Origin of the sequence: Actinoplanes sp. NPDC049548 (genome assembly GCF_040676695.1) — a bacterium.
Lineage (GTDB): Bacteria > Actinomycetota > Actinomycetes > Mycobacteriales > Micromonosporaceae > Actinoplanes.
The window spans coordinates 114,458-169,685 of record NZ_JBFAPM010000008.1 but is presented as its reverse complement, the minus strand read 5'-3'; the positions used below and the strand labels follow the sequence as shown (position 1 = coordinate 169,685).

54 protein-coding genes and 1 pseudogene (2 of these 55 cut by a window edge) are annotated in these 55,228 nt (G+C 72.4%); 31 read left to right on the top strand and 24 right to left on the bottom strand.

Features of this window, described 5'->3' with window-relative positions; genetic code table 11:
• Positions 1-3,952: the 5' portion of an AAA domain-containing protein gene (locus tag AB0J80_RS18185; RefSeq protein ID WP_364705911.1), read on the bottom strand. Its footprint begins 308 nt before the window's first position; 3,952 of the gene's 4,260 nt are visible here — the first part of the coding sequence; it begins with the start codon at positions 3,950-3,952; its stop codon lies off the left edge, out of view.
• A gap of 43 nt (positions 3,953-3,995) precedes the next feature.
• Complete coding sequence (gene coaD / locus AB0J80_RS18180; RefSeq protein WP_364705910.1) at positions 3,996-4,424, bottom strand: pantetheine-phosphate adenylyltransferase; 429 nt, start codon at positions 4,422-4,424, stop codon at positions 3,996-3,998.
• Between the two features lie 107 nt (positions 4,425-4,531).
• Between coaD and AB0J80_RS18175 the strand changes: the two genes are divergently transcribed.
• The gene (locus tag AB0J80_RS18175; RefSeq protein WP_364705908.1) at positions 4,532-5,266 is read left to right on the top strand and encodes a class I SAM-dependent methyltransferase; all 735 of its coding nucleotides are present in this window, start codon (positions 4,532-4,534) and stop codon (positions 5,264-5,266) included.
• A 7-nt stretch (positions 5,267-5,273) separates the two neighbouring features.
• On the opposite strand, the gene AB0J80_RS18170 is transcribed toward AB0J80_RS18175, so the two are convergent.
• The 4 genes from AB0J80_RS18170 to AB0J80_RS18155 form a co-directional block, all read right to left on the bottom strand.
• Complete coding sequence (locus AB0J80_RS18170) at positions 5,274-6,017, bottom strand: SDR family oxidoreductase (RefSeq protein ID WP_364705906.1); 744 nt, start codon at positions 6,015-6,017, stop codon at positions 5,274-5,276.
• Positions 6,014-7,024, bottom strand: coding sequence for a 1-aminocyclopropane-1-carboxylate deaminase (locus tag AB0J80_RS18165; RefSeq protein ID WP_364705904.1), 1,011 nt, complete (start codon positions 7,022-7,024; stop codon positions 6,014-6,016). The genes AB0J80_RS18170 and AB0J80_RS18165 overlap by 4 nt, the downstream gene beginning before the upstream one ends.
• Positions 7,025-7,049: 25 nt before the next feature.
• Entirely contained in the window at positions 7,050-7,718 is a 669-nt protein-coding gene (locus AB0J80_RS18160) for a hypothetical protein (RefSeq protein ID WP_364705902.1), read from the bottom strand.
• 326 nt (positions 7,719-8,044) lie between these two features.
• Positions 8,045-9,358 (bottom strand): AAA family ATPase, encoded by a 1,314-nt coding sequence (locus AB0J80_RS18155; RefSeq protein ID WP_364705900.1) that lies wholly within the window; start codon positions 9,356-9,358, stop codon positions 8,045-8,047.
• Positions 9,359-9,457: 99 nt separating this feature from the next.
• Between AB0J80_RS18155 and AB0J80_RS18150 the strand changes: the two genes are divergently transcribed.
• Entirely contained in the window at positions 9,458-10,495 is a 1,038-nt protein-coding gene (locus AB0J80_RS18150; RefSeq protein WP_364705898.1) for a beta family protein, read from the top strand.
• Positions 10,496-10,504: 9 nt separating this feature from the next.
• Here AB0J80_RS18150 and AB0J80_RS18145 read toward each other — a convergent pair whose 3' ends face one another.
• Complete coding sequence (locus tag AB0J80_RS18145; protein WP_364705897.1) at positions 10,505-11,545, bottom strand: hypothetical protein; 1,041 nt, start codon at positions 11,543-11,545, stop codon at positions 10,505-10,507.
• A gap of 128 nt (positions 11,546-11,673) precedes the next feature.
• Between AB0J80_RS18145 and AB0J80_RS18140 the strand changes: the two genes are divergently transcribed.
• Entirely contained in the window at positions 11,674-12,591 is a 918-nt protein-coding gene (locus AB0J80_RS18140) for a bifunctional DNA primase/polymerase (RefSeq protein ID WP_364705895.1), read from the top strand.
• Positions 12,592-12,599: 8 nt separating this feature from the next.
• On the opposite strand, the gene AB0J80_RS18135 is transcribed toward AB0J80_RS18140, so the two are convergent.
• Positions 12,600-13,040 carry a MarR family transcriptional regulator gene (locus AB0J80_RS18135; protein WP_364705894.1) on the bottom strand — a complete coding sequence of 147 codons (441 nt, stop codon included), beginning with the start codon at positions 13,038-13,040 and terminating at the stop codon, positions 12,600-12,602.
• A 95-nt stretch (positions 13,041-13,135) separates the two neighbouring features.
• Between AB0J80_RS18135 and wrbA the strand changes: the two genes are divergently transcribed.
• From wrbA to AB0J80_RS18115, 4 genes are all read left to right on the top strand, one after another.
• Positions 13,136-13,762, top strand: coding sequence for an NAD(P)H:quinone oxidoreductase (gene wrbA / locus AB0J80_RS18130; RefSeq protein WP_364705892.1), 627 nt, complete (start codon positions 13,136-13,138; stop codon positions 13,760-13,762).
• A gap of 24 nt (positions 13,763-13,786) precedes the next feature.
• Entirely contained in the window at positions 13,787-15,256 is a 1,470-nt protein-coding gene (locus AB0J80_RS18125) for an MFS transporter (RefSeq protein ID WP_364705890.1), read from the top strand.
• A gap of 56 nt (positions 15,257-15,312) precedes the next feature.
• A complete protein-coding gene (locus AB0J80_RS18120) occupies positions 15,313-15,981 on the top strand; it encodes an activator of HSP90 ATPase (protein ID WP_364705888.1) in 669 nt (222 codons plus the stop codon).
• Between the two features lie 124 nt (positions 15,982-16,105).
• Positions 16,106-17,911, top strand: a complete 1,806-nt coding sequence (locus AB0J80_RS18115) for a SpoIIE family protein phosphatase (protein ID WP_364705887.1) — start codon at positions 16,106-16,108, stop codon at positions 17,909-17,911.
• Here the strand turns inward: AB0J80_RS18115 and AB0J80_RS18110 are convergent.
• The 3 genes from AB0J80_RS18110 to AB0J80_RS18100 are packed head-to-tail and all read right to left on the bottom strand — an operon-like array spanning position 17,891 to position 20,990.
• Positions 17,891-19,339 carry a hypothetical protein gene (locus AB0J80_RS18110; RefSeq protein WP_364705886.1) on the bottom strand — a complete coding sequence of 483 codons (1,449 nt, stop codon included), beginning with the start codon at positions 19,337-19,339 and terminating at the stop codon, positions 17,891-17,893. The two genes, AB0J80_RS18115 and AB0J80_RS18110, sit on opposite strands and share 21 nt — an antisense overlap.
• Positions 19,336-20,400, bottom strand: a complete 1,065-nt coding sequence (locus AB0J80_RS18105) for a hypothetical protein (protein ID WP_364705884.1) — start codon at positions 20,398-20,400, stop codon at positions 19,336-19,338. The genes AB0J80_RS18110 and AB0J80_RS18105 overlap by 4 nt, the downstream gene beginning before the upstream one ends.
• Positions 20,397-20,990 carry a hypothetical protein gene (locus tag AB0J80_RS18100; protein WP_364705882.1) on the bottom strand — a complete coding sequence of 198 codons (594 nt, stop codon included), beginning with the start codon at positions 20,988-20,990 and terminating at the stop codon, positions 20,397-20,399. The genes AB0J80_RS18105 and AB0J80_RS18100 overlap by 4 nt, the downstream gene beginning before the upstream one ends.
• A gap of 157 nt (positions 20,991-21,147) precedes the next feature.
• Here AB0J80_RS18100 and AB0J80_RS18095 point away from each other — a divergent pair, with 157 nt between their 5' ends.
• Entirely contained in the window at positions 21,148-21,432 is a 285-nt protein-coding gene (locus AB0J80_RS18095; protein ID WP_364705880.1) for a DUF427 domain-containing protein, read from the top strand.
• 4 nt (positions 21,433-21,436) lie between these two features.
• On the opposite strand, the gene AB0J80_RS18090 is transcribed toward AB0J80_RS18095, so the two are convergent.
• Together AB0J80_RS18090 and AB0J80_RS18085 are read right to left on the bottom strand one after the other, a co-directional pair.
• A complete protein-coding gene (locus AB0J80_RS18090) occupies positions 21,437-21,832 on the bottom strand; it encodes a hypothetical protein (protein ID WP_364705878.1) in 396 nt (131 codons plus the stop codon).
• Positions 21,822-22,022 carry a hypothetical protein gene (locus AB0J80_RS18085; protein ID WP_364705876.1) on the bottom strand — a complete coding sequence of 67 codons (201 nt, stop codon included), beginning with the start codon at positions 22,020-22,022 and terminating at the stop codon, positions 21,822-21,824. The genes AB0J80_RS18090 and AB0J80_RS18085 overlap by 11 nt, the downstream gene beginning before the upstream one ends.
• Positions 22,023-22,258: 236 nt before the next feature.
• Between AB0J80_RS18085 and fxsA the strand changes: the two genes are divergently transcribed.
• Genes fxsA through AB0J80_RS18070 form a run of 3 tightly spaced genes read left to right on the top strand, consistent with a single transcriptional unit; the run spans position 22,259 to position 25,648 of the window.
• Positions 22,259-22,414, top strand: a complete 156-nt coding sequence (gene fxsA, locus AB0J80_RS18080) for an FxSxx-COOH cyclophane-containing RiPP peptide (protein ID WP_364705874.1) — start codon at positions 22,259-22,261, stop codon at positions 22,412-22,414.
• Positions 22,415-22,431: 17 nt separating this feature from the next.
• On the top strand, positions 22,432-23,889 hold the full coding sequence (locus AB0J80_RS18075) for an HEXXH motif-containing putative peptide modification protein (protein WP_364705872.1): 1,458 nt from the start codon (positions 22,432-22,434) through the stop codon (positions 23,887-23,889).
• Positions 23,890-23,935: 46 nt separating this feature from the next.
• Positions 23,936-25,648: a bifunctional diguanylate cyclase/phosphodiesterase gene (locus tag AB0J80_RS18070; protein ID WP_364705871.1), complete on the top strand. Its 1,713-nt coding sequence runs from the start codon at positions 23,936-23,938 to the stop codon at positions 25,646-25,648.
• Here AB0J80_RS18070 and AB0J80_RS18065 read toward each other — a convergent pair.
• Genes AB0J80_RS18065 through fxsT form a run of 3 tightly spaced genes read right to left on the bottom strand, consistent with a single transcriptional unit; the run spans position 25,632 to position 28,894 of the window.
• Positions 25,632-26,039, bottom strand: a complete 408-nt coding sequence (locus AB0J80_RS18065) for a VOC family protein (RefSeq protein ID WP_364705869.1) — start codon at positions 26,037-26,039, stop codon at positions 25,632-25,634. The two genes, AB0J80_RS18070 and AB0J80_RS18065, sit on opposite strands and share 17 nt — an antisense overlap.
• Before the next feature lie 34 nt (positions 26,040-26,073).
• On the bottom strand, positions 26,074-26,469 hold the full coding sequence (locus tag AB0J80_RS18060) for an AraC family transcriptional regulator (RefSeq protein ID WP_364705867.1): 396 nt from the start codon (positions 26,467-26,469) through the stop codon (positions 26,074-26,076).
• A gap of 1 nt (position 26,470) precedes the next feature.
• Positions 26,471-28,894: an FxSxx-COOH system tetratricopeptide repeat protein gene (gene fxsT, locus AB0J80_RS18055; RefSeq protein WP_364705866.1), complete on the bottom strand. Its 2,424-nt coding sequence runs from the start codon at positions 28,892-28,894 to the stop codon at positions 26,471-26,473.
• Positions 28,895-28,993: 99 nt separating this feature from the next.
• Between fxsT and AB0J80_RS18050 the strand changes: the two genes are divergently transcribed.
• A complete protein-coding gene (locus AB0J80_RS18050; protein ID WP_364705865.1) occupies positions 28,994-29,311 on the top strand; it encodes an STAS domain-containing protein in 318 nt (105 codons plus the stop codon).
• A 1-nt stretch (position 29,312) separates the two neighbouring features.
• On the opposite strand, the gene AB0J80_RS18045 is transcribed toward AB0J80_RS18050, so the two are convergent.
• Together AB0J80_RS18045 and AB0J80_RS18040 are read right to left on the bottom strand one after the other, a co-directional pair.
• On the bottom strand, positions 29,313-29,843 hold the full coding sequence (locus tag AB0J80_RS18045) for a snapalysin family zinc-dependent metalloprotease (RefSeq protein WP_364705863.1): 531 nt from the start codon (positions 29,841-29,843) through the stop codon (positions 29,313-29,315).
• A 67-nt stretch (positions 29,844-29,910) separates the two neighbouring features.
• A pseudogene (locus tag AB0J80_RS18040) lies at positions 29,911-31,226 on the bottom strand (MFS transporter).
• 70 nt (positions 31,227-31,296) lie between these two features.
• Here AB0J80_RS18040 and AB0J80_RS18035 point away from each other — a divergent pair.
• The 13 genes from AB0J80_RS18035 (at position 31,297) to AB0J80_RS17975 (ending at position 44,491) form a co-directional block, all read left to right on the top strand.
• Entirely contained in the window at positions 31,297-32,262 is a 966-nt protein-coding gene (locus AB0J80_RS18035; RefSeq protein WP_364705861.1) for a helix-turn-helix domain-containing protein, read from the top strand.
• A 75-nt stretch (positions 32,263-32,337) separates the two neighbouring features.
• The gene (locus AB0J80_RS18030) at positions 32,338-34,005 is read left to right on the top strand and encodes an ATPase, T2SS/T4P/T4SS family (RefSeq protein ID WP_364705859.1); all 1,668 of its coding nucleotides are present in this window, start codon (positions 32,338-32,340) and stop codon (positions 34,003-34,005) included.
• A gap of 125 nt (positions 34,006-34,130) precedes the next feature.
• Entirely contained in the window at positions 34,131-35,258 is a 1,128-nt protein-coding gene (locus AB0J80_RS18025; protein WP_364706311.1) for a type IV pilus twitching motility protein PilT, read from the top strand.
• Position 35,259: 1 nt separating this feature from the next.
• On the top strand, positions 35,260-36,492 hold the full coding sequence (locus AB0J80_RS18020) for a type II secretion system F family protein (RefSeq protein WP_364705857.1): 1,233 nt from the start codon (positions 35,260-35,262) through the stop codon (positions 36,490-36,492).
• Positions 36,493-36,595: 103 nt separating this feature from the next.
• Positions 36,596-37,072: a prepilin-type N-terminal cleavage/methylation domain-containing protein gene (locus AB0J80_RS18015; protein ID WP_364705855.1), complete on the top strand. Its 477-nt coding sequence runs from the start codon at positions 36,596-36,598 to the stop codon at positions 37,070-37,072.
• A gap of 31 nt (positions 37,073-37,103) precedes the next feature.
• On the top strand, positions 37,104-37,889 hold the full coding sequence (locus AB0J80_RS18010; protein WP_364705853.1) for a prepilin peptidase: 786 nt from the start codon (positions 37,104-37,106) through the stop codon (positions 37,887-37,889).
• A gap of 17 nt (positions 37,890-37,906) precedes the next feature.
• Positions 37,907-38,932: a type IV pilus assembly protein PilM gene (gene pilM / locus AB0J80_RS18005; RefSeq protein WP_364705851.1), complete on the top strand. Its 1,026-nt coding sequence runs from the start codon at positions 37,907-37,909 to the stop codon at positions 38,930-38,932.
• Positions 38,932-39,651, top strand: a complete 720-nt coding sequence (locus tag AB0J80_RS18000; RefSeq protein WP_364705849.1) for a hypothetical protein — start codon at positions 38,932-38,934, stop codon at positions 39,649-39,651. Before pilM ends, AB0J80_RS18000 begins: the two co-directional genes overlap by 1 nt.
• Before the next feature lie 47 nt (positions 39,652-39,698).
• Entirely contained in the window at positions 39,699-40,238 is a 540-nt protein-coding gene (locus AB0J80_RS17995) for a hypothetical protein (RefSeq protein ID WP_364705847.1), read from the top strand.
• A 3-nt stretch (positions 40,239-40,241) separates the two neighbouring features.
• Complete coding sequence (locus AB0J80_RS17990) at positions 40,242-40,460, top strand: hypothetical protein (protein WP_364705846.1); 219 nt, start codon at positions 40,242-40,244, stop codon at positions 40,458-40,460.
• A gap of 76 nt (positions 40,461-40,536) precedes the next feature.
• Complete coding sequence (locus AB0J80_RS17985; RefSeq protein ID WP_364705844.1) at positions 40,537-42,246, top strand: putative Ig domain-containing protein; 1,710 nt, start codon at positions 40,537-40,539, stop codon at positions 42,244-42,246.
• Positions 42,243-42,950 (top strand): hypothetical protein, encoded by a 708-nt coding sequence (locus tag AB0J80_RS17980; RefSeq protein WP_364705842.1) that lies wholly within the window; start codon positions 42,243-42,245, stop codon positions 42,948-42,950. Before AB0J80_RS17985 ends, AB0J80_RS17980 begins: the two co-directional genes overlap by 4 nt.
• Before the next feature lie 2 nt (positions 42,951-42,952).
• Positions 42,953-44,491: a hypothetical protein gene (locus tag AB0J80_RS17975; RefSeq protein WP_364705840.1), complete on the top strand. Its 1,539-nt coding sequence runs from the start codon at positions 42,953-42,955 to the stop codon at positions 44,489-44,491.
• Positions 44,492-44,495: 4 nt separating this feature from the next.
• On the opposite strand, the gene AB0J80_RS17970 is transcribed toward AB0J80_RS17975, so the two are convergent.
• A complete protein-coding gene (locus AB0J80_RS17970; protein ID WP_364705838.1) occupies positions 44,496-45,830 on the bottom strand; it encodes a PQQ-binding-like beta-propeller repeat protein in 1,335 nt (444 codons plus the stop codon).
• 26 nt (positions 45,831-45,856) lie between these two features.
• On the opposite strand from AB0J80_RS17970, the gene AB0J80_RS17965 reads away from it, so the two are divergent.
• Positions 45,857-46,507, top strand: a complete 651-nt coding sequence (locus AB0J80_RS17965; RefSeq protein WP_364705837.1) for a GntR family transcriptional regulator — start codon at positions 45,857-45,859, stop codon at positions 46,505-46,507.
• A gap of 4 nt (positions 46,508-46,511) precedes the next feature.
• Here the strand turns inward: AB0J80_RS17965 and AB0J80_RS17960 are convergent, their stop codons facing one another.
• The gene (locus AB0J80_RS17960) at positions 46,512-47,411 is read right to left on the bottom strand and encodes an LLM class flavin-dependent oxidoreductase (protein ID WP_364705835.1); all 900 of its coding nucleotides are present in this window, start codon (positions 47,409-47,411) and stop codon (positions 46,512-46,514) included.
• Between the two features lie 129 nt (positions 47,412-47,540).
• On the opposite strand from AB0J80_RS17960, the gene AB0J80_RS17955 reads away from it, so the two are divergent.
• Both AB0J80_RS17955 and AB0J80_RS17950 read left to right on the top strand, forming a co-directional pair.
• Positions 47,541-48,521 carry an alpha/beta hydrolase gene (locus AB0J80_RS17955; RefSeq protein ID WP_364705833.1) on the top strand — a complete coding sequence of 327 codons (981 nt, stop codon included), beginning with the start codon at positions 47,541-47,543 and terminating at the stop codon, positions 48,519-48,521.
• A 3-nt stretch (positions 48,522-48,524) separates the two neighbouring features.
• Complete coding sequence (locus tag AB0J80_RS17950; RefSeq protein ID WP_364705832.1) at positions 48,525-49,493, top strand: helix-turn-helix domain-containing protein; 969 nt, start codon at positions 48,525-48,527, stop codon at positions 49,491-49,493.
• 24 nt (positions 49,494-49,517) lie between these two features.
• Here the strand turns inward: AB0J80_RS17950 and AB0J80_RS17945 are convergent, their stop codons facing one another.
• Positions 49,518-49,703 carry a hypothetical protein gene (locus AB0J80_RS17945; RefSeq protein ID WP_364705830.1) on the bottom strand — a complete coding sequence of 62 codons (186 nt, stop codon included), beginning with the start codon at positions 49,701-49,703 and terminating at the stop codon, positions 49,518-49,520.
• A 125-nt stretch (positions 49,704-49,828) separates the two neighbouring features.
• A complete protein-coding gene (locus tag AB0J80_RS17940) occupies positions 49,829-50,170 on the bottom strand; it encodes a VOC family protein (RefSeq protein WP_364705828.1) in 342 nt (113 codons plus the stop codon).
• 12 nt (positions 50,171-50,182) lie between these two features.
• Between AB0J80_RS17940 and AB0J80_RS17935 the strand changes: the two genes are divergently transcribed.
• Positions 50,183-51,526, top strand: a complete 1,344-nt coding sequence (locus tag AB0J80_RS17935) for a serine/threonine-protein kinase (RefSeq protein ID WP_364705827.1) — start codon at positions 50,183-50,185, stop codon at positions 51,524-51,526.
• Positions 51,527-51,530: 4 nt separating this feature from the next.
• Here AB0J80_RS17935 and AB0J80_RS17930 read toward each other — a convergent pair whose 3' ends face one another.
• Both AB0J80_RS17930 and AB0J80_RS17925 read right to left on the bottom strand, forming a co-directional pair.
• Positions 51,531-51,980, bottom strand: coding sequence for a hypothetical protein (locus AB0J80_RS17930; RefSeq protein ID WP_364705825.1), 450 nt, complete (start codon positions 51,978-51,980; stop codon positions 51,531-51,533).
• Positions 51,981-52,035: 55 nt separating this feature from the next.
• A complete protein-coding gene (locus AB0J80_RS17925) occupies positions 52,036-52,599 on the bottom strand; it encodes an RNA polymerase sigma factor (RefSeq protein WP_364705823.1) in 564 nt (187 codons plus the stop codon).
• A 95-nt stretch (positions 52,600-52,694) separates the two neighbouring features.
• Between AB0J80_RS17925 and AB0J80_RS17920 the strand changes: the two genes are divergently transcribed.
• Positions 52,695-53,894 carry an FIST N-terminal domain-containing protein gene (locus AB0J80_RS17920; protein WP_364705822.1) on the top strand — a complete coding sequence of 400 codons (1,200 nt, stop codon included), beginning with the start codon at positions 52,695-52,697 and terminating at the stop codon, positions 53,892-53,894.
• A protein-coding gene (locus AB0J80_RS17915; protein WP_364705820.1) for a GGDEF domain-containing protein crosses the window boundary here: on the top strand, positions 53,891-55,228 show its 5' portion. 90 nt of this gene lie beyond the right edge of the window; 1,338 of the gene's 1,428 nt are visible here — the first part of the coding sequence; the start codon lies at positions 53,891-53,893; the stop codon falls past the right edge of the window. The genes AB0J80_RS17920 and AB0J80_RS17915 overlap by 4 nt, the downstream gene beginning before the upstream one ends.

The window sequence follows — 55,228 nt, the reverse complement described above, 5'->3', positions numbered from 1 at the left end:
CGATCCGGTAGCCGCCGATGCGGAACTGCGGCGTCGGCCGGTAGCCGCGCGCCACCAGCCGGCGCAGGACCTCGCGTTCGAAGTCGCTCTCGCACAGCAGCTCCGCGCCCGCCTGAGCGCCGAAGGCGGTGAGGTTGAGGGCGTAGTTCAGAAGGAGCGCCCGGGCGTCGTCGGCGTGCAGGGACTGGGGGCGTACCGAATGGAAGATCCAGAGTTGGTCCCGGGCGCGGGACGCGGCGACGTTGATCCTGCGGTGGTACTCGCGTTTGGTGAACGCCGCGACGCGGCCGTCGTTGTCGGAGACCACCATGGACACCAGGACCACGTCGCGTTCGTCGCCCTGGAACGTGTACGCGTCGCCGACCCGCAGCCGGCGCGCCTCCATCTCGTCCTCGCCGATCGTCTCGCGCAGCCGCGACAGCAGGTACGACGCCTGGCCGCTGCTGCTCAGCAGGCTGATCACACCGATCGACCTGCCGCGGTACGCCCGGTCCGCCACCATCGTCGCGACCCGCTCGACCAGGGCCTCCGCCTCGGCCACGTTGACGTCGCCGAAGGTCGCGAGCGGCTGGCGGACGCCGTCGGCGACGAACACCGTGCGCACCGGGTCGAGGGCGGACCGGTCGGCGCGCAGCGGCTGGATCTTGCCGTCGTAGTAGTGCCGCGACGAGAACTCGATGATCTGCGGTACGCACCGGAAATGCTCCGTGAGCAGGATCCGCTCGGGCGAACGGCGGACCGCGTGGTCGTAGAGCGACGACTCGGGGTCGAAGTGCTCGGCGGACGGCACGTCGCCGAGGTGGCTGTGGATCAGCCCGGTGACCGGGCCGACGAAGCCGAGCTGCGGCCCGATCTGCTGGTCGTCACCCACCACGACGGCCCGTTCGGCGAGCGAGAGCACCGGCAGGGCGAAGAGGTCGGCCTGCGACGCCTCGTCGACGATGACGACGTCGAAGTGGGCGCCGCCGGCGAACTGCTCGATCGCGCGGTCCACCGACATGACCCAGACCGGCACGGCCTCGACGGCGGACTCCATGGCCCGCTGGGCGTGGGCCTGCCAGGCGGCGGCGCTGCGCCCGGTCCCCTTGCCGATCTTGCGCAGGGCGGTGGTCCAGTCGGCGAGCGCGGCGCGGCGCCGGTCGTCGAGGGCGCGGGCCACCTCCAGCCAGGCGGAGGCGACCACCAGCTCGCCGGTCAGCCTGCGGATCTTGTCGCGGCCCTGCTCGACGCGGCGGTTGAGCACGGCCGGGTCGACGCTGCCGACCACCTGGTCGAACCAGGTCTGCGCCTGCCGCCACTGCCATGCCTGCAGGCACGCGGTCCCCGAGACGGCCGGCACCTGCCCGGCGGCGATCGCGGCCGCCCACTCCGGCGCGACGGCCGCCAGCCGCCCGTGCAGCTCGAGGTAGCGGGACACGTCGCCGCGCAGCGAGAGCAGCCGGCGGGTCTCGGCCAGCGTCTCGTCCCAGCCGTCGAGCGTGCGCCAGGCCGCGGCCATCCGCGGCCACGCAGCGAGCGCATCCGCGACGGCGCGGTCCTCGGCGTCCAGCCGGTCCAGCTCGAAGACCACCGGGCTGTCGTCCAGCAGCGCCGAGACTTCCGCCAGCCGGGCCGCGTCGAGCTCCAGGTCCTCCTGGGGTACGAGCTGAGCGAGCCGGCCGGAGAGCTCAGGCCACTCGCGGGCGTCCCAGCCCAGCGACTGCGCGGCGTCGGCGAGCAGGCCACCCGCCCACACCTCCGGATCGCCCTCGCGCGGCGGGATGCCCAGGCGCTGGATCCACTCCGACCAGTGCTCGCCCAGCCGTCGCTGCGCCCGCGCCCGCTCGACCCAGGCGACGGCGATGTCCACGTCGTCGACCGTGCGCAGCGGCTCGCCGTCGACCCGGACCTCGTCGGCCACCTTCCAGAGCGACGCCTGGAGCAGCCGGTGCAGGCCCTTGCCGGCCGCGAACCGTTCCCGCACCTCGGCGAGCGTGCCCAGCAGGCGCCTCGGTTCGGCGGTGAGCGACGGCGGCGCGGCGACCCGGTGGCCGGCGAGCCGGCGGGTCAGGTCGGCGAGGGACTGCTGCAGCGCCTCGGTGGCGGCGACGTGGTCGGTCCACACCGTGGCCCAGTGCGGGTCGGCGAGCAGGCGGCCCAGCCGGTCGGTCCACGTGCCCTCGCGCCGGTGCAGCCACGCCACCGCGTCCTTGAGCCGTTCTAGCAGGTCGGCCAGGGCTTTCGGCCCGTGTGCCCGTACCGCATCGGGGTCGACGCCGGCCGCCTCCAAGCGGGAGACCCGCTCCGCGGCCGCCGCCCGGTCGGCCCGGTCCTGCTTCGCCTGGGCGGCGTCGGGCAGCGCGGTGACGTCGGGCAGCTCCCGCAGCGCCGCGGCCCGGTCGGCGGGCGCGAGGGTGGCGGCCAGCTCGAGCAGCGTGGCGAACTCGTCCGCGGTCAGCGGCGGCGGATCCAGCGGGTCGACGGCGTCCGGGATGCCGCCGTGCGCGGCGGCCCGCTCCCGCAGCCAGGCGCCCACGTCGGCGGGCGAGAGGTCGACGTCGTCGATGCGGTAGGTGGCCGACTCGCTCTCCGCGATCGCCCGCAGCCCGCCCTGCGCCCGGGCCAGCTCCCGCTCGGCCTCCTCCAGGCGCCCGGTGAGCCGCTCGACCCGCGCCGCCTCGGCACCCTTGTCCAGCGTGGCGGCCCGGTCGGAGAGCTCGCGGGCGGCGAGCTGCAACTGCACCAGCTGGTCCGTCGTGCGCCCCAGCACGGCCAGGCAGAGCGCCCGGACCTCCTCGGGCAGCCCGTCGCGGAGCACCCGCAGCGGGTCCTCCTTCTGCGCGACGACCAGCACCCGCTTACCGTTCGCCATCAGATGGCAGATCAGGTTGCGGATCGTGTGGGTCTTGCCGGTGCCGGGCGGGCCCTGCACGGCGACGTTGCGGTGCTGCGCGAGCCGGCGGGCGATCGACTCCTGCGCCTCGTTGGTCGGCAGCGGCATGAGCAGCCGCTCCCCCACCCGGTGCCAGTCCTCGGGCCGGTCGTCGGGCATCCGCAGCTTGCTCGGCTCATGCGCGACGACCGCGGCGAGCGCGCCGATGCTGGCGGTGTCGCCGGCCAGCAACCTGTCCCGGAGGCTCTCCAGGAACCCGCGCAGCAGCCGCTGCTTCGGCCGCGCGAACAGGACGCCGGTGTCGACGATGTGCGGCCCGGACACGGTGGCACCGGGCTCGGCGACGACCCGGTCGTACCCGAGCCGGCCCAGCGCCCGCTCGAACAGCTCCCGGCGCTCCAGGTCGTCCCAGAGGTCCGCCTCGAGGGTCCCGGCCGGGCCGGCCAGGGCGAGCAGCTGTCCCAGATAGCGCTCGTCGAGGCCGGCCAGCGCATCGGTCTGCAGCCGCGACGGCCCCTGCGGCGACACCGTGACGAGCGAGCGGTCCGGCTCGTACTCGATGATCACCGGCGTCGCGACCAGCGGGTAGCGGACCCGCTGCCCGTCCACGACCGTCTCCAGAATGCCGTGGCCCCACACCAGCTCGGTGGTCGCCGCAGCCATGTCCACCTGGTGCATCAGATCGAAGAGCTGCCGATGCAGGGTACGCGTCTGCTCGGCGCCCCGGCTCAGCAGCGACCACGGCCGCCACACCTCGTCCCGCCAGGTCGCGAAGTCCTCGCCCGGTTCGCCCTCGAGGACCGGCTCGTCGCCCGCGACGACCTCGTTGAGCCGGCGGCGCAGCCCGGCCGGAACCGGCGGCGGCCCGGGCAGCTCAGGCAGGCCCACCCGCAGCCAGGTGGTGCCGTCCGCAGCCGGACCGACCTGACATTCCGGGTGCCCGGGCAGGACGTCGAGCCAGTACGCCTCGGCAGGCACGGTCCGCGCCGGCCGCTCCATGTGCGCGCGCACGGCGAGCAGATAGTCGGCGACGGAGACGGCCCGGTCCCGGATGACGGTGGGCGACTCAGGCTCGGGCATTCTTCGCAGGTTATCCGATGCGCGCGCACCGAACCCACCACTGTCACCTGCCGAAACGCCGCGGTGCCAGATCCGTCGCGCGCACTGCCGTGGACGACGTCGCCGCCAACTCCGGCCGGGCGGGCAGGAACAACGTCGGGATGCCCAGCGACTCGTTCATCGCCGCGAGCCGGTGCTCGTACTGCCAGTCGGTCGCGTTCCTGACCCCTCGGACGATCACACTGCTTCCATGGCGTCGGCAGTAATCCACGGTCAGCCCGCGCCAAGCAGCCACCGAGACGTTGTCCCAGTCCGCCGGGAGCAAGCGCTGGATGTCCGTCGCCCGGGCGGCAGTCGGCCGGGACGGTCGTTTGTCATCGTTGACGGCGACCAGAACCGTGACATGGTCGAACAAGTGGCGCGCCCGGGCGACGATGTCGAAGTGGCCGGGTGTGAAGGGATCGAACGTGCCGGGACAGACCGCTCGAGTCATCGAGCCAGCCTAGGCTTGCGCCAGGTCCGGGCGCGGCCGGCGACTGTGATGTGAAGCAATCCACTTCGCTCTTGCGCGGCCACATCACCGTCCGTTTGGCTCGGGGCATGGCGCTCATCGCGTACGACAACGCCGACGCCGCCGCGTTCGAGGCGACCCGTCACCTGGGCGACGACGCGCTCGGCGCGTGGCGTGAGGCGATCACCCGGCACGTGGATCCGCGGCCGGGCATGCGGCTGCTCGACCTCGGCTGTGGAACCGGAAGCTGGTCACGGGCGTTCCGCGCATGGTGGTCCGCCATCGACGTCGTGGCCGTCGAACCGTCCACCGCGATGCGTGAGCGAGCCGTCGTCCCCGGTGTTCTCGCCGGTGACGCCGCCGCCATCCCGGCCGGCGACGCGAGCATCGACGCGGTCTGGCTCTCCACGGTCGTCCACCACATCACCGACCTGCCCGCGGCGGCCCGCGAGATCCGCCGTGTCACGAAACCCGGAGCCCCGGTCCTGATTCGTTCCGCGTTCCCGGGCCGGCACGACGGCATCACCCTGTGCCACTTCTGGCCGGAGGCTGTCACCGCGCTGAACGACAACTACCCGACCGTGAGCACCATCGAGGCCGCGTTCGCCGCCGCTGGTTTCGCCGCCGCCGGACTCGAGCCGGTCGCCCAGGTCTCCGCACCGTCCCTGCAGGAGGCCGCCGGCGAGCTGCGCCGCGAGGCGCACACCCTGTTGCAGCTGATCAGCGATGACGCTTATGCCAGAGGCGCCGAACGGCTTCGCGTCGCCGCGCAGACGGCAACGGGCCCGTTGATCGACGTGCTCGACCTGCTTGTCCTGCGCTGAGCCTGCGTCAGCCGCCGGCCTCCTCGGGGTCGCGGCCCTGCGCGGCCCGGCCTCCGTCGACGGGGACGACAGCGCCGTTGATGAAGCTCGCCGCCTCGGACAGCAGGAAAGCCACCGCGTCCGCGACTTCGTCCGGCCGGCCCAGCCTGCCCAGCGGGTGCAGCGCCGCGATCTCGCGATGGAAGTGCGCGGCTGCCCCGGCGCCGAGACTGTCCACGTAGGCGTCCGACCGTTCGGTGGCGATCGAGCCCAGGGCGACGGCGTTCACACGTACGCCGCGGGGCCCGTAGTCCACCGCCAGGGCGCGGGTCAGGCCTTCCACCGCGGCTTTCGCGGTCGCGTACGGGAGCGCGCCCCGCACCGCGCGCTGCGCCTGGTGGGAGGACACGTTGACGATCGCGCGGCAGCCGGCTGCGAGGGCCGCGGCGGCGCCCGCGATCACGGGGTTGAGGTTGCGGCCGATCAGCTCGATGACCGCCTCGGGTTCCTCGTGCAGCCACGCGTCGCGGAAGACCGCCGCATTGTTGACCCAGCCGGCGAGGGGGCCGGGCACCGCGGCTGCCGCCCGGGCCGCCACCGCCGGGTCGGACGCATCGCCGATCACCGGCACGATCTCCGGCCGGTCGGCGGCCCAGTCGAGGGCCGCCGCGTCGACCTCGAGGACCGCGACCACACCGCCGTCGCGGGTGAGCCGTTCCACGATGGCGCGGCCGATGCCCCGGCCGCCGCCGGTCACCACGAAGGAGCTCATACGATCGCGCTGTACGCGTTCAGCGCCGGCTGGCCGCCCAGGTGGGCGTACAGGACGGTCGAGGAGGCCGGAATCTCGCCGCGCCGGACCAGGTCGACCAGCGCGGCCATCGACTTGCCCTCGTAGACCGGATCGGTGACCATGCCCTCGGTCCGGGCCGCCAGCCGCATCGCGGCCACCGTGGCCTCGTCCGGGATCCCGTACGTGCCGGCGTGGTAGCGGTCGTCGAGCAGGATCTCGTCGTCGCGCAGGTCGCGGCCCACCCCGATCAGCTCGGCGGTGGCGCGGGCGATCCGGGCGACCTGCGCCCACGTCTCCGCGGGCTTGGCCGAGCCGTCGATGCCGAGCACCCGCCGCGGACGGTCGTCGCCGAGCGCCGCGAAGCCCGCGACCATGCCCGCCTGCGTGCTGCCGGTGACCGAGCAGACGACGACGGTGTCGAAGAAGACGCCGAGCTGCGTCTCCTGCTCAGCGACCTCCTTCGCCCAGTTCGCGAAGCCCAGGCCGCCGAGACGGTGGTCGGACGCGCCGGCCGGGATCGCGTACGGTCTGCCGCCCGCCTCCACCACCTCGGCCAGAGCCCGGTCCCAGCTCTCCTTGAAGCCGATGCCGAAGGCCGCGCGCACCAGCCGCACGTCGGCGCCCGCGAGCCGGCTGATCAGGATGTTGCCGACCTTGTCGTAGACGCTGTCCGGCCAGTCGACCCAGCTCTCCTGGACCAGGACGCACTTGAGTCCGGCGTATGCCGCGACGGCCGCGACCTGCCGCGTGTGGTTGGACTGCACACCGCCGATCGACACCAGCGTGTCGCACCCCTGCGCGAGCGCGTCGGCGACGAGGTACTCGAGTTTGCGCGTCTTGTTGCCGCCGTACGCGATTCCTGAGTTGCAGTCCTCGCGCTTCGCCCACAGCTCAGCGCCGCCGAGATGGCGGGTCAGCCGTTCCAGCCGGTGGACGGGCGAGGGTCCGAAGAGCAGCGGATACCGTGCGAAGTCAGCCAGCGCCATGCCGGCATTCTCGCAGCCCGGTCGCTCAGGGGAACTGCATGCGGCGGGGGCGCGGAATCACCGGCGGGGGCAGCGGCAGGTCGTCGACGTGGCTCCAGTTGAGCGAACCGTTGTCGGTGGACTTGATCTCGCCGAGGCAGGCGCGCAGCAGCCCCAGGTTCGGAGCGCCCGCGAAGCCGGCGATCACCACCTCCGGCGTGGGCTCGATGCGGGCGATCGCGGCACAGATCTTGGCGACCTCGCGCTCGTCCACGGCGTCCAGCGGCAGCGGATGCTCGGCCTGGCTGCGACGCCACGGCGGGCCGAAGCGGCGCAGCAGCTCCCGGGCGAGCCGACCGAACGACCGGCCGACCGGGGCATCGCGCATCGAGTCCCGCGCCGACTGGCCGTAGCACCAGGGGACCACCACGTGGCCGTTGATGACCACGAGCTGGTAGACCGACCTGGGCACGCTGATGATCTCGGCGCCGGGCAGGGTGCCGAGAAAGAGGACCAGTTCCTCGTACGGCAGGGCCCAGCGCGGGTTGGCGATGACTCGTTCCGCGGTCTGCGCCGTCGAGGGTCGCGCGGTGACCTCACGTTCGATCGCCGTGCTCAACGCCTCGGGAACCCGGGTCCAGAGCTCGGCGGCGACCTTGTCACCGAACTGCTCGACAACCCAGTCGCTCGGACCGACAAGAACGTCTGGACGCATTCGGTACCACCACCGTCCGTGTCGCTGGCGCTACGTCTGGCTAGAAGAGTTGCATCTCCGGAGATCGACAGGAAGAGGATTCCCACGAGATCTCAGAAACGTTCGTGAATGAAATGCGGCAGGACGGTCAAACCGTTGCGGCGACGTTGGAGCAGCAGGTCCGAGACTCGCGAACATGCAACTTGCACGGCGAATCGCGCATGCAAGTTGCATGTCGGCTCGCGAATCAGTCCTCTAATTGACAGTTAATCCGGTCCATATTTCGAGCAGGTGACAGCGATGCGAACATCCACGGACCGTGATCATCACCTTGCTGCGGCGGGCGGTCAGCCGCGGCGCGCGAGGTGGGCGAGCATGGCCTGGTTGGCCTCCCAGCCGTCCGGGAACTTCACCGGGACGCCGAGGTGGACCGGCTCGGTCGACGGGTGCGCGTCCAGCAGCTCGGCGATGCCGGCCCGCGCCACCACCACGCACGCGTGCCGGTGCCGGGAGGTCAGCACGCACAGGCGGCCCGACTCCAGGTGGAACGCGGTGGCGTCCTGGCGGCCGGACAGCGGGTGGAGCACGACGGTCAGGTCGTACTCGCGGCCCTGCAGGCGGTTGGCGGTGTCCACTGTGACGTCCGCAGCCTCGGGCGGCAGGTAGGACCGGATCGCGGCGACCTGGTCCCGGTGCGCCGCGCCGATGGCGATGCGGTCGGCCGTGAGCGCGGTCGTCCCGGACTCGGACGTGGCGACACCGCCTCGCACCAGGGCGCGCGCGGCGAGACCGGCGCAGGCCGCGGCGGCCTCCGCGTCCGTGCGTACGGTGAAGCGCGCGGGCAGTTCATACAGACCCCAGCCGGTCGCCGCGGCGGTGTCGAGGACGTCGTCGATCCGCTCGGCCGCACCCGCCGGTTCGGTGAAGCGCAGCGTGCGGTCGCCGGGCCCCGTGCCGGACCGGAAGCCGGTGAAGGGATAGAAGGCCTCGGCCACCACGGGCGCCGCCGAGGCGGGCAGTCGCCACGACACCGGCAGGCGGTGCACCGGCAGGCCGGGGTTGTGCCGCAGGAGCACCGCGACCGCGCTCTGCATGGGATCCCAGGACAGGCCGGTCCAGCGGTCGACCTCCACCGTGGAGAAGGGGTCGAGCTGGCCGGGATCGCCGACGAACAGCGCCCGCTCGAAGCGGGGTGCCACGCGCAGCAGAGCATCCGAACGCATCTGGTACGCCTCGTCGACGATCGCCCACGGCCAGGTGCCGTCGGTGACCGTGGCCCACTTGGCGGCCGTACCGATGGTGACCGGCGCCCCGCCGAGATCCGCGACCTTGGGCGCGACCCGGCACGACGGGTGGGAGCGGACCCGGTCGGTCGCCGCGTAGTCCACCGCCGACAGGCGGCCCACCCCCAGCTCGGGCGACGCGACCCCGAGGCGCGCGATGAGGTCGTCCACCTGTTCGTTGGTCTGAGCGACGATCATCAGCGGCTCGCCGGTTGTGGCCAGCACCCCGGCGGCCTTGACGACCAGCGTGCTCTTCCCGGCGCCGGGTGGCGAGTCCACCACGATCCCGCGATGCTCGGACGTCGCCAGGTCGCGCAGCACGGCGTCGACCACCCGGGCCGCCTCGGCGGCGGGACTGTCGTGGGGTGTCGCGGTCACGGCGTCACCGTAGCGGGGGCCACCGACACAATCTTCACCTGAAGTGGGGAATGGAGGCTGCATCTGCTCACCGGCGTGATATTTCGCTACTTTGGGTGAATGACCGTATTCGCCGGGCCGGAGGTCACGGAGGACGGTGTGTACCGCCCCATCCTGCGCCCCCGCCGCGGGGAGATGGCCGCCCTGCACCACCTCGACGCGGCCGCGGCCCGCCGGGTCAGCCCGATCGTCGAGGTCTCCCCCGGTGAGCGGCTCCCGCAGCTGGTCCGGCAGCTCCCGCCCCGCACCGGCGCGATCGCCGTCGACCTGGGTGCCGTCCCGGATCCCCCGGACCCGCTGGTGTCACCGCCGCTCGACCTCGCGGAGGAACTGGCGGCGCTCGGCGTGGCGATGTTGCCGGTGCTCCGGGCGTACGAAAGTCCCCGCCGCCTGGTGGAGCACGGCCTGGCCGCCCGCATGCACCTGATGCGGGCGGTTCTGCGTCTCCGGCCCCACACCGACGCGCGCAACTCCGCGGAGGCGACCGCGACCACCCGCCGCATGCTGGCCGGCGCGGGTCTCGAGGCCGAACACGTCGACCTGGTCATCGACCTCGCGGAGACAGCCTGCGCGGCGCACGCGGACCGTTTCGAGGAGCGGGCACGGCAGGTGCTGCGGTGGGCACGGGCGACACCGTGGCGCTCGGTCACGGTCGCGGCCGGCGCCATGCCGCCCAACCTGGACGACCTGCCGACCGACGAGCCGGTCACGGTCGGGCGCCTGGACGCCCAGGTGTGGGCCCGGCTCAGCGAGCCCGGCGTCGGCTATGCGGACTACGGGGTCACTTCCCCGGTACGCCGGAACGGCATCAGCCGCCGCCAGCTCCCGACCCTGCGCTACACGGCCGACCGCGACTGGTGGATCTACCGCTGGGCCCGGCGCGGCGGACGCAGCGACGACCGGTGCCACGACCTGTGCCGGACCCTGGTCGGCTCGCCGCACTGGCCGGCCACCGGCGCCCGCTTCTCCTGGGGAGACGCGCAGATCGCGGAGCGAGCCCGCAGTGCCCGAGGCGGCGGAAGCTCGGCGAGCTGGATCGCGTGGAGCACCTCCCACCACATCGCCCACGTGCTGGCGACTCTGGCCCCCGCGACGTGACTCCCCGCCTCAACGCACCTTCCACGCGGCGACGACGTCCATCAGCGGGTAGACGAAGACGATGTCTCCCTTGGCGCTGGGCACATCGAAGACCACCGACGACGTGTACGTGCGGCCGGCGGACAACCTGCGGAAGAAGCCGCCGTAGTCCCTGCCGTCACAGCCACTGCCCCCGACCGACGGCAGCCAGTCGCCGTCGGGCTTCTGGAAGCGGAACGCATACTCGCTGACCTCGGGCTCGCCCTGCAGCACCTTGAGGGTCAGCTTGACCGGCAGGTAACCGCCTTCCTCGGGCTTCACCGCATACGGGTCGCAGCCACTCCTACGGAACTTCCCGGCCTTGACGGTGATCTGGAACTTCGAGTCGCCTTCCCCGCGCATGACGAAGGGCTTGCCGTTGGCGAGCTGCTGCGGCCCGAACCGCGCCCGCAACGGCGTGGACGGCTCCACCCTCGCCGGCGGGGACGGCGCGTGCGAAGGGGCAGCGGACGGAAACTCCCGCGTGGCGGTGACCTGGGCCTCCGGCACAGCCGGCGCGTACACCTTGATGGCGAGGTAGAACACGGCGACGGTGCCGGCCAGCAGCAGTGCCAGTCCGGCGGCGAAGTAGGCGATGACCAGCCGGCGCGAGAGACGGCCCGTGCCGCGGCCGACGCGGACGGGCCGGCCCTGCCCGGCCGGGGCGACGGCACGGCCGGGGACGGTCTCGAGCTGCGCGGGATCGATGTCCGCGGCCGGCACCCCGCCGCCTGCACTGTCCGAGGCCGCCGCCCCGCCGCGTGCGCTGTCCGAGGCCGCCGCCGCGCTGCTGGGCCGCAGCCGAAGGCGATTTCCCGCGCCCCGGCCGTCCAGCCCGCCTCCGACCTCCGGCTCCTCGCCCGACCAGCCCTGCCCCAGAAGGTCCGACCTGGGCCCGGTGCTGGTCGTTCGAGGGGCGGGCAGGGTGTCGTCGGCCGGAGGCACGACCGCGAAGCTCTCGCTCGGCGGCCCGTCGGGCGGCACGGGCCCGGCGTGCGGCTCCTTCGTCACGGCGGCGATCTCCTCGGTCACGGTCGGCAATGCTCGGCCGGCGCTCACGCCAACCGATGGGAGCGCAGCATAAGCAACATCGCCAAGCGGTGCCGACCCCGCTGTGGACAACCCGGCGAAGAGCTCCCATCACTCGTACACTTGTTCGAATGATGCTCGACGCCGCTCTCGCGTATGCCCGGCACGGGATCCCCGTCCTGCCGGTGCACACCCCCGGCCCGGACGGTTCGTGCTCCTGCGGGCGGCCGGACTGCGACCGGCCCGGCAAGCACCCGAGAGTCCGGCACGGCCTCACCGACGCGACCGCCGACCTCCGCCGGATCGAGATGTGGTGGTCGCGGTGGCCGGACGCGAACATCGGACTGCGGACGGGCGTCGCCATGGACGTGGCGGACGTCGACTCGGCCACCGGCTGGCACGGCCTGCGCCACCTCCTCGGCGGTCTCCTCCCGAGGGGACCGCAGGTCCGCACCGGCAGCGGCGGCTGGCACTTCTGGTTCTCGCCCCTCGGCTACGGCAACCGGGTCCGCCTCCTGCCGGGCGTCGACTGGCGCGGCGCAGGCGGTTACGTGGTGGCGCCGCCTTCCCGCCACGCGAGCGGCACCACTTACTACTGGGTGGTGCGGCCGGGCACGGATCCGCCGTCGGCGCCCGATGCGCTGCGGGGCTTGATCGCCGGACCGGACCCGCCGGGCTCCGGCCCCTTTTCCCTCGCCGGCGGTGACGGTCCGGGGATTCATCACCCCGAGCGCTATGCGGCGGCGGCCCTCGCCGCGGAGACCGACAGGGTCGCCCGCGCCGCGGTCGGCACTCGCAACGACACTCTCAACCGGGCAGCCTTCGCGCTGGGCCGGCTCGTGGGCGAGGGCCTCCTGGACGCGGCAACGGTGACACGCGAGCTGACGGCGGCGGGCGCCTGGTGCGGCCTGGGCCGCACGGAGACGATCCGCACGATCCGCTCAGGACTGACCGCCGGCCGCCGGTGCGCCCCGCCGTTCGCTCGCCCACGCCGGGCAGTTGCGACGCCGGGCAGTTCGGATCGGTGCAGACCGCGTGCGTCACTGTAAACCGGCCCCTAAGCGGGCGGCTTGTCGCCGACGTTGGTGGACATGGTGTGCAGGATGCCGGGCAGTTGCTCCAGCATGTCGGCCGGCAGGCCGCGAACCGTCTCCTCAGCGAGGGTGACCCAGAGCTGCCGGATCTGCTCTGCCAACGCCTTGCCACTGCTGGTGAGCGCGACGACAGTGGCGCGCTTGTCGGTCGGGTCGGGTGTGCGCTTGATGTGGCCGGAGGCCTCCAGCTTGCGGGTCATCAGCGTGACGCTGGGCGGTTCGCAGCCCAGTGCCTCACTGAGCTGCGCCTGGATGCGAGGGCCGGTCCGGTCGAGTTCCAGCAGCAGGGCCTCCTGACCGGCGTGCAGGCCGAGCGGAGCGAGCAGCTGTGCCGCCCGAGCGCGGTGACGCAGGCTGAGCAGGCGGATCGCCTGGTTGAGGGCGCCGGCGTACTCGAGATCCATCAAACCCTCCTTGACAACCGCAGTCGTTATGCGCATAAGGTTATGCGCATAACGGTTATGCACGTAACTAATGTTACCCACGTCAAGGAGCCGACATGACGGTCAAGGTCGCAGTCATCTACTACAGCTCGACGGGCACCGTGCACGCCCTCGCGGAGGCCGTCGCCGAGGGCGCCACTTCGGCCGGGGCCGACGTCCGCCTGTGCCGGGTCGCCGAGCTTGCCCCTGCGAACGCCATCGACGAGAACCCCACGTGGCGCCGGCACGCCGACGCGACCGCGTCGATCCCCGTGGCCGAGCTCGAGGACCTGGCCTGGGCGGACGCGTACGCTTTCGGGTCGCCCACGCGGTTCGGCACGCCGGCCGCGCAGCTCAAGCAGTTCATCGACCAAGCCGGCGGCCTGTGGCGCGACGGCGTGCTGGCCGACAAGCCGGCGACCGCCTTCACCTCCGCCTACAACCGGCACGGCGGGAGCGAGGCCACGATTCTGGCGCTGGGCAACGTCTTCTACCACTGGGGTGCGGTGATCATCCCGCCCGGCTTCACGGACGCGTCGGTGTACGCAGCGGGCGGAAACCCGTACGGCACTGTCGCGACCGGCGGCGAGGGCGCCGACGCCGCGGCCCTGGAAGCCGCTCGTTACCAGGGCCGACGACTGGCCCAGTTCGCTCTCCGACTCAAGGGCGCCGCCCTCGCGTCCGGTGTGTCCCAGGCCGCCTGAGCCGCGACAGAGACGGAGGCAGCCATGACGAGCACCCGTACCGGAAACCAGTCGGCCGAGCCGCGCTCCCGCCAGGCCCGGCTGGTCCTCGCGCTGGCGTGCGCTTGCCAGTTCATGGTCATCCTGGACGTGTCGATCGTGAACGTCGCGCTGCCGTCGGTGCAGCACGATCTCGGATTCACCGACACGGGGCTGGCCTGGGTGGTCAACGGTTACGTGCTGGCGTTCGCCGGGTTCATGCTGCCGGGCGGCCGCGCAGCGGATCTGTTCGGCCACCGCCGCATGATGATCGCCGGGCTCGCCCTGTTCGCCCTGGCGAGCCTGGCCGCAGGCCTGGCGTCCACGCCGGAGATCCTGGTCGGTGCCCGCGCGGCGCAAGGCCTGGGCGGCGCGATGCTGGCCCCGGCCACCCTCGCCGTGATCAATACGTGCTTCCCCGAGGGACCGGAACGGGCTCGGGCATTCGGGGCGTGGTCCGCCGCAGGTGGTGTCGGGGGCATGGTCGGCGCGGTCGCGGGTGGAGTGCTGACCACCGAACTCTCCTGGCGCTGGGTGTTTCTGATCAACATGCCGATCGGCGTGGCGCTCATCGCGGTGGCGATGACGTCGCTGACCGCGGCCAGGGCCGGCCGGCGGCAGTCGATCGACCTTCTCGGCGCGGTGACCGGCACGGCCGGTCTGGCGTCGTTGATCTACGGCGTCATGCAGACCGCCGACCACGATTGGGGATCCGAGGGGGTAGTCGTCCCGGTCCTCGCCGGGTTGCTGCTCCTGGTGGTGTTCATCCTGGTGGAGAAGCGAGTCGCGACGGCGCCGATGATGCCGCTGCGGCTGCTGGAGAACCGGGGTGTGGCGGCCGGCAACGGGATGCTGCTGCTGTTCGGCGGCATCGCCGTCGCGATGTGGTTCTTCTCTTCACTGTTGATGCAGAACGCGCTCGGCTACAGCGCCCTCGACGCCGGCCTTGGACAGACCCCCGCCGCGGTCGTCTTCGTGGTGGTCGCCCGGTTCGCCGGCGGCCGGCTTCCACGGACCGGTGCCCGCCCGCTGATCCTGGCCGGGTGCGCGAGTCTCGTGGCCGGCTTCGGCTGGCTCTCGCAGGCCGGCGCCGGCAGTCACTACGCCGCCGGCATACTCGGGCCGACATTGCTCGTCGCGATCGGCATCGGCCTGGTGTTCCCCACCCTCATGGCGTCGGCGACCGCCGACGTCCCACCGGATGACGTCGGCGTCGCCGGAGGCCTGGCCACCACCGCCACCCAGGTCGGCGGCTCGATCGCCTTGGCCGTCTACGCGACGGCAGCCGCCGCCCAGGCCGCCACGCACGAGGGCGCGAGCTCTTCGCCGAAGGCGCTGGCGGCCGGATACGAGTTGGTGTTCGGCTCGGCGGTCGCGGTCGCCACGGCGATCGCCCTTGTCGGCCTCCTGGTCCCCAGGCGTCAGCAGCCCATTGATGGTCCGATCCACGAGGGACAAACCCAGAGAACGACTTGATGACATCGATGTCCATCGCATGGCGTGATCCCGGGACTACGGCCAGGATAGTGACCGTGACCGATCAGCAAAGGCCCAAGCCGTACAAAGTGGAAGTGACCGTGGCCGTCGGCCGGGACCTGGCGTGGGGTGCCGTCACCCAGCCGGACGTGTTGCGGCAGTGGTTCGGCTGGGACTACGACGGGCTGGATGCCGAGATCCGGCACATATTCGTGGACGAAGCGACGTTCCGCGGCCCTGAGCGGATGGCGTGGGCCGATGGGTCCTATCTGGAGGTCAGCGGCAACGACACGCAGGCCAGGATCCGGGTGGTGCGGGAAGGGCCGCCGTCGGGTGACCCGGACCGGTACGACGCCATCGAAGAAGGGTGGCGGTCCTTTCTCCTCCAGCTGCGCTACCTGCTCGAGGAGCAGCCGGAGGGCGCCCGCCGCACGCTGTACCTGACCGGCACGACAACCGGCCGCGAGGCGCTCGCCCTGGCCGGCGGCAAGGCTACGCGGGCCGGCAAGCGGGTCGCCTGGCTCGTCGACGCCGACGGGCATCTGGTGGTCGTCGCCGGCCGGGAGCGGCTCGACAGCCGGGAGGCGGGCCGGATGGAGGTGATCGTCTCGACATACGGGCTGGATGACGCGGCGTTCGACGTGGTGCGCAAGCGGTGGTCCGACCGGTGGGCGCCGGTCGCGCGGGCCGCGCAGGTCACGACCGCCGACACGCCCGCACCCTGAGCTCTCAGGCAGGGCGGGCAGCGAAAAGAGCGGCGGGCCCGGACGTGATCCGGACCTCGCGCAGTGCATGGCCGGCCGGATCTGCGGGTAGCCTGCCCCGGGGGATGCGACGGGTGGGAGGGGCATGGCCGAGCGCTGCGGAGCCGACGCACCGGACCGGGGTGTGCTCGCCGATGTGTCGCGTCTTCGGTCTCTGCAGCGGGTGTGTGTCGGCGCGGAGCCCGATGAGGCTTTCGACCGGTTCGCCTCGCTGGTGAAGCGGCTGCTCGGCGTACCCGTGGCTCTGGTTTCCCTGGTGGATGCCGAGCGGCAGTTCTTTCCCGGGCAGGTGGGGCTCGAGGAGCCGTGGAGTGCGAAGCGGGAGACGCCGCTCTCGCACTCGTTCTGCCAGCACGTGGTCATCGAGGGCAGTCCCAAGGTGTTTCCCGACGCCCGGATCTACGCCCAGGTCCGGGACAACCTGGCCATTCCAGACCTCGGTGTCGTCGCGTACGCGGGGGTGCCGCTGACGGACGCGGACGGGCGCACGCTCGGTTCCCTGTGCGCCATCGACACCAAGCCCCGTGCGTGGACCGCTGCCGAGGTGGCGATCCTCACCGATCTCGCCGAGGCGTGCTCTTCCGAGCTGCGGCTCCGGATCTCGCGGGACCTGGCCGAGGAGGCTCGCCGGCACGCCGAGTCCGCGCACGACCAGCTGGCCATGCTCGCCGAGCTGACCGAAGCTTTCGCGAGCACGCTGGATGTCGAGGCGGGGATGCGGATGCTGGCTCGCGGGGTCACTCCGCGGCTGGCCGACTGGTGCCTCGTCACGCTGGTCGACACGGACGGCTCCGTGCGGCATGTCTCCGCCGCGCACCGCGATCCCGGGTCGGCGGCCGATGTCGAGCGGTTCGGCTCGATGATGATGGGTGGGCTCGGGGCCCGGTCGGCGGTTCTCGCGGTGCAGCGGTCCGGGCAGCCGGTCCGGCGCGACGGTGAGACCGCCGACATGCTGCTGGCGCGGACGACGAATCCCGAGATGGCCGCGATCGCCGAGCGGCTGGGGTATTCGTCCTTCGTCATCGTTCCGGTCACCGCGCCGGTCACCCGGCGGGTGCTGGGGTCCATCACGCTGGTGAACGGGCCGGGGCGGGCCGCGTTCAGTGAGGCAGACGAGCGGACCGCGGTGGACATCGCGCGGCGCGCCGGGCTGGCCGTCGACAACAGCAGGATGTATCGGCGGCAGCGGCACGTGGCCGAGGTGCTGCAGCACAGCATGCTCACGGAGCTGCCGGCCATTCCCGGCGTGGAGCTGCACGCCCGGTATCTGCCGGCGCAGGACGGTGCCGCGGTCGGTGGTGACTGGTACGACGCGTTCGCCCAGCCGGACGGGTCGGTGATGCTCGCCGTCGGGGACGTGTCGGGGCACGACATCGAGGCCGCCGCCACGATGGGTCAGCTGCGCAATCTCGTCCGCGGTGACGCGTACGGGCGCGACGACGAGCCGGGGCCGCTGCTCACCCAGCTGGACCGGGCCGTCCGGGGGCTGCGGGTGCCGGCCGCTGCCACGGCGGTGCTGGCCCGGGTACGCCGCAACGACGCCGGCTACGACGTCACGTTCGCGAACGCGGGCCACCCGCCGCCCCTGCTGTTGCGTCCCGACGGCACGGTCGAGGTCTGGTGGGAGACTCCGGAGCCGCTGCTCGGCGTCGTTCCGCGGCTGGAGCGGACGACGCACCGGCGTGCCGTCCCGGCCGGTTCGCTGCTGCTGCTCTACACCGACGGGCTGGTCGAGACTCCGAGGCAGGTGCTCGACGAGGGCATCGGCCGGATCGTGGAGATGCTGCGCCGGCATGCCGCGCTTCCCGGCGACGAGCTGTCCACCCGGCTGGTGGAGGCGGCGGACCGTCGCGCCGACGACATCGCCTTCCTACTCATCCGCCTGCTCTGACGCGGGCGGGCCGCCGTGGGTCCACGGTGTCTGGTCCGGTTCGGGGAACGCGCCGCCCGGCCGGTACGCCTCGCTGAGGGTCGTGAGCAGGAGCCGCTCGCCGACCTCGGGCACGCTTCCAGGCTCGGCGACCAGCTTGCGGCCCATTCCGCCGGAGAGCTCGAGCAGCACCTCGGTCTTCGAGCCGTCCACGGGCGTCACCGTGATCACGGTGGCCTTCTGCGCCGGACGCGCCGGGGAGGTCAGCGCCGCTCCGGGGCCCACCCGGACCGGTTCCGAGGTGACGACCATGATGCGCGGGCGCAGCACGGGTCGTCTGCCGCTGTCGTCCACCCGGTCGGCTTTGGCGAGGGTGACGTCGCCCGCGAAGGCGGTGCCGCTGAGCCGGTGCTCGGCCATCACGAGCGGGTCGTCGAAGGCGCGCTGGACCGCGTAACGGGTGGCGGCGTTCTCGAGCCGGCTGAGACGGGCGGCAGCGGCCACCGCACCGTCACGGCGGGGCTGCGGCGGGCCACCCTCGGCCAGGTGCTGCACGAAGGCGGAGTAGGAGTCGCGGTCGCTGTCCCACCGGCCGGCCACGCGGGAGCCGGCGGGCAGGGTGCGCAGCAGGTCGAGGGCGCGCCACATGAGTGTCCACGTCGGAAGCAGCTGGCCGCGCAGCACCCGGGTGAGCTCGGCGACGTCCGGCTCGGCCACCGACAGCAGCGGGGCGAGCACATGGTTGTCGAACGCCGGGTCGGTCGCCGGGCCGGCCGGCGGCGTCACGGCCGGGTCCTCCGCCCGCGCCGCCGCCTCGAAGACCGTCGTGCCGGGCGGCGGGGACAGCCAGGCCATCAAGGCGGCGAGCTGGGCGTCCTCGGCGCTGCTCTGCCCGGTCGCCCAATGCGACGACAGCGCTTGTACGGCGTTGAGCAGCAGCGACGAGCCCGGGACCTCGGCGGAGTTCGCGAAGAACGTCAGCCACCGCCCGAGCAGCGGGACCGAGGCGGGGACCGCGTACTCGCCTTCGGTGGTGCGGAAGCGGGTCGAGCGCCCGAACAGCCGCAGGAAGTCCACGCCGCCCGGGTTGGGGACCCAGAGCTGCGGCGCGTCGGTGAAGCGGTGGCGCACGTCGCGTCCCCGGTCCACGGCCACCGCCTCGGTCAGCGCGGTGAACGAGTCGACGTAGGGCACGAGCACCTCGGCGAGGCGCGCGGCGAAGGCGAAACGGTCGTCGCGGTTGCGGGGCTGGGCCACGACCAGCAGTTCCGGCTCGTTCTCGGCGGTGCCGACCATCGCGGCGAGGGGCGCGTTCGGCTCGCCGGCCATCGTGTACGGCACGAGCACCAGCGGCCGGTCGTGCAGGTGCAGGTGGCGTACCGTCGCGATCGGCTCGGCCCGTCCCGCCGCGTACGCCTGCGCGCGGGCGAGCGCGGTCAGCGTGCTCACAGCGCCTCGGCGCGCAGCCGGGCGGCGGCCTGCAGCAGCGCGGCGGCCTCGGCCTGGTCCTCGGTCGGCGTACGCGCACCAGCCGCCAGCGCGAGCGCCTCTTCGACGGTGTCGACCCCGCCGAGGGCGTCGCGGACCGGCCGGCCCAGCGCGGCGGTGCTGCCGGCCGCCTCGTGCCGGCAGTAGAACGCCAGCTCGCAGGCCGACAGGCACTCGGGCGCGTACCTGGCTTCGACCTTGCCCAGCGCCGCGGTGAGATCGGCCGGGGGCAGGGCCGTGTCGAAGCTGAGGTCCGGCGGCAGTGCGGCGGCGAGGTCGGAGACCGAGGCGAGCCGGGTGAGCTGCCGGTTGAGGGTGGACAGCTGCTTGCGGACGTCGACCAGCACGGCCGTCGGCTGCAGGGAGAAGTCGCGCGGGCAGACGAGCACCGCGTCGTGGCTGACCAGGGCCGGGTCGTGGCCGAGGCTGGCGAGCAGCCGGCGCAGCGCGAGCACGTAGACGGCCGCCTGCACCGCGGCCGCCGACACCTTGGCGCTGTCCGCCTGGCCGTCGACGATCGCGAAGGACTTGATCTCCACGACGTGCAGCCGGCCTTGTGCTTGGAAGGCGATCAGGTCGGGCTCGAGGAAGACCTGCCGGCCGGCCACGTCGAGGGTGAGCAGCGGGTGGTCGACGAGGGCGGTGCCGGCGGCGGCCGCGAGCAGTTCGCGGGTACGCCCGTGGCGGGCGCTCAGCGTCGCGTCGTCGTCCTCGCCGAGATCGTCGTACGTGACCGCGGCCGCCTCCAGCTGCAGCACGTCGCGGAGCACCCCGAGCAGCAGCGCGCAGTCGTCGGCCTTGAGCATGGCCTCGAAGCCGTTGCCCCGGGCGAGGGCGAACCGGGACTGCCCGAAGTTGCCCGGGAAGCCGATCCGCTCGGCCAGCCGCGGCTTGTCGATGCCGGCGGCGTCGAGCACCGCGCGCCGCGCGCATCCCGGGTTCGCGGTGAGCGCGGCGATCGTGCGGGCGTTGTGCCGCTTGGCGGGTACGCCGCCGCGCAGCCGGTCGAGCGCCGCCGTCACCCGCGCCCTCGCTGGTGGGGCAGGCTCATGACGCCGAACAGCCGCTGCCGCTCGTCGAGGCCCTCCCACCGCCGCTCGACCGCCTCGGGGACGGGCTCGGCGCCGACGTCGGCGAGCGCGGCCCGCGCGGTGTCGGCGAGCGCCCGCGGGTCGTGCACGAGGAACGCCTCGGGCCCGCCCGGCACGGTGTCGGCGAGCCGGCGCAGCAGGTCGATGACGGCGCTGCTCGCCTGCGCCCGGATGGCGACGAACTCGGCGATCCGGACGATCGCGGCGAGGGTGTTGGCCCGCGCCGACCGGGGCGACACCAGGCGGCGGCCCACCGGCCAGCCGGAGAGGGTGACCTGGCCGCGGGCCACCGTCAGGTCGTGGTGCAGGGCCGGGCAGATCCGGTACGCGGCGAGCCGGTCCGGGTCGTAGTGCCGTTCCTCGTCGCGCAGCACGGCCGCCAGTGCGGGCATCGAGAGGTCGCCGTCGAACAGGGCCGTGTGCACGTCCACGACGAGCCGGGCGGGGGCCGGGGCGCCGAGCAGGAGCAGCGCGTGCCGGGCCTGCTCGCGGACGCCCGGAAGCGTTATCGAACTGATCATGGCGGGCGCTTCCGTGGGTGGGGGTCCTGGGCGGATCGACCTTAGATCTTCGTACACGGCGGGGGCAATGTCCGAATGTACGACGGCGTTTCACCCCCGGGAGGCGAATACACCGCGCATATCGGACAGGGGTCGAGCGGCGCGCTACGTTCGGGATATGCCGAAGGCCATCTGGAACGACGAGATCATCGCCGAGAGCGACGACACCGTGGTAGTCGAGGGCAACACCTACTTCCCGCGCTCCTCGGTGCGCGAGGACGTGTTGCGCCCCTCCGACACGCACACCGTCTGCCCCTGGAAGGGCAAGGCCTCCTACTACACGCTCGAGTCCGGCGGGCACGTCAACCAGGACGCGGTCTGGTACTACCCCGACCCGAAGCCCGACGCCAAGGCCGTCAAGGACCGTGTCGCGTTCTGGAAGGGCGTGAAGGTCGAGAACTGACGTCCTAGCCGATCCTCGGGTGCGCCTCCTCGATGGCGGTCACCTCGAGGTAGTCGAGCATGTCCCGCTGCTCCGCGACATCCAGCGCACCGAAGGCCTCGTACGCCGCAGCACGCGCGTGCGGGGTCTCCGCCGCGAGCAGCGCGATGATCGCCGACCAGGCCAGCGACACCCGGTCGAAGAGCCGCGCCTGCCGCAGCGAGCTCAGCCGGCTGAGCATCGCCACCTTGGTCGCGGCGTCGTCGTCGTGCGCGATCCGGTCGGAGAGCTCGAAGAGCGCCTTGCCCCGGTACGGATGCTCCGCCTCGACCATGCGGGCCAGCTCGGCGTTGTCCATCCGCTCGACGGCGGGCGCCGGGCCCCGCTGCGGCAGCGACGGCTTGGACTCCTCAGCGTGCACGACTGTCCCGTCCGCTCTCGAAGCCGACCCCGGGCGTCTGGTGCGGTAGGGTCGGCCGGCTCCGGAAGGTGGGAAACGGCGGCGACGGCATCACCGGCGACTCGGGATCGGGCTCGGTGCCGGCCTCCTCGGTCACCTCGTCCTCGGCCTGCTCCTCCACCTGCTCCCCGGTCGGGTCACGCCCCAGCACAGTTTGTCCTCCGTTGCCGACTTTCGTGGTGTTGGCGTCCTATGAGATCACGCCACGTCGGCCGGAGCGACCCCGCCCCGGGACACGCCCGGACATCACCCGACCCGGCGACCGCCGTAATGTGGCGGCAACAGACTGATCGTTGCTGGTCGACAAGTAGCACCATCCGACGAAGGTAGGCGGACGTGGGCGGGGGCACGAGCACCACCGGTGCGACACCCGAGTGGCGGTCGGCGATGATCGACGTCTCTGAGCTGTCACTGACCGAACTCGCAGCGCGTGCCGAAGCGGACGAATCAGACGAAAGCGCCCTCGGTCGCTGTCTACGCCGCCTCGCCGACGACCTCGCCCGCCCGGGTGAACCGATCGCCGGGTTCAACTCGGCCCTGTAGGACCGGCACGGCTGGCGATGACACCCACCACCCGTACGGCTCGGCCGCACCGGCTCAGCGACGCCGCCCTCTCCTCGCTCGGCGCCGGCCGCCCGGACGCCGCCACCCTCGGCGAGCTGCGCCGCGCCCGCCTGAGCCGGCACCTCCTCCTGCTGCGCGAGATCGCGGTGACCGCCCGTACGGACGACTTCGGAGCGCTCGCCGCCGCCGAACGGGCCCAGCCGGAACGGGTGCGCGATCTGCTCGGGCGGCCCCTCTTCGGCGTCTGGGCGGCCCGCTGCCTCACCGCGCTCAGGACGGGCGCCGACCCGGGCCACGCGGGCGTCGGATACCTCAGCGAGCTGGCGGCCCGCGCCCGCACGCCCCGGACCCGGCGTGACCCCGGCCGGCGGCTCGCCGCGGACCACGACGGGCTGAGCATCTCGGTACGCCTGGAGGACACCGATCCCCTGCGCGCCGGGCTGGGCCTGCCGCCCACACCGCCGCTGACCGCCGCGGAGCTGACCCGGTGGCAGGAGATGTTCGCCGCCGCGTGGCGGCTCCTGGTCGAGCGGGTCCGCCCCGACGCCGAGGTGCTGGCCACGGTCCTCGACTGCGTGGTGCCCGTACGCCCCGACCCGGCCGCCCGCGGCATCAGCGCCACCTCGGCCGACGCGTACGGCGCGGTGGCGATCTCCGAGCCCGCCGACCCGGCCGCCTTCGCCGTCGGGCTGCTGCACGAGACGCAGCACAGCATCCTGAACGCGGTGCAGTACCTGTTCGACCTGCTCCAGGCCCCGGACACGCTCGGCTACTCGCCGTGGCGCGACGACCCGCGACCCGCCTCCGGAGTCCTGCACGGCGCTTACGCCTACCTGACGGTCACGCGCTTCTGGCGCACCCTGCCCGGCGACCCGCTCGCCCGCTTCGAGTTCGCCCGCTGGCGCGCGGCCGTGGCCGCCGCGGCGGAGGGCCTGCGCGACCTCACCCCGGCCGGCGAGCGGTTCGTGGGGGCGCTGCGTGCCGAGGTGCGGCCCTGGCTCGGCGAACCGGTCGATGCGGCGATCCTGCGCCTCGCCGAGGGCGCCAACCGGGACCACCGGCTGCGCTGGCGGCTTCGGAACCTGCACGTCGGCCCGGCCGACGCCGCGGCCCTGGCCTCCGCGTGGCGGCGCGGTGTTCGGCTGCCACCCGTCACGTCCGTGCTGCGACCGGCGCCCCGGCGCGCCCTGGAGACCAGCGCCCGGCTCGACCTCACCCACCGCCTGCTGCGCGGGCTGCCGCTCGATGGCGCCGAGGGCGATCTCGCGTACGTGCGCGGGGATGACGCTGCGGCGCTCAGGGCGTACCGGAAGAACCCGGGTGACCGGTCCGCCTGGGCCGGGATGTTCCTGGCCGGAGGCCTGCGGGGCGCGCCGGAGATCGCCGCGGCGGCCCACGAGGCGCTTCGCGACGACGCCCCGGACCCGCTGGCCGTGGCGAGGTGGGTTTCCTAAAGTCCCCCGCGGCCGGGCCGATCAACCAGCCCGTGGGAGGTGGAACATGAGCCGGACCGGCAAGACCGTGGATCGTGTGCGTCGTTGTGTCGATGACGCGCTGATCTTCACGTCGCTGCTGCTGCTCGGGTGGCCGGCGCTGTTCACCGACGGCGCCCGCAGCGACGGCGGGCCCGCGCGGCTGGCCCTCGGGGTGAGCCTGATCCTGGCGCTCGGCGCCGGCGTGATCCTGCTCGCCCGCCGCTGGCCCCTGGTGCAGTACGCCCCCGCGGCCGCCGCGGTCGTCATGGCCGGCTACTGGTTCGGGCACAGCGGCGCGACCAACCACCAGCTCACGTGGCTGACCATCGCCGTCGCGGCGATCATCCTGCTCCGGCAGTTCCTCGGCGCCCGCACCAACGAGGGCCTGGTCCGCGACCTCACCCGGCAGCGCGCCCAGCTGGCCCGGCAGGCGTCCCGCGACCCGCTCACCGAGGTCGGCAACCGCAAGCTCTTCATGGACCACGCCACCGACGCGCTCGCCGACGCCGACGACACCATGACCGCCGTGATCCTCTTCGACCTGGACGGGTTCAAGGAGGTCAACGACACGTACGGGCACACCGTCGGCGACGAGCTGCTGCGCGCCGCGGCGGAGCGGCTGACGGCCAACGTCCGCAACAACGACACCGTCTCGCGGCTCGGCGGCGACGAGTTCGTGGTGCTCCTGCCCCGCCTGGTCGACGACCAGATCGCCGACACCGTGGCGAACCGGATTCTGCGCGACCTCGAGCAGCCGCTGATCATCGGCGACGTCGTGCTCACCATCCCGGCCAGCGCCGGCATCGCCATCACCCGCGGCACCGGCAGCGCCGTCGACGAGGTGATGCGCGAGGCGGACCTCGCCCTCTACCAGGCCAAGGCCGAGGGCAAGGGGCTCGCGCGACGCTTCGACCCGGCGCAGTACGCCGCGGTCGAGGTGCGGCGCCGCGAGGAGGCGGACCTGCGCCGCGCCGTCGACGACGGCGAGTTCGAGGTGCACTACCAGCCGATCGTCGACCTCGAGGGCGAGCGTACGGTCGGCGTCGAGGCCCTCATCCGCTGGAACCACCCCGAGCGCGGCATGGTCCCGCCGGTGGCGTTCCTGGACATGGCTGAGTCGCTGGGTCTGCTGCCCCGCCTGGGCGGCTGGGTGCTGGAGGAGGCGTGCCGGCAGGCCGCCGAGTGGCAGCGGGACAACCCGGGCATCGAGCTCAACGTGAACCTCTCGGCCAGCCAGCTCGGCAACCCCGACCTCGTCGACGAGGTACGCGGCGTGCTGGAGCGCACCGGCCTCCCGCCGTCCCTGCTCGTGCTGGAGCTGACCGAGTCGGTCGCCCTCGTGGACCTGGTCGAGTCGGCGCGGGTGCTCGGCGCGCTGAAGACCCTCGGCGTGCGGATCGCGCTGGACGACTTCGGCACCGGCTTCTCGTCGCTGAGCCACCTCGGCACCCTGCCGGTCGACGTGGTCAAGATCGACAAGTCGTTCGTGCAGGCCATGCAGGAGACCTCCGGCGCCTCGGTGGCCGAGGCGGTCCTCCAGATCGCCCGGACGTTCAAGCTGGCGCCGGTGGCCGAGGGTGTCGAGGACGCCACCCAGGCCTCCCGGCTGCGGGAGCTCGAGTGCGCCCAGGCGCAGGGCTACCACTTCGCCCGGCCCATGCCGGCCGGCGACCTCACGGCGCTGCTCGCCCGCGAGGCCGCCCTCGCCACCGAGGTCGCGCCTACTTCGGCTGGGTGAACCGGATGCTGTTGCCGAACGGGTCGCGCAGTCCGCAGTCGATGCCGTACGGGCGCTCGGTCGGTTCCTCGGTGAACTCGACGCCCTTGGCGAGCAGCGTCTCGTAGGTCTTGCGGCAGTCGTCCGTGGAGAAGATCAGCGAGCCGCCCGTGGCGCCCTTGGTGACGAGCTCGCGGACCTGCCGCGCGGTCTCCTCGGACATCGCCGGCGGGCCCGGCTTCTCGAGCAGGATGTGCCGGTCCGCATCTCCGGGGACGCGGACGGTCAGCCAGCGCATGAAGCCGAGGTCGACGTCGGCGCTGACCTCCAGGCCGAGCTTGCCGACGTAGAAGTCGAGGGCCTGGTCCTGGTCCAGGACGTAGATCTGCGAGTGCGTGATGGCGTTGAACATGCGCTTCACGCTAGTGATCCGGCGCCGGGAAAACTTATCCGAAACTGCTCGGTCGCAGCCACGCTCTGGCGAAGCAGCTCGGCACGTTCACCGCCGCGGCCTGCCGGCGGTACTCGCGCGGCGACCGGCCCACGACGTCGCGGAACGTCCGGCTGAAGGTGCCCGGGCTGCCGAAGCCGACCTCGAAGCAGATGTCGGTGATGCTGCGGTCGGTCTCGCGCAGCAGGAACATGGACCGCTCGACCCGCCGGCGCTGCAGATACCGGTGCGGCGTCTCGCCGAACGTGGCCCGGAACGTCCGCGCGAAATGCGCCGGCGACACGTGAGCGATGCGGGCCAGCGCAGGGACGTCCAGCGGCTGGGCGTAGTCGCGGTCCATCGCGTCCCGCGCCCGCAGCATGCGGCGGTTGGTGTCCTCCTCGGCGCACATGTCAGAGCGGCGGGGGCTCGATCTCGGTCTCGAGGCGGGTGCCGGCGAGCGCGCGGGCGAGCAGCGGGTGGCTGTCGCCGTACACCTTCTGCAGCTCCTCGACGGCGGCCTGGGTCGACTGCTCGTCGCCGGCGTCCAGCGCCACGTTGAAGGCGCACGCCAGGGTGTCCGGGTGGTCAGCGCCCCGCACGCTGCGGGAACGGTTGAGGGTGTCCAGCGCGATCTCCCGGGCCTGCTGCGCCTCGCCGGTCGCGAGCAGATCCGCCGCCAGCCCGTTGGCGCAGCTCAGCGTGAACGGATGGTCGGCGCCGACGCTGCGCCGCAGGCCGCCGAGGGCCTCCTGGTCGATGGTGCGCGCCTCCGCGTACCGGCCGGTGGCCCGGACCACGCCGGCCAGGTCCGCCGCCGCGGCCAGGGTGAACGGGTGCTCGTCGCCCAGCACGGCGTGGTAGCGGGCGACGGCCCGTTCCAGCAGCCGGTGCGCCTCGTCGAGGTCGCCCGCGTCCCGGGCGCAGTTGGCCAGCGACACCACCGCGCCGAGCGTCTCCACGCTCAGGTCGCCGAACTTCTGCCTGTACAGTTCCACGTTGGCGGCCGCGAGCGCGCGAGCCTCCGTACGCCCCGACCGCCGCGCCGCCATCGCCGCGAACCGGCCGGCCCACAGCGCCATCGGGTGGTCGGCGCCCAGGGTGTCGAAGTGCCCCGCGACGGCGAGCAGCTCCCCGGCGCCCGCGTAGTCACCGAGGCCGAACAGGTCGAAGGCCAGCCCGGCCCGCGACGACAGCGTCTCGGGATGCCCGTCCACGAAGATCACCTGGCGGTGCCGGAGCACCTGCTCGTCCAGCGCCCGCGCACCCCGGAAGTCGCCGAGCAGCCGCAGGTCCGCGGCGAGGTTGTTGGCACAGCGCAACGCGGTCGGGAAGCTCTCCCCGAACAGCCGGCGGTAGCGGACCAGGTTGTCCGCGTCCAGCTGGCGAGCCTGGCCGAAGTGGCCCTGCATGCGCAGGTCGGCGCCGACGCTGTTGGCGGTCGCCAGGGTGGTCTCGTCGTCCCCGCCGAGCACCTCCCGCTGCGAGCGCAGGGTCTGCGCGTTCAGGGCGCGGGCGTCGGCCGTACGGCCCACCGCGCGCAGGGCGTTCGCGAGGTGGAAGGAGGCGAGCAGCGTCTGCTCGTCGGTCTCCCCCAGGCTGTCGCGCCACCGGGACACCGCCTGCGTGGCCAGGTCGCGGCTGGAGTCGTAGTCGCCGCGGGCGTACAGGAAGCGGATGCAGTTGATGACCAGCTGGCGGATCTCCTCCGAGTCGCCGCCCAGCACGTCGGAGTGCACGAGGTGCGGGATGATCGCGGCGTACCGCGGCCAGTGCGTGGGGTTGTCGGGGTCGCCCGGGTCGGCGGCGGCGAGCATCGCGCGCACCGTGCGCAGCAGGGCGGCGTGCCGCTCCGAGCTGAGCTGCTGGCCCAGCATGCCGCGGACCATCGGATGCACGATCAGGCTCTCGCCCGGCGGGTCCAGGTCGGCCAGGCCGTAGCGGCCGATCAGGCGGATCGCGGCCTTCAGCCGCCGTTCGATGCGCACGGTACGGGCAAGCTCCGGCGAGACCAGCCCCCGGGCGGCCCACAGCAGCTCCCACGACACCGGCGCGCTGGCGAGGAACGCACTCAGCTCCAGCAGCTCGAAGGCGGCCGGGGAGGCCTCGGCGAGCCCGTCCGCGGCCAGCCCCCAGGCCACCCGGATCGGGGTGGGGAAGGCCAGCTCGCCGGCGCGGGCGTCATAGCGGCGCAGATACTCGTCGACGCTCCACCCGGTCGCCGTCCGGACCGCGGCCGCCTCGTCGAGCGCCATCGGCACGTCACCGAGGTGGGCGGCGAGTCGCTCGGCGTCCGCCGTGGTGAGGTCCGGGGTGCGGCGCTGCAGGAAGTCGACGCTGTCCGTACGGTCGAAGACCGGGACCGGCACCGCCTGCGCGACCTCGGTCGTCCAGCGCGGGTTGCGGGAGGTGACGAGCACATGGCCCGCGCCGCTCGGCAGGTAGGGCTTGATGTCCTCGGGACGGTTGGCGTTCTCGAAGACGACGAGCCAGTTACGGTACGGCTCGCCGCGGCTCAGCGCGTCGCGGACCGCCCCCAGCGTGCGGTTGATGTCCCGCGCCTCGGGCAGCTTCAGCTCCTGCGCCAGCCCGACCAGCGCGGCGCGCATGCCGGCGGTCTGCTCCGCGGGGATCCACCACACCAGGTCGTAGGTGTCCGCGTAGCGGTAGGCGTACTCGACGGCCAGCTGGGTGCGGCCCGTGCCGCCCAGCTGGTGGTCGGCGGACGGGAGCAGCACCACCGGCCCGTTGCCGAGCAGGTTGCGCATGTCGGCGAGCAGTCCCTCGCGCCCCACGAAGCGCGGACTACGCGGCGGCAGACCGCCCCGGATCGGCACGCCGCCCTCCCTATGGTGACCCTGCCCCATGTCGTGCTGCCGATTACCGTACGTGGAATCATCGCCACTACGGAAGCTTGACCGACGGAAGGCCCCCCGGTGACCGACGAACCCGTGACGAGTCTCGACCGCGACGCCGACGTGGTCACCGTCGCCCTGCAGGGCGAGGTCGACGTGCTCAACGTGGACCAGGTCCGGATCGCCCTCGTGGAGGCGCTCGAGACCCGCCCCCGGACGCTCGTCGTGGATCTCGAGAAGCTGTCCTTCATCGACTCCACCGGACTGGGCGCGATCATCTTCGGCTTCCAGCGGGCCCGGGACGAGGGCGTGGAGTTCTGCCTGGCCCGCCCGACCCGCGGCGTGCACCAGATCCTGGTCCTCAGTGGCGTCCTCGAGGTGGTCGAGCTCAGGCAGTAGGTCAGCCGACCCAGGCGAACTCCCGCGCGGGCACCGCTGCCGCCGACCGGAAGTTGTTGTTCACCGTGGCCGCCTCGGTGGGGTTCGGGTACGCGTTCGTGCAGGAGACCGGGGCGCTGCTGCCCGACATGAGATCGGCGCACAGGCCGGTGCGGCGGTCCGGCAGCCCGAGGATGTGCCCGAACTCGTGGGCGGCGATCCGCGGGACGTAGTACCCGTCGTCGACCGCCTCGCGGCCCATGTACCAGCGGCCGTTGCCGAGGGACGTCGTGTACGTCCGCGGCCAGCCGTTGTCGGCGTAGACGCGGATGTTGGGCGTACGCCCGGCCGGAACGGGTTCGAGGCGGACGTTGGTGACCCGGCTGTTCCAGATCTGCGCGCCCTGGTTCACCACGGCGACGAACTCCTGCGCCTGGCTCGCGTCGTAGTACAGCACCCGGGGCGCGGCGGCGGCGGGACCGGCGGCGGCGACCTGCAGGCCGGCCGCCGCCAGCAGGGCGAGCAGGACGGCGGACACTCTCTTCATCAGCATGCCCACACGCTAACCACAGAAAGACGACTATCGATGCCTTCCGGTCATACCTGTTGCCGCCTCATGGTCACGTGATGGCCGGCTCGGCGGGCGGGAACGCCAGCCCGATCCCGGGACCCGCGGGGCCGCCGTCGCGGGTACGCCGCCCTACCAGCAGCATGAGCGAGAGCAGCGACGCCGTCAGCGCGAGGGCGCCGGCGCCGTACCACGCCCAGTCGTACGTGCCGAGCCGGTCGCGCACGAGGCCTGCCGAGGTGGCCGCGATCGCCGCGCCGAACTGGTGCGAGGCGAAGACCCAGCCGAAGACCACCGCGCCGCTCGCACCGAAGTACTCGCGGCACAGGGCGACGGTCGGCGGCACCGTGGCCACCCAGTCCAGCCCGTAGAACAGGATGAAGACCACCATGCTGGGATGCGCCGTGGCGGCGAACAGCGACGGCAGCACGAGCAGAGAGAGCCCGCGCAGGGCGTAGTAGGCGCCGAGCAGCAGCCGGCTGTCGACCCGGTCGGTGAGCCAGCCCGACGCGATGGTGCCCGCGATGTCGAAGAGGCCGACGAGTGCCAGCAGGCTCGCCGCCGTGGTGCCCGGCATCCCGTGGTCGTGGGCGGCCGGGATGAAATGCGTGCCGATCAGCCCGTTGGTGGTCGCCCCGCAGATCGCGAAGCCGCCGGCCAGCAGCCAGAACGCCCGGGTCCGGGCCGCCAGTCGCAGCGAGCGCAGCGCGTTGCGCGCGGCGCCGCCGGGCGCAGGCGCGGTCGAAGAGACCTCGTCGCCCGGGCCCGCGCCGTACGCGCTGACACCCAGGTCCACCGGCCGCTCGCGCAGGCGCCACCACACGAGCGGCACCACGGCCAGGGCGGCGGCCGCCACGGTGAGCGCGGCGGTACGCCACCCGTGCGCGCCGGTGAGCCGGGCGAGCAGCGGCAGGAACACGAGCTGACCGGCCGCGCCGCCCGCGGTGAGCACGCCGGTCACCAGTCCGCGACGCTGCACGAACCACCGGTTGGCGACGATCGCCACGAATCCCAGCGCCATCGACCCGGTGCCGAGCCCGACCAGGACGCCCCAGCAGAGCACGAGCTGCCAGCTCGAGCGCATGAAGACGGTCAGGCCGCTGCCGGCGGACACGAGCACCAGGGCCCCGGCGACGACCCGGCGCATGCCGAGCTTCTCCATGAGGGCGGCGGCGAACGGGGCGGTCAGGCCGTACAGGAGGAGGTTGACGGAGACGGCGGCCGAGATCGTGCCCAGCGACCAGCCGAACTCCTGGTGCAGCGGCTGGAGCAGGACGGACGGCGTGGCCCGGAAGCCGGCGGCGCCGACGAGGGCGATGAACGCCACGGCGGCGACGGACCAGGCAGATGCAGGCGTCGGGAAGTCACTCGATCATTCTGCGAAGGTCCGACCGGGCGGACGAGTGGCCGGGAGGCCATGATGCGCAAGAATCGGGCCATGACGCATTCCGTGGCGATGCTCGCGCTCGACGGCGTGGTCGGCTTCGACCTGGGTGTCCCGCCCCAGGTCTTCGGCGCCGCCCGCGACGTCGACAACGCCCCCCTTTACACCGTTACGACCTGTGGCATCGGGGGCCGGCCGGTACGCCCCGAGCGCGGCGGCTTCCTCGTCGTGCCGGACCACGACCTGACCCCGCTGGCCACTGCCGACACCGTGCTAGTCCCCGGCGTCAGCGGGGGCTCGACGATGACCGACGGCACGGTCACCGCCGAGGTTGCCGAGGCGCTGCGTGCGGCCCACGACCGCGGCGCCCGCATCATCTCCATCTGCACCGGCGCGTCGGTGCTGGCCGCGGCGGGGCTGCTCGACGGCCGCCGGGCCGCCAGCCACTGGGCCTGGGCCAAGCGCCTGCGCCGGCTCTTCCCGCGGGTGGAATGGGACTTCGAGGTGCTGTTCGTCGACGACGGCGACGTGCTCACCTCGGCCGGGGTGGCCGCCGGCGCCGACCTGTGCCTGCACGTCGTGCGCGGCGACCACGGCAGCGACGTGGCCAACCAGGCGGCCCGGCGCTGCGTGATGCCGGCCTGGCGCGACGGCGGCCAGGCGCAGTACATCGAACGCCCGATCCCGGCGGCGCACGGCAGCGGCACCGAGCCCACCCGCGCCTGGGCGCTGAGCCGGCTGGCGGAGCAGGTGAGCCTCGAGGAGCTGGCCGGGCACGCGCGGATGAGCGTACGGACGTTCACGCGCCGGTTCCGCGACGAGACCGGGATGAGCCCGCAGAAGTGGTTGCTGCAGCAGCGCGTGGCGCACGCGCGGCTCCTGTTGGAATCGACCGACCTGAGCGTCGACGTGGTGGCGCGCCGCGCCGGTCTGGGCAGCGCCACCGCGCTGCGGCAGCACTTCCAGCACTCGGTCGGCGTGGCGCCCAGCGCGTACCGGCGGGCGTTCCGTCATCCGTGACACGTGCCCTCAGCTCACGGCGGGAGTGTCCGATGGGACAGAGGTAACCCCCGGTCGTTTCGTCGTGAGGATGTCATGGATCAGACCTTCCGCCCGTTGCTCGACGCCCTCAAGCAGATGGGCATCGACGAAGCGGCGGTGGACGCAGCGTCCGAGGAGGCCGCGGAGTCCGGCCGGTCCGTCCGCGCGGTCCTGCTCAGCAAGCGGGTCGTCACCGAGGAGGAGCTGACCGAGGCCGCCGCGTACGCGTTCGGCATGAACACGGTCGACCTCGTCGGCTACCCCATCGACCCTACCGCCCTCAGGCGCATCCCCCTTCCCGTCGTGCTCCGGCACCGCGTCCTCGGCCTGCAGATCACCGACGGCGAGCTCGTGGTCGGCGTGACCGACCCCGGTGACGTCGTGGCCCTGGACGACGTCCGCGCGTCGACCGGCATGTCCGTACGCCCGGTGGTGGTCGCCCGCAGCGAGGTCCGGCGCATCATCGAGCGTCTGCAGCGCGAGGACAGCGACCTCGGCGATCTCGTCGACAACTCCGCCGACGACCAGGCCGGCATGGCCGCCCAGGCCACCAGCGCCGACGACGCGCCGATCGTGCGTTACGTCAACAGCCTGATCGAGCAGGCCGTGCAGAACCGCGCCTCCGACCTCCACCTGGAGCCGACCGAGGATGGGCTGCGGGTGCGCTACCGCATCGACGGCGTGCTTCACGAGCTGGACACCGTGGCCCGCGGCGTCATGTCGCCGCTGATCTCCCGACTGAAGATCATGTCGGGCGTCGACATCACCGAGAAGCGGGTGCCGCAGAACGGCCGCATCACCGTGATGATCCGCGACCGCAAGGTCGACCTGCGAACGGCGACGCTGCCGACGGTGTGGGGCGAGAAGATCGTGCTGCGGGTGCTCGACACCGGCGGCATCGACCTCGACATGGAGAAGCTCGGCTTCACCCAGCACAACCTCACCCGCTTCGCCGAGTCCTTCAGCAAGCCGCACGGCATGGTGCTGGTCACCGGCCCGACCGGTTCCGGCAAGTCCACCACCCTGTACGCGACCCTGGGCCGGATCAGCAAGCCGGAGATCAACGTCATCACGGTGGAGGACCCGGTCGAGTTCCGCCTGCGCGGCATCAACCAGGTGCAGGTGAACTCGAAGGCCGGCCTGACCTTCGCCGCGGTGCTCCCGGCGATCCTGCGCTCCGACCCCGACGTCGTGCTGATCGGTGAGATCCGGGACGGCCACACCGCCCAGATCGCCACCGAAGCTTCGCTGACCGGTCACCTCGTGCTCTCCACGCTGCACACCAACGACGCGCCCGGCGCCGTCACCCGCCTCACCGAGATGGGCATCGAGCCCTTCCTCGTCGGCTCCTCGCTGGACTGCGTGCTGGCCCAGCGGCTCGCGCGGCGGCTCTGCGACTGGTGCAAGGAGGCGTACGCGCCCACCGACCAGGAGCTGGAGGCCGCCCGCTGGCCGGTCGAGGACCTCAAGATCCCGGAGGCGCTCTACAAGCCGGTGGGCTGCCGCGACTGCGCCAACACCGGTTACCGCGGCCGCATCGCGCTGCACGAGGTCATGCCGATCTCCCCCGAGATCGAGTCGCTGACCATCAAGCGGGCCTCCTCCGGTGAGATCCGCGACGTGGCCATCGAGCAGGGCATGTACGACCTGCGCGCGGACGGCCTGGCGAAGGCGGCCGGCGGTCTGACCTCGGTCCGCGAGGTCTCGCGCGTCGCCGTGTAGCGCGGCAGGGTACCGCGGACAAGCCCGGTACCGCGCATTTCTGGCGGAACACCTCCTAAACCCCTCCGGCGCGGTGCCGAATGGTGAGGCGTCAGAGATTCACGAGGAGAATGTCGGGGCAGCGGATGTACACGGTCGACCACGAAATACCGCAGCAGGCCGCTCCGTCGGAGCCCCCCGCGGCGGACCTGGCCGTCCTGGACCAGATGCTGATCGCACTCGTCGAGGCGCGCGGCTCCGACCTGCACCTCACGGTCGGCTCCCCGCCGATGATCCGGGTCGACGGCGGCCTGCGCCCGCTGCCCGGCTACGGCAAGCTCAACTCGGCGGACACCGCCCTGCTGTGCCGGGCCGGCGTCTCGGCGGCCCAGTGGGAGACGTACCGCAAGGAGCAGGAGCTGGACTTCGCGCACAGCATCGTGGGCGTCTCCCGCTTCCGCGGCAACCTCTACATCCAGCGCAACTCGTGCGGTGCGGTCTTCCGGGCCATCCCCCACAAGATCAAGCCGCTGGACGAGCTGGGCATGCCCGACTCGGTCGGACGCTTCGCGCACCTGCCGCGTGGCCTCGTCCTCGTGACCGGCCCGACCGGTTCCGGCAAGACCACGACGCTCGCCTCGGTGCTGGACCTGGCCAACCGCAGCCGGGCCGCGCACATCATCACCATCGAGGACCCGATCGAGTTCCTGCACCCGCACAAGCGCAGCGTGGTGAACCAGCGCGAGGTCGGCTCGGACACCCACACCTTCGCCCAGGCCCTCAAGCACGCCCTGCGGCAGGACCCCGACATCATCCTGGTCGGCGAGCTGCGTGACCTCGAGACGACCGCGACGGCGCTGACCGCCGCGGAGACCGGTCACCTGGTGCTGGCGACGCTGCACACGCAGAGCGCCACGCAGACCATCGACCGCGTCATCGACATCTTCCCGCCGCACCAGCAGCTGCAGATCCGCGCGCAGCTGGCGGCCAGTCTCCAGGGCGTCGTCACGCAGGCCCTCGCGCCGCGCGCCGACAACAAGGGCCGGGCCGTGGTCTGCGAGATCCTCACCGCCACGCCCGCCATCCGCAGCCTGATCCGCGAGGGCAAGTCGCACCAGATCCCCTCGTTCATGCAGGCCGGCGGCAACGACGGCATGCTCGCCTTCGACCAGCACCTCGCCGAGCGCGTCCGCGAGGGCATCGTGTCCCTGCAGGCCGCCCTGGAGATCTGCCATTCCGCTGACGAGCTCAAGCGCCTGATCGGACGGGCCTGACATGGCAGCTACCAAGACGTTCCACTACAACAGCATCGACTCGACCGGCCGCAAGACGAAGGGCACGGTGGAGGCCGCCAACGAGGCCGCCGCGTCGCAGGTGCTGCGCCAGCGTGGCGAGGTGCCGCTGGAGCTGTCCGAGGCCGGCCAGGGCCTGCAGAAGGACATCAAGATCCCCGGGCTGGGCGGCCGGACCAAGCTGAAGGACCTGGCGGTCTTCGCCCGGCAGTTCGCCACCATGACGGCCTCCGGCATGTCGCTGCTGCGCTCCCTGGCGATCCTCGAGGAACAGACGTCGGCCCTGTCGCTCAAGAAGGCGGTCGGCGAGGTCAGCGCCGACGTCTCCACCGGTGTCGCGCTCTCGGCGGCGATGGCCAAGCACGACAAGGTCTTTCCGCGCCTCATGATCGCCATGGTCCGCGCCGGTGAGGCCGGCGGTATGATCGACCAGGCTCTCGAGCAGATCGCCGAAAGCATGGAGAAGGACACCGCGCTCCGCGGCAAGATCAAGAGCGCGCTGACCTATCCCGTGATCGTGCTCTGCTTCACGTTCGTGATGATCGCGGCGGTGCTGAAGTTCATCGTCCCGATCTTCGAGGGCATGTTCAAGAACCTCGGCGGCGAGCTCCCGGCGATCACCCAGGTCCTGGTCGACCTCAGCCACAACATGTACTGGATCGGCCCGAGCTCGCTGGTCCTGATCATCGGTACCGCGGTGCTCTACAAGCACCAGTCGCGGGTGAGCCCCGACTTCCGGCTCCGCGTGGACAAGATCAAGCTGCGGATGCCGGTCTTCGGCTCGCTGTTCGCCAAGCTCGCGATGAGCCGGTTCTCGCGCAGCCTTGGCCTGCTGCTCAACGTGGGCGTACCGGTGATGCAGGCGCTGGCCGTGGTCGGCGAGACCACCGGCAACGAGGTCATCAACCGGGCCATGCAGGACGTCCAGGCGGCCGTCCGCGACGGCCAGCCGATGTCCTCGGCCATGCGCCACCACAGCGTCTTCCCCGCGATGGTCACGCAGATGATCGAAGTCGGGGAAGAAAGCGGTCAGATCAGTCAGATGCTCGACAAGGTTGCCGATTTCTATGACAGGGAAGTCGACAGCGCCGCCGAGTCCCTGACCGCCTCGATCGAACCGATCATGGTGCTCGTCATGGGTGGCGTGGTCGGCGGAATGGTGATCTGTCTGTACCTACCGATGTTCACCATCTACCAGAACATTCAGAGCGGCTGACCGCCCTGGAGCAGTGCGCGACCGGTCTCCGGTCGACGTCGGGCGCCCGAGCCCGGACAACCAATCCCCGCCCCACCCTGACGCCACAACGGAGGCACCCCCAATGCAGGACATCATCAACCGGCTCCGCGCCAAGAAGGACGACGAGGGCTTCACCCTCATCGAGCTCCTGGTCGTCGTGGTCATCATCGGCGTGCTGGTCGCCATCGCCGTGCCGGTCTACCTGAACTACCGCCAGGGCGCGGCCGACAAGTCGGCGCAGTCCGACGTCCGCGGCGCGGTCAGCGCGATCGAGCAGTGGTACACCGACAACGGCAACACGTACCCCTCCGCCGACCTGACCGAGCAGAAGAAGAGCTTCAGCCTGAAGGCCGGCGCCGCGGACACCGACCCGAAGAACGTCACGCTGTCCGACAACACCGTGATGTCGTACATCCCGGTGGCGGCGGCCGGCACCGCCGGCAGCTACCTGGTCTGCGCCACCAACACCGGTGGCACCGGCAAGGTCTACCTGTACGACAGCAAGGTCGGCGGCTCGGTCAAGGCCGTGGAAGGCATCAGCGTCAAGACCTGCAAGTAGTCCCGCACCGACGCGACCGAGGAGGACCGACATGCCCCAGCCGTTGCTGTTCGGCGTCGTCGCCCTCCTCGGTCTCGCCGTCGGCTCGTTCCTGAACGTCGTGATCTACCGGGTGCCGCGGGGTGAGTCCCTGGTCCGGCCCGGCTCGCACTGCCCGCAGTGCGGGGCTGCCGTCCGCAACCGGCACAACGTGCCGCTGTTCGGGTGGCTGCTCCTGGGGGGTCGCTGCGCCGACTGCCGCGCCTCGATCAGCATCCGCTACCCGCTGGTCGAGGCCGGCACGGCGGCGCTGTTCGTGGCGGTGGCCGCCCGGTTCGGGTTCTCGTGGGTGCTGCCCGCGTACCTGTACCTGGCTGCCGTGGCCGTGGCGCTCGCCCTGATCGACCTGGACGTGAAGCGGCTGCCGGACGCCATCGTGCTGCCGTCCTACGCGGTCGCGGCGGTTCTGCTGGTGCCGGCCGCGCTGCTCGGCGACGGCCTGGCCCCGATCCTGCGCGGGCTGGCCGCGGCCGCCCTGCTCTGGGCGTTCTACCGGCTCCTCGCGCACTTCGGCGGGATGGGGTTCGGTGACGTCAAGCTGGCGCCGCTGCTCGGCTTCTACCTCGGCTGGCTCGGCTGGGGCCCGGTGGCGGTCGGCGCGTTCGCCGCGTTCCTGCTCGGCGGGCTCGTCGGCGCCGTGCTGATGGCCACCCGGCTGGCCGGGCGCAAGAGCCGGATCCCGTTCGGCCCGTACATGCTCGCCGGCGCCTTCCTGGCCGTGTTCGCGGCGGCACCCATCGCCGACTGGTACCTGTCCCTGTTCGCCCCCACCGCCTGAGGAGAAGGAAGGAACCGATGGCTGGCGTCACTCCGATCGGGCTCGACATCGGCTCGTCCTCCATCCGCGCCGTGGAGGTCCGCCGCGCGAAGGACGAGTACAACCTCGTCAACTTCGGTCAGGTCCCGCTGCCGCCCGGCACGATGCAGGCCGGCATCCCCGCCGAGCCGCTGGCCGTCACCTCGGCGCTCAAGCAGCTCTGGGCCGCGTGCAAGTTCTCGACCAAGAAGGTCGTCCTCGGCGTCACGAACCCGCAGCTGGTGGTTCGCGAGACCTCGGTGAACAACCTGCCCGCCAAGGAGATGCAGCGCTCCCTGCCGTTCCAGGTCCGCGACATGCTCCCGCTCGCGGTCGAGCGCTCGCTGCTGGACTTCCGTCCGCTCGAGGAGCCGGGCGACAACCCCACGGTGCGGGGTCTGCTCATCGCCACTCCCAAGGACGCCGTCATGGACCTGGTCCACGCCGTGGAGCGGGCCGGCCTGCACGTCGTCAACGTCGACCTGGCCTCGTTCGCCCTCCTGCGGGCCGCGTCCCGGCTGGACGCCCAGATCGAGGCGATCGTCGACATCGGCGCCGCGGTGACCAGCGTCATCGTGCACGCCGACGGAGAGCCGTTGTTCGTGCGTACCGTTCCCCGCGGGGGTGCGGAGATCACCGAGAGCATCGCCACCCGCCTGGGCATCCCGGCGCCGGAGGCCGAGGCGCTCAAGTGCCGCTACGGGCTGCACGGCGACGAGCGGCCGGACAGCGCCACCGCGGTCGGCGACGCCGTCCGCCCGCTCATCAGCGAGCTGCGCAGCTCGTTCACCTACCTCGCCTCCGGCGAGCGGCAGAAGCAGGTCACCCGGATCGCCCTGTGCGGCGGCAGCGCCCTCATGCCCGGGCTCGCGGAGCACGTGCAGAAGCAGCTCGGCGTCTCCGTGGTGTACGCGGACAACGCGAGCCGGTTGCGCGACACCCGCAAGGCCAAACAGCGGGGATTCGACGGCTTCGTGCCCGCCGCGGCGGTCTCGATCGGTCTCACCCTGGGAGCAGCAGCCTGATGGCCACCACGTTGATGCCGGTCGACCCGGCCGTTTCCGCGCAGCGGGTCAACCGGATCCTGGCGATCTCGGCGAGCCTGCTGCCCGAGGAGGTCGTCGCCGGCCGGCGAGCCCGCCGGATCCGCGGGTGGGTGATCGTCATGGTCGTCATCGTCGCCGCCCTGTGCGGCGCCTGGATCGTCGCCGCCCAGCGCGACGTGCAGGCGGCCGACGAAGAGCTCACGGCTGCCACCGGCGAGGTGGCCGACCTGCAGCACGCGCAGGACAAGTACGCGTCGGTGGTCCAGCTGCGCAACGACACCGACCTGCTCAAGACCCAGCTCAAGACCACGATGGCCAACGACCTCGACTGGGCCGAGATGCTCAGCATGCTGCGCAGCACCGGCGAGCCGATGGACATCGACGTCGACGGCATCAACGGCTCGGTGGACAACGACAAGGCCGGAGCCAAGGCGACGTCGTCCTCCGCCGGCACGCTCCCGAGCACCAGCGAGTCCGGCACCCTCGGCCGCGCGGTCGTCACCGGCACCGCTCCCGACAAGGAGGCCGTGGCGGCGTACGTCGACGCACTAGCCAAGAAGACCACGATCGCGAACCCGTACGTCACCGACGTCACCAAGTCCGAGTCGCGGGTGACGTTCAGCCTCAACGTCGACATCACCCGCGACGCGCTCTGCGGCCGGTTCGGCGAAGCGTGCGACTCCACTGGGGGTAACTGATGCTGGCCGGCCGCAGAGACCGCCTCTGGATGATCATCGGTGTCTTCGTGACCGCACTGCTGATCGCCGTGACCTACTTCGGGGTGGTGAGCACCGCCCGCGCCGACGCCGCCGACCTGCGCAGCCAGACCGAGGATGCCCAGGACCTCACGAGGCAGCTGCGCAAGCGGGTCGCGAAGCTGGCGGAGGAGAAGAAGAACGAGAAGAAGCTGACCGCCACCCGTGACCTCTACCGCGACGCGCTGCCCTCCGGGTCGGGGGTGCCGGCGTTCCTCCGGCAGCTCCAGGCCTCGGGTACCGCTCTGCAGGTGGACATCAGCGGTATCAGCGTCGGCACTCCCGGGGAGCTGCAGACCCTGCCGGGCGTCTGGTCGATCCAGATCCAGCTCTCCGCCGAGGGCACCCCTGCCCACCTCTACGACCTCCTGCGGGAGTTGCAGGGCAGCGAGCAGAAGCGCGCGGTCCTGGTGGAGTCGGCCAACCTCTCGATCGGCGAGAAGGAGGAGGAGACCCAGCTGAGCCTCTCCCTCAGCGCGTTCGTGGCCCCGCCGGCCGGATCGGGCGCCCCCACGGTCACGACGGACTGAGGCGTGGGCGACGTCGAAGGAGCCATGCAGACGCCCGACGGCGAATGGCGGGTGGAGGTGGTACGCCGCCGCACCACCCGCTGGTACCGCATCGTCCACGGCGAGGACGTCCTCGACTGGCTCTCCATCGCCGCCGTCGAACGCATCCTGGACGAGGCCGGCGTCGACCGGCACCTGCTCGTCGAGGTGGACCCGCCGGCCCCGCCGCGCCGTACGGCCTGAACTGCGGCGAAATCCTCAACCCGGAGCCTCACCGTTCGATAGGAGCGGTGTCAGCTTCCGATCAGTGAGGACAGGCATGCCGACCGACCGCGCAGTCACCCCTTCGCCGCCCGGCGACGAGGGGATGTCGCTGCTCGAGGTCATGATGGCGATCTTCGTGATCGGCACGGTGATGGCGGCGGTGGCGCCCGTCATGGTCACCTCCGTGGCGCTGAGCAACCGGCAGCGCTCCGACCAGGCCGGGATCCAGGTGGCCAACAGCGCGATCGAACGGGTTCGCGCCCTGGAACCGACGAAGCTCTTCAAGGGCCGCGACAAGGCCTCGTCGGATATCCAGTGGGCCAATGCCCCGAAGAAGGTCAAGGACCTGCTCGCCCAGATGATGATGGTGAGCGACACCTCCGTGACCAGCGGCGGGTCCAAGGCGGCACTGCCCACCGAGGCCCTCGAGGTCACCGTCAACTCGACCAAGTACAAGCAGCAGTGGTACGTCGGACAGTGCTGGCAGACCAAGGTCGCGGCCACCCCCACTCCCGCTCCGACCGCCTCGGCGACCGCGAGCACCTGCGCCAAGACCGACCCTGGTAACGGCGTACCGTTCTACCGCGTCGTCGTGTCGGTGGAATGGCAGCACGCGGCCTGCCCGACGGGCTGCCTCTACGTGGCGTCCACGCTCGTGAGCTACGCGCAGGACCCGATGTTCAACACCAACCCGAACCCGCCGAAGGTCGGCAAGCTCGTCGCCCAGTGGTCGTACGTCAACGACGACAAGGTGAAGTACCAGATCACGTCGTCCGGTGGTCACCTGCCGCTGAAGTGGGCCGCCAGCGGGCTGCCGGACGGTCTCGTCATCGACCCGGACTCGGGCGAGATCCACGGGACCCCCACGAAGACCGGCACGTGGACCGGCGCGACCGTGGAGGTCACGGACAAGGACGGCCTCAGCGACGACGCGACCTTCGACTGGGTCATCTACAACGACCTCGTCGTGGCGCCGCAGGCCGCCCGTTCGACCCGGAACAACACCGCCGTCAACGTGCCCATCACAGCCACCGGCGGGCGCCCGGCCCTGACCTGGACCGCGACCGGCCTGCCGACCGGCCTGACGATCAACTCCGCTACCGGTGTCATCACCGGCACCACGGCTGCCTCCGGCGCGGTCACCTACAAGACCCAGATCACGGTGACGGACGCGGGCACTCCCCGCCAGGTGACCGTGGCGTTCGACTGGTACGTCGGCCCCCTGGTGACGCCGCTGACGCTCGCGAATTACTCGCCGCCTCCGGTCTCGAAGGGCTCGCCGGTCAGCTACGACCTGAGCCAGCTGGCCGGCGGCGGCCTGAAGCCCTACACCTGGTCCGCCGTCAGCCTGCCCGACGGCCTGACGATGAACACCAGCACGGGCATGGTCACCGGCACGATGCAGTACGCCTCGCAGTACATCACCACAGTCACGCTCGCCGACAGCTCGGGCCAGACGAAGACGATCGACATCACCGTCGAGGTCACGGCCGGCGGCAACGACATGCGGATCAACACACCATCCGGCAGCCCCATGAGCAGTCAGATGGGCCGGGCCATCACCTCGTTCCCGGTCGACTCCGCGGGCTCCAACCCGCCGTCACACACGTGGAGTGCGGTCGGCCTGCCCCCCGGCGTCGTCATCAGCAGCGACGGTGCGGTGACCGGCACGCCGACCACGCGCGGCAAGTACCGGGTCACGCTGCAGGTGACCAACAACAAGGCCGACAAGGCCAAGCTGATGTTCGACTGGACCATCACGTGACCCGCCACGACCGGCGCGACGACGGCACCTCGCTCATGGAGCTTCTCGTGGTCATGGGGCTGATGAGCGTGGTGATGATGATGGTCACCGGCGCGATCATCCAGGTATACCGGACGGTGCAGACCACCGACACCCTGACGGCCGCACAGCAGCAGCTCTCCGTCGCCTTCCAGCGCTTCGACCGCCAGCTGCGCTACGCCACCTGGATCAACCAGCCCGGCGTTCCGCTGAACAGCAAGACCTGGTACGTGGAGTTCGCCAGCCGGGAGCCGAACGCGACCACCGGCGTCGAGGAGGACCGCTGCCGCCAGTTGCGGCTCGAGCTCCAACCGGCCGGCAGCGGCGTGGCCAAGGACAAGGGGCTGCTCCAGCTCATCGAATGGAAGCCCGGCAGCACGCCGACCCCGGGTGCCCGGGGTGCCACCATCGCCGCGGGCATCGACACCACGGACCTCGCGTCCACGGCGGCCGAGGTAGGCGTGGGCGGCAAGTCCGCACCGTTCGAGCTGCAGAAGGCCGGCGACCGGCCGTACCCGACCGCGAGCGTCGGCAGCGACTTCGCCTCGGGTTACCAGCGGCTGCGGATTCATCTGAAGACCAAGGTCTCGGCCGGGACGGCGGAGATCGACACCACCTTCACCGCGGTGAACACCACCATGAACAGCAACACCGAAGCGAACTCGTGCAGCGCAGGGAGGCCCTGACCATGAGGACCGACCCGGACCGCGACCGCGGATCGATGCCGATGGCCATCCTGGTCAGCGTCTTCGCCATGGGCATGACCGCCGCGTTCGCACCGCTCGTGGTCAACTCGGTCACCAACACCCAGACCGTCAGCGAACGCACGGAGTCCATCGAGGCCGCCACCGACGGCCTGGACGCCGCCATGGCGCAGCTGCGGGCGGCCTCCACCGCGGTTGCGGGCGCGGCCGATCCGGCGGGCGTCCTGACGAGCCTTCCGCCCTGCGACATCATCGGGACCGAGACCGCCGTCGCCGGAACCGAGACCCCCAAGGGTCTCCGTTACCGCGTGAAGATCACCTACTACGGCCTGCCGGAGGATCCGGCGGACGAGTCGACCGCGAAGCCGATGAGCTGCCCGCCGACCGAGGTGCCGACGAGGGCCGTGCTGACCGTGACGGGCACCGGCTCCACCAAGGCGGCCCTCGCCGCCGGCGCGGCGGACACCCGGACCGTCGAGGCCACGTACCGGTTCAAGCGGAGCACCGAGAACATCGCCGGCGGCGCGATCCGGCTCGCCACCGCCACGACCGGCACGCTGTGCATGGACAGCGGTGACAACCCGGATGTCGGCACCCCGGTGTATCTCAAGGTCTGCAAGAAGGGTGGGAGCGCCAAACAGCGCTTCTCCTACACCAAGCAGCTCAACATCAAGCTGATGCAGTCGGAGTCCGCCGACTGGCCGGACGGTCTGTGCGTGGACGTGCCCACCCCGCACAAGACGAACTCCGGCAAGCCCGCCTTCTTCGCCAAGTGCCTCGGCCGGCAGGCCCGCCAGCAGTGGAGTCTCGACAACGGCTCGGAGTTCCAGGGCACCACGGACGGCGTCAACCTGGACGGCTACTGCCTGAACGCGAGCACCGCCGGGGCCGCGGGGACCATCCTGCTCGGCGGCTGCACGGGGGACGGCACGAGGAACGTGTGGCGGCCGGAGCCCAGCGCGGGAGCCGGCGCGGCGGGTGTCGAGACCGGCCAGCTCGTCAACTACAGGCAGTTCAGCCGCTGCCTCGACGTCACGAACCACACGCCCACCTACCCGTACATGATCGTCTGGTTCTGCAAGCAGGCGCCGGACGGCAACGTCTCCTGGAACCAGCAGTGGGCCATGCCGACGCCGGCCATCAGCACCGACACGGCCAAGGCGGGACAGATCCGCACCGCGGGCAGTGGCAACCCCGGCTACTGCCTGCGGCGGCCGGACATCGCCGGCGGGCTCGTCACCATGGTCCCCTGCCTGACCGCCAACGATGCGAAGCCCGCACCGGAGCTGGCCTGGAAGGTGTACGGCGACACCGGCAACCCGCTGACGAGTTTCAGCATCGTGGACAACAGCGGCAACTACTGCCTCACCGCCACCGACCTGACAGTGGCCAATCCGGAGACGCACACCGACGGCACCGCCAAGGTGCGGACGGCGCTCTGCTCCCTCAACCACCTGCAGAAGTGGAACGCTCCGCCCGGCTTCGACGACCCCAAGCGGTTGACGGGCACCCGGGAGAACTGACCGGTCACGGGGCCGGCAGGCGCCACACGCCGGTCGGTCCCGCGGTGGTCGGGCACGCCAGGTACGGCATCCGGGCCTCGCAGCCGTACGGCGCCGCGGTGTCCAGGGATCCGACGGTGTGCGGCCGGCCGGCCCGGTCAGTGACGCCGACCCAGGTCCGTCCCGGCACGGTGGTGTCGCTGCGCAGCCCCACCTCCCCGAGCGTGACGACGTGGCCCAGCCGCCGCACCACGCCCCCGGTCGCCGGGTCGATCACCGCCGCCTCGGGATTCTCGCTCTGGTCGTACGCGACCAGCCCCTGCGGTGTCACCTGCGCCGAGCTCCAGGCCGGGTCGGACCAGAGCACCGAGCCGTCGGCGCGGTCCAGCCCGCTCACCCAGCGGGTGTCCGAGATGCAGAGCACCGGGCTGCAGTCGTACACGGCGCCCACCGGCCCGCCTGTCGTGCGCCAGTCGACGGTCAGCGCCGGCAGCCCGTACGCGGTCGTCGAGGTCTTCCCCTGCTCCCGCCGCGACACGTAGATCCGGTCTCCCACGACCGACACGACCACGGCGTCGGCGGTCGCGTAGTCGCGCTGCTGCACGGGCAGGCGTACGCCCAGATCGCCCTCGCCGAGCAGCGCCCCGTCGGCGAACCGCAACGTGGTGACGTGCCCGTCGGCGCCGATGACGACGATCCGGTCCGGGCCGTCGTGGACCTCCGACCGGTTGTCCATGATCCGGCTCCAGTCCGCCGCCCCGGTCCGCGCATCGGCCACCGAAAGCCTCGCGGTGGTCTTCCCGACGTCGGTACGCAGCAGCACCTTGCCGTTCGTCAGAGCGATGGCCGAGGTGGCCGCCGACTCCAGGTGCCACAGGATGCTGCCGTCGGCGGCGTCGAGGAACGTCATCCGCGGATCGGAGCCGGACCGGGCGAGCAGCACCCCGGACGCCGCGTCGACGGTCAGCGCCTGCACGTTCTGCGGGACCGCCGTGGCCCACACCTGGGTTCCGGCCGGCAGGTCGTAGCGGCGTATCCCGGACTCGCTGTTCGGGTTCTGCCCGAAGGTGGCCGTGTAGAGCGCGGCGGGCCCGAGGGCGAACGCGGCGGCGGCCGTGCCGCCGGCCGACAGGACCGGAACCATCGCCGGCGCCGGCGGCACCGCCGCGGCCAGACCGAGCAGCACGAGGACCAGGACGCCGAGGACGAGGACCGGCCGCGGCGGGACGAGACGCCGGTGCAGCGCTCCGGGCCTGGTAGGGGCACGCGGCGGCGCTACATCGAGGTCGATCAACGGTACGGCGTCCGGCACGTGATCAGCATGCCCCGCGAAAGCCCGCAAGGGTACGTCCGCCACCATGTGGTGACGGTGAGTAGGCTGCCCGTATGTCCTATACGGTCCCGCCGACCCGTACGGCCGCCGTGGTGCGTCAGCTCCGCAACGAGATCGTCACGGGCGAGCTCCCGCCCGGCACCCTGATCAAGGACGCGGAGCTGGCCGCGCGACTCGGCGTCAGCATCACACCGGTCCGTGAAGCGATCGCTCAGCTCTCCGTCGAGGGCCTGATCGACATCGCCCCCAACCGCACCCGCCACGTCACCAAGGTGACCCAGAAGAACGCCCTCGAGCTCATCGATGTCATGGGCGTCCTCGCGTGCGCCGGCTTCGAGTGGGGGGTGGAGAACCTCACCGCCACCCATCTCGACCTGATGCGCCAGCGCCAGAAGGAGTTCGTCGAGGGCCTGCGCACGGGCAACGTGCTGGCGGCCGGCGCGGCCGGCGCCGACTTCAGCACGATCGTGATACTGGCCAGCGGCAACCGCGAGCTGCAGTCGATGGTCGACCTCGTGGTCGCGCGGACGCTGCGGATCCTGGCGATGGGGGCGGAGAGCGACCTCTGGGAGACCTGGATCACGGGCCACGAGGAGGTGCTCGGACTGCTCGAGCGCGGCGACCATCCGGGCGCCATCGCGCGCTACAAGCGGATCTACGTCGAGTTCCGCCAGAAGGTCGAGCGCGAGCTCTTCCAGGAGTGAGCCGTCACGCGAGCCGCGGCAGCAGCGGGCCCAGAAGATCAAGAGCGTTCCGGCGTACGGCGTAACGCGTGATCCCCCAGCGCTCGCGGTGCCGGCGCACCGCCGCGACGATCTCGTCCTCGGTGCCCACGAGGAGGAACGGCACCTCCCGCAGCTCGCTGACGCTCATGCCCAGCCGTTCGGCGTGCCCGGCCAGCGCGGCCTCGGCGTCGTCGGTGATCTCGACCTGCTGGACGAGCGCCTCGAGGACGGCGTTCCCGCCCGACCGGACCAGCTCGGCCTGCGCGTCGATGTCGGCGAGGTGCCACCGCGCCTCGTGCCGGTGCCCGTCGGCGAGCGTACGCCCGAAGCCGGTCAGCCCGACGACGTCCGCGTGCGCGCCGGCCCACCGCAACAACCGCGAGTTCGCCGTGCCCACCAGCAGCGGAACCCGTTCCTGCACCGGGCGCGGCTGCTCCAGCGCGGCGTTGAGCATCGTCAGCTCCGGACCGTCGACCGTGACCTTCTCGCCGGCCAGCAGCCGTACCGTGGCATCGGCGACCGCGATGCAGCGATCCACCCGTCCCCGCACGTCCGGCCGGACCCGCCCGATCGCGTCCCACTCCCCCGGGGTGTGACCGGCTCCGACGCCGAGCACCGCCCGGCCGCCGGAGATCACGTCCAGGGTGGCCACGTCCGCCGCCAGCAGCATCGGCTCGCGCACCCCGGCGTTGGCCACGTACGACCCCAGCTTGATCGTCGAGGTGACGGCCGCGGCCGCGGCGAGCGCGACGAACGGCGCGGCGCACGCGCCGGGATGGTCGGCCGCGAGCAGCGTGGTGAACCCGGCCTCCTCGGCCCGCCGGGCGGTGTCCAGCCACTCGGCGGCGTCGACGGGCTGGACTTGGAGCGCGAAGTCGGCCATGCCTCGATCTTGCCGTGGATCACCCGCCACATGGCGGGTAACGTCCGCCACATGGCGCTCGTCGGCGTCGATGTCCCCGGCCATCCTGGTGACAGCGCACGCCGTGATGTGCCTGACGAGGAGGACCGCATGACGCTGCCCCTGCAGACCACGCCGCCGCCGTTCGACCCCGAGCTGGGCGCCGCCCTCGCCGCGGTCGCCGAGCAGGTGCCGAGCTCGCTGACCGCCGACATGATCCCGGCGCTGCGCCAACGGGGTCCCGTGGACGCGGCCACCGACGACGACCTGCGCCGCGACGGCCGGTTCACGGTGGAGGAGCGGCAGGTGCCCGGCCTCGACGGCGACCCGGACATCTCCCTGCTCATCCTGCGCCCGACCGCGGCCCGCGGACCGCTGGGCTGCGTCTACCACACCCACGGCGGCGGCATGATCGTCGGCGACAACCGCTCCGGCGTCCCCGAGCTGCTCGACTGGGCGGAAGAGCTGGGGCTGGTCGTCGTGTCGGTCGAGTACAGGCTGGCCCCCGAGACGCCCCACCCGGGCCCGGTCAACGACTGCTACGCGGGTCTGCTGTGGACGGCCGCCCACGCGGACGAGCTCGGCTTCGACCCGGACCGGCTCATCGTGGCCGGCGGCAGCGCGGGCGGCGGCCTCGCGGCGGCCCTGGCGTTGCTGGCGCGCGACCGCGGCGGCCCGGCACTCAAAGGCCAGATGCTGATCTGCCCGATGCTCGACGACCGCAACGACACCCCGTCGGCGATCCAGATGGCGGGCCGCGGCATCTGGGACCGCACCGCCAACGACACCGGCTGGACGGCCCTGCTCGGCTCGGCGCGCGGCGGCCCGGACGTCTCGCCGTACGCGGCCCCGGCCCGGGCGACCGACCTCGGCGGCCTCCCGCCGGCCTTCATCGACGTCGGCTCGGCGGAGACGTTCCGCGACGAGGACGTGGACTACGCGACCCGCATCTGGCAGGCCGGCGGGGTGGCGGAACTGCACGTCTGGCCCGGCGGCTTCCACGGCTTCGACGGCTTCGTCCCGCAGGCGGCCCTGTCGCAGGAGGCGAGAGCCGCCCGGCTCCGCTGGCTGCACCGCCTCCTGGACGCCTGACGCGTGAAGGACCTGACGGTTCGCCTCGCCGCCCTCGACGCCGACGCGGGGGCGGCGCTGCGCGTGATCGCGTACTTCGACGGCCTGGTCGAGGCCCACGCGGGCCTGCAACCGATCGTCCGGGGCGCCGCGGTTCTGGCGGACTGCCCGGCCCGTCTGGTCGACGAGGAACGGCGCGTGCGGATCCGCGTCACGCAGGCCGGTCACAGCGTCCCGGACGACGACCCTCCGGACCCGGCGTGGATGTCCACGACGATCGGCACCGCGACTCTCTGGCTGGAACGCCCCGGCCCGCCGGGCACGGTCGACGCGATGATCCTGGAACGGGCGGCGGGAGCGGCGAGAGCGGTCCTGGACCGCACCCGCGGCCGGACCCCGGCCGCCGACCCCGCGTCGGTCGAGCTCCTGCTGGACGCGTCGGCGCATGCGGACGTACGCCGACAGGCGGCCCGGGCCATCGGTCTCTCCCCCGCCGACGAGGCGAGGGCGGTAGCACTCGAGGACGGCCCCCGAGTCGTCACCGCCGAGCCGGGCGCCCTCCCGGGCCGGGCCGGCATCGGCCCCCGCGTCCCCGTCCTGGACCTTCCGGCGTCCTGGCGGGCGGCGAGAACGGCCCTGCGCTTCGCGGCCGACGGCACGGACGAGGACCCGGGCGCGAGGATCGTGCACTACGACCAGCTGGGCGCCCTGGCAGTGCTCGCCGAGGCGGCGGACCCCGCAGGCGTGGCGGACGTCCAGGCCCTGCACCACGCGGCGTCCGCGGCGCCCTGGATGCTGGTCACGCTGCACCGCACCGCGGAGTCGGTCAGTTTGAGAGCGGCGGCTACGGCGTTGCGGGTGCACCACTCGACGCTGCAGGACCGGATCACGCACGCCGAGCACCTGCTCGGCTGGAACGTCCGCTCGCCGCACGGCAGGCTCCGCCTGCAGTTGGCCCTTGCCCTGCGCCGCCTCCAGCGCAGCCGTCCATAGAGGACGGGCTGGCCGCGGCTGAGCTCAGCCCACGCGGTCGGCGACCGCCTCGCCGCGCTGCACGAGGGCCGTGCGGTCCTGGGCCCAGCGGTCGGGGCACATGCCGCTGCGCCGCAGGGCCCGCAGGCCCGCCTCGGCCGAGTACACGCCGAGCATGCCCGCGCCACCGGCCGCCACGGCCTGGAAAAACTCTGCCCACGTCAGTAGCACAATCACTCCTCGGTCGCCGCTACCGCCCTCCGTTCGGTCGAGCGGCCGTCGTGCTGACGAATGCCGCCGCCAAGCTACCGAACGGGATCCACCCGGCTACCGAACCGCACCGCGGCGCGTACGGGTCACACCGGGCCGCCACCGAAGCCGATCTCGTTGCCGTCCGGGTCCCGGAAGATCACCTTGCGGACGCCGTTGTCGTAGGTCTCCCGCTCGGCCGGCTCGAGACCCCGCTCGGCGATCGCGGCGAGGCGGGCGTCGAGGTCGTCGACGAAGACGGTGTGCATGGCGTGGCCGGCGTGCTCGGGCCGCACGTCCAGGTACAGGTAGCGGTGCTCGGCAAGCTCCCACACCGCCTCGGTGTCGTTGGGTAGGAACGCCGGCGGGCCGCCGAGGAGGCGCTCGTACCAGGCGACGGCGGAGGGGTAGTCACGCACGGGAATTCCCGCGAACAGGTCCACCCCCATATTGTGTGGCCCGTGATCGCTCCCGTGCAGATCGGGCCCTACCGTGTCGAGCGGCTGCTCGGCACCGGGTCCTTCGCGACCGTGTGGCTGGGCCACGACGCGTCGCTGGGCGCCCGGGTCGCGATCAAGGTGCTGGCCGAGAACTGGAGTCACGACCTGCGGGTGCGGGAGCGGTTCCAGGAGGAGGCCCGGCTGTTGTGGCGGCTCGACCACGATCGGGTCGTCCGGGTGCACTCGCTGGGTGAGCTGCCCGACGGCCGCCCGTACCTGGTGATGAGCTGGGCCGACGGCGGGAGCCTGCGCGACCGGCTGGACGCCGGTCCGGTGCCGGTCGGCAGCGGCCTGCGGCTGCTGCGGGACATCGCCGCCGGCGTCGGCGTGCTGCACGACAACGGCATCGTGCACCGGGACCTGACTCCAGGCAACATCCTGTTCCGCTCGGGGCCGGCCGGCGCGGCGGAGCGGGTGGTGATCGCCGACTTGGGCCTGGCCAAGGCGCTGGCGGCGGCGTCCGGGCTGACCGCCCGCGCCGGCACCCCGGGCTACATGGCACCCGAGCAGGACGACCCGATGTCCGTCGTGGACACCCGCACCGACGTGTACGCCCTCGGCTGCCTCGGCATGCGGCTGCTGGCGCGTACCCGGTCGCCGCTGCGGCTGCGCGTGGGCGTACCGGCCGAAGTCGCCGACGTGCTGCACATCGCCACGGCGCGCCGGCCCGCCGACCGCTTCCGGGACGCGGCCTCGTTCGGGGCCGCACTTCAGCGAGCCGTCGCCGCCGATGACCGGGCCGCCGTGCGCAGCCGGAGGCGACCCATGGTGGCCGCAGGCCTGCTGCTCGGAGCCGCTCTGGCCGTCACGTCGCTGGGGGCGGATGCGGCGGGGGCGCGGTCACCGGCCGACGCGAGTGACACGACCGGGCGGATCACCGTCGCGCTGCCTGCGGGCTGGCGGGGCGACGGGGAGGGTTGGGAAGGGCAGCGGGATGCCGGCGGGCGCCGCGATCCGGCGCTGGTCATCTCCCCCGCACCCCAGCAGTGGTTGTCGGACGCGGCGGTGCCGGGGGCCTTCATCGGGTTGTCCCGAAGTCTCGCCGCAACGACCACGCCCGCGGCTTTCGTGGCCGAGCGCGGCCATGCCGGTTGCACGACCGACCCCGTGCGGACCACTCGCCAGGCGGGGGTCGACTGGGTCGTGGCCCGGCACGCGTCCTGCCGGGCCGGCAAGCCGGTCATCGTCGAGGCCGCCGGGATGGCTACCGGCGGCGCCGGACTGGTGTACGCGCAGATCGCGCCCCCGGCGGGCAGCACGCCGGCCTTCGTCGACGCGCTTCTCGCCGGGATCGACGTGCGGTAGGGCGCTACTTGCGCACCACGACCGTGAGCTCCACCGTGTGCTCGTCCTCGCCCTGGGGGAAGCGCAGCGTGACGGTGCCGGGCCGGACGAACTGGATGGAGTGCACCCCTGCCTCGTAGAAGCCCTCCACGAGCGAGTCCGGCGACGTGTCCAGCAGGCCGGGGCCGAGGTTGCGCAGCCGCAGAACGCCGCCGACGCTGATGCAGAGCGACGGCGCGAAGCGCTCCTCCTGAGCGTCGAGATCGGTCTCCACCGCACCGAGGCACGCCTTGCGGGAGGGTGCGGGACGGGAGGGTGCGGGACGGGAGGCCGGGGCCGAGGGCGGCGCCGAGAACGCGACGGCCCGCGGCGGGGCGTCGACCGGGAGCGGCGACACCGGCTCGGACCCGCACGCGGCGGTGGCGAGGGCGAGCACGCCGGCGGCGGCGAGGCGGCTGATGCGGGGGCGGTTCATGACGGTGGCTCCTTCGGTTGTCAGACCTTGCACCCTGTTCGTCACGGGGTCACCGTCATTTGTTCGGCCTATGACCCAGATCACATCGGCCGTCGTCGAGGCGCTCCCGGAGCCGGCGGCGGCCCTCGTGGATCCGCGACTTCACCGTCCCCTCCGCCAGCTCCAGGCAGGTCGCGATCTCCGCGTAGCTCAGGCCGACGACGTCGCGCAACGTCACGGGTTCGGCCAGCTGGGGACCCAGACCCTCCAGGGCGTCGAGCAGGTCGAGCCGGGTGCCGGCCACGACGCTGGTCCGCTGCGGGTCCGGGCGCTCCGGCGGCGGCCCGCTCGACTCGGCGAGGAACCGCCGCCGCAGCACCTGGTACGTCGAGCGCGACCGGTTCGCGGCGATCCGGTACAGCCAGGTCCGGAAGGCGGACCGGCCCTCGAAGCGGGCGATCCCCTGCGCCACCGCCAGCAGGGTGTCCTGGCACGCCTCCTCCGCGTCCTCCCGGTTGGGCAGGAAACGCGCGCAGATCCGCAGCACCTCGGGACGCACCGCCGCGAGCAGCTCCTCGAGGGCCGCCGGGTCGTGCGCCGCCGCTACGGCCAGGTCGTCGAGGCCGGGCGGTGCGCTCATGTCGCGATCCTTCCGCTGGGTGCCACCCCTGCGGGGCGTGGATCGGCAGCGTAACCGGTTCAGTTTTTTCCTGCGGTTGCCGATCTCGGTATGACATGAGCTCCTCGACGGTTTCCCTGGATCACTCGGTGGGCGTGGGCGGCAGCTCCGCCGGCACCGCCGAGCAGGCTGCGGCCGAGGCGGTACGGGCGGCCCTCGGGGGACGCCGGCCCGCGGCCGACGACCTGGTCCTGATCTTCCCGACCATCGAGTACGACCCGCACGAGCTCCTGCGGGCGGCCCGCCGCGAGGCCGGAGCGGCCCGGGTGCTGGGATGCAGCGCCTTCGGCTGGCTGACCGGCGCCGCACAGGGCACCGCCGGCTGCAGCGCGGCGTACCTGCCCGCCGCCGGGCTCTCGTTCGGCGTGGCCGTGGCCGACTCCCTCGGCACCGACCTGTACGCGGTGGCGCGCGAGACCACCGAGGCGGCTCGTGCCCGCGCCGGAGCCGGGCACCCGCACAACACGCTGCTCGTCCTGTCCGACGGGCTGGCCGGCGACCAGCGGGAGGTCATGCGCGGGTGCTACGCGGCCGCCGGCGCGGCCGTGCCGGTGATCGGTGGCAGCGCGGGCGAGAACCTGACCCAGGTCGTCACCTACCAGTACGCCGAGGACCGGGTGCTGACCAACGGCTTGGTCGTCGTCTGGATCGGCTCGCCGAATCCCGTGGGCGTCGGCACGGCGCACGGCTGGCGTCCGGTGGGCGACACCATGATCGTCACCCGGGCGAGCGGGAACGTCATCCACGAGCTCGACGGCCGCCCGGCGGCCGAGGTCTACTTCGACAAGCGGGCGGCCGTCACCGGTGACCCCTCGCAGCCGGGTGCCGGCGAGCGGTTCATGGCCGGTTCGGTGATGGACGGGCCGCTCGGCCTGCCCACCGCGGCGGGCCGGTTCGACGTCCGGCACATCCTCGGCCCCACGGACGACGGCGGGCTGGCCATGTTCGGCTACGTCAGCGACCACTCCGTCGTCCAGATCATGCGCAGCGAGCCGGCCGACCTCATCGCCGCCGCCGGGACCGCCGCCGCGGCCGCCGCAGGCCGGTTGACGACCCCTCCGCGCGGTGTCCTGGTCTTCGGGTGCACCGCCCGCGCCGGGCTGCTCGGCGAGCCCGGGATGCGCGCCGAGGCGGAGGCGATCACCGACGCGCTGGCGGGCGTGCCCACCTGCGGCTTCTACACGTACGGCGAGTTCGCCCGTACCTCCGGCTCGACCGGCTTCCACAACGCCTCCGTCGCGGTGCTGGCGCTGTGACCGAAGCCGACGAGCTTCGCGAGGAGATCCGGGTCCTGCGGGAGCAGATCGCGGCCGCGCAGTCCGGAGCGGCACGGTCGCTGTCCCGCGCCACCCGGCTGGCGCAGGTCGTCAGCGTGCTGGGACAGGTCGCCGACAGCGGCGAGAGCGCCGACCGGATCGCCGGCGAGGTGGCCGAGCTGTTCGGCGCCGACATCGTCGCCCTGTGGCTCGCCGAGCCGGCCGGCCTCGCCGTGGCCGCGCACTGCGGCGTACCGGCCGCCGACCTGCCCGCCGACGCCGGGGTGCTGCCGGCCGCCGTCGTGGAGCTTCCGGCCTCCGCCCCGCCGCTGGCCGGCGCCGCCGCGGACCTGCCGCTGCCCTCCTGGCTGCGGCCGTACTGCCTGGAGCAGGTGGTCTGGGCACGGCTGGAGGCCTCCGGCGGCCTGCTCGGCTACATGCTGGTCGCGCGGCAGGAGCCGGTGGCCTTCGACGGCTCCGACGTGCTCGAGCTGCGGGCTGTCACGGCGCGCATCGCGCTGGCGATCGACCGGGCCCGGCTGCACCGCCGGACCCAGGACCAGGTGCGGCAGCTGCGCCGGCTGCAGGAGTTCACCGCGCGGCTCGCCGGCATGCTGGACCGTACGGAGATCGCCGAGTCGCTGGCCGGCGTGATCGCCGCCGAGACCGGCTGCGGGTGCGTGTCCGTCCACCTGGCCGAGCTGCCCGATGCCGGAGCGGTCGCCACCGCCGGCGCCGGCTGCGGCGCGCCGGGGGTGCCCGCTGCCGATCGCGTACGGGCTCTGCCCCTGCGCGCGGGCGGCCGGCAGGTCGGCCGTCTGGTGGTGCACGACGCGCCCCTTGCCGACAGCGAGGGCGACGCCCTGCTGCACCACCTCGCCGACCTCGGCGGCCTGGTGCTGGACAAGGCGACGCTCTTCGAGACGGTCCGCCGCCAGGCGCATCGCGACGGGCTCACCGGGCTCGCGAACCGTTCCCTGTTCACCGAGCGGCTGACCGCGGCCGTCGCCGCCGCCGAGGCCACCGGGGCCGGCCTGGCGGTCGTCTTCATCGACCTCGACGGCTTCAAGCAGGTGAACGACACGCTGGGCCACGAGATCGGCGACCTGCTGCTCAGCCACGTGGCCTGGCAGCTGCAGGCCGCCGCCGGGCCGCAGGACACCGTCGCCCGCCTCGGCGGGGACGAGTTCGTGGTGCTCACCACGGAGGCGGCCACGCCGCAGGAGGCGGCGGAGCTGGCCCGGCGGCTCGCGGCCGCGGTCCGCGAACCGCTGACCCTGGCAGGCGGCGAGCTGACCGCTGCGGCCAGCATCGGCCTGGCCACCACCGTCGAC

Excerpts from the sequence above, each read along its gene's own strand:
- coaD (WP_364705910.1), bottom strand. The coding sequence starts at position 4,424 with ATGACTCGAGCGGTCTGTCCCGGCACGTTCGATCCCTTCACACCCGGC.
- AB0J80_RS18175 (WP_364705908.1), top strand. The coding sequence starts at position 4,532 with ATGGCGCTCATCGCGTACGACAACGCCGACGCCGCCGCGTTCGAGGCG.
- AB0J80_RS18170 (WP_364705906.1), bottom strand. The coding sequence starts at position 6,017 with ATGAGCTCCTTCGTGGTGACCGGCGGCGGCCGGGGCATCGGCCGCGCC.
- AB0J80_RS18165 (WP_364705904.1), bottom strand. The coding sequence starts at position 7,024 with ATGGCGCTGGCTGACTTCGCACGGTATCCGCTGCTCTTCGGACCCTCG.
- AB0J80_RS18160 (WP_364705902.1), bottom strand. The coding sequence starts at position 7,718 with ATGCGTCCAGACGTTCTTGTCGGTCCGAGCGACTGGGTTGTCGAGCAG.
- AB0J80_RS18150 (WP_364705898.1), top strand. The coding sequence starts at position 9,458 with ATGACCGTATTCGCCGGGCCGGAGGTCACGGAGGACGGTGTGTACCGC.
- AB0J80_RS18140 (WP_364705895.1), top strand. The coding sequence starts at position 11,674 with ATGATGCTCGACGCCGCTCTCGCGTATGCCCGGCACGGGATCCCCGTC.
- AB0J80_RS18135 (WP_364705894.1), bottom strand. The coding sequence starts at position 13,040 with ATGGATCTCGAGTACGCCGGCGCCCTCAACCAGGCGATCCGCCTGCTC.
- wrbA (WP_364705892.1), top strand. The coding sequence starts at position 13,136 with ATGACGGTCAAGGTCGCAGTCATCTACTACAGCTCGACGGGCACCGTG.
- AB0J80_RS18125 (WP_364705890.1), top strand. The coding sequence starts at position 13,787 with ATGACGAGCACCCGTACCGGAAACCAGTCGGCCGAGCCGCGCTCCCGC.
- AB0J80_RS18115 (WP_364705887.1), top strand. The coding sequence starts at position 16,106 with ATGGCCGAGCGCTGCGGAGCCGACGCACCGGACCGGGGTGTGCTCGCC.
- AB0J80_RS18100 (WP_364705882.1), bottom strand. The coding sequence starts at position 20,990 with ATGATCAGTTCGATAACGCTTCCGGGCGTCCGCGAGCAGGCCCGGCAC.
- AB0J80_RS18095 (WP_364705880.1), top strand. The coding sequence starts at position 21,148 with ATGCCGAAGGCCATCTGGAACGACGAGATCATCGCCGAGAGCGACGAC.
- fxsA (WP_364705874.1), top strand. The coding sequence starts at position 22,259 with ATGATCGACGTCTCTGAGCTGTCACTGACCGAACTCGCAGCGCGTGCC.
- AB0J80_RS18075 (WP_364705872.1), top strand. The coding sequence starts at position 22,432 with ATGACACCCACCACCCGTACGGCTCGGCCGCACCGGCTCAGCGACGCC.
- AB0J80_RS18070 (WP_364705871.1), top strand. The coding sequence starts at position 23,936 with ATGAGCCGGACCGGCAAGACCGTGGATCGTGTGCGTCGTTGTGTCGAT.
- AB0J80_RS18065 (WP_364705869.1), bottom strand. The coding sequence starts at position 26,039 with ATGTTCAACGCCATCACGCACTCGCAGATCTACGTCCTGGACCAGGAC.
- AB0J80_RS18060 (WP_364705867.1), bottom strand. The coding sequence starts at position 26,469 with ATGTGCGCCGAGGAGGACACCAACCGCCGCATGCTGCGGGCGCGGGAC.
- AB0J80_RS18045 (WP_364705863.1), bottom strand. The coding sequence starts at position 29,843 with ATGCTGATGAAGAGAGTGTCCGCCGTCCTGCTCGCCCTGCTGGCGGCG.
- AB0J80_RS18035 (WP_364705861.1), top strand. The coding sequence starts at position 31,297 with ATGACGCATTCCGTGGCGATGCTCGCGCTCGACGGCGTGGTCGGCTTC.
- AB0J80_RS18030 (WP_364705859.1), top strand. The coding sequence starts at position 32,338 with ATGGATCAGACCTTCCGCCCGTTGCTCGACGCCCTCAAGCAGATGGGC.
- AB0J80_RS18025 (WP_364706311.1), top strand. The coding sequence starts at position 34,131 with ATGTACACGGTCGACCACGAAATACCGCAGCAGGCCGCTCCGTCGGAG.
- AB0J80_RS18020 (WP_364705857.1), top strand. The coding sequence starts at position 35,260 with ATGGCAGCTACCAAGACGTTCCACTACAACAGCATCGACTCGACCGGC.
- AB0J80_RS18015 (WP_364705855.1), top strand. The coding sequence starts at position 36,596 with ATGCAGGACATCATCAACCGGCTCCGCGCCAAGAAGGACGACGAGGGC.
- AB0J80_RS18010 (WP_364705853.1), top strand. The coding sequence starts at position 37,104 with ATGCCCCAGCCGTTGCTGTTCGGCGTCGTCGCCCTCCTCGGTCTCGCC.
- pilM (WP_364705851.1), top strand. The coding sequence starts at position 37,907 with ATGGCTGGCGTCACTCCGATCGGGCTCGACATCGGCTCGTCCTCCATC.
- AB0J80_RS18000 (WP_364705849.1), top strand. The coding sequence starts at position 38,932 with ATGGCCACCACGTTGATGCCGGTCGACCCGGCCGTTTCCGCGCAGCGG.
- AB0J80_RS17985 (WP_364705844.1), top strand. The coding sequence starts at position 40,537 with ATGCCGACCGACCGCGCAGTCACCCCTTCGCCGCCCGGCGACGAGGGG.
- AB0J80_RS17975 (WP_364705840.1), top strand. The coding sequence starts at position 42,953 with ATGAGGACCGACCCGGACCGCGACCGCGGATCGATGCCGATGGCCATC.
- AB0J80_RS17970 (WP_364705838.1), bottom strand. The coding sequence starts at position 45,830 with ATGGTGGCGGACGTACCCTTGCGGGCTTTCGCGGGGCATGCTGATCAC.
- AB0J80_RS17965 (WP_364705837.1), top strand. The coding sequence starts at position 45,857 with ATGTCCTATACGGTCCCGCCGACCCGTACGGCCGCCGTGGTGCGTCAG.
- AB0J80_RS17960 (WP_364705835.1), bottom strand. The coding sequence starts at position 47,411 with ATGGCCGACTTCGCGCTCCAAGTCCAGCCCGTCGACGCCGCCGAGTGG.
- AB0J80_RS17955 (WP_364705833.1), top strand. The coding sequence starts at position 47,541 with ATGACGCTGCCCCTGCAGACCACGCCGCCGCCGTTCGACCCCGAGCTG.
- AB0J80_RS17940 (WP_364705828.1), bottom strand. The coding sequence starts at position 50,170 with ATGGGGGTGGACCTGTTCGCGGGAATTCCCGTGCGTGACTACCCCTCC.
- AB0J80_RS17930 (WP_364705825.1), bottom strand. The coding sequence starts at position 51,980 with ATGAACCGCCCCCGCATCAGCCGCCTCGCCGCCGCCGGCGTGCTCGCC.
- AB0J80_RS17925 (WP_364705823.1), bottom strand. The coding sequence starts at position 52,599 with ATGAGCGCACCGCCCGGCCTCGACGACCTGGCCGTAGCGGCGGCGCAC.
- AB0J80_RS17920 (WP_364705822.1), top strand. The coding sequence starts at position 52,695 with ATGAGCTCCTCGACGGTTTCCCTGGATCACTCGGTGGGCGTGGGCGGC.